The organism is Mycobacterium sp. smrl_JER01 (assembly GCF_048513595.2).
In the GTDB taxonomy this organism is placed as follows: Bacteria; Actinomycetota; Actinomycetes; order Mycobacteriales; family Mycobacteriaceae; genus Mycobacterium.
In genome coordinates this window covers 1,138,612-1,193,591 of the sequence record NZ_JBLXXK020000001.1, presented here as the reverse complement: position 1 = coordinate 1,193,591, position 54,980 = coordinate 1,138,612, and the positions used below count along the sequence as shown (strand labels likewise).

Here is a 54,980-nt window from a genome sequence, read left to right as displayed (position 1 = left end):
GCGACCGTGACCCCGACCGCAAGGTGGTGATGCTGTCGGTCTACGACGACGAGCAGTACCTGTTCCAGGCGTTACGGGTCGGCGCATCGGGCTACCTGCTCAAGAGCATCAGCAGCGAGGAACTGGTCCGCCAGCTGGAGTTCGTGCACGGCGGTCAGACCGCGATCGACCCGAGCATGGCCGCCCGGGCCGCCGACACCGCCGCCCGGATGCAGCGCGACGAATTCTGGCCGGGTGCCCGCCGCGGCCTGACCCAACGGGAGAGCGAGATCCTGGCGTTGGTGGTCAACGGACTGTCCAACCGGGCCATCGCCGCGAAACTCATCATCGGCGACGAAACCGTCAAGACCCACATCAGCTCGATCTACCGCAAGCTCGGGGTCAGCGACCGGACCGCCGCCGTCGCCACCGCGCTGCGCGAAGGGATCTACCAGTGAGCCGCCCGCTGCTGACCGCAGACCGCGAGCTGGCGCTGCTGCGCGAGCTGATCCGGGCCGCGTCCAGCGGACCCGGGGTGGAACCGCTGGCCGCGGCGGCGGCCCGGATGATCACCGCGGCCACCGACAGCGACGTGTGCTTCGTGCACGTCCTCGACGACACCGAGCGCTCCCTGACGCTGGCCGGTGCGACACCGCCGTTCGACTCCGAGGTCGGCAAGATCAGGCTCCCGCTCGGCCAGGGGATCTCCGGCTGGGTGGCCGGCCACCGCGAGCCGGTGGTGATCCGTAAGGACAAGGAGTCCGACCCGCGCTACCTGCCGTTCCGGTCGCTGCGCGGACGGGATTTCACCTCGATGGTGTCCGTGCCGATGGAGACCGACCCGGGCGGTCTGGTCGGCGTGCTCAATGTGCACACCGTGGCCGAACGGGAGTTCGGCGACCGCGATGTGGAACTGCTGCTGGTCATCGGGCGACTGATCGCGGGCGCCATGCACCAGGCCCGTCTGCACCGGCAGCTGGTCGCCCGGGAACGCGCCCACGAGAACTTCGTCGAGCAGGTCATCGAGGCCCAGGAGCTGGAGCGCCGCCGACTGGCCGGCGACATACACGACGGCATCTCCCAGCGGCTGGTGACGCTGTCCTACCGCCTGGACGCGGCGGCCCAGGCGGCCAGATCCCCGGAGGACCCCGACGCGCTCAACGAGCAGTTGGACCGGGCCCGCGAGCTCGCCGAGCTGACCCTGCAGGAGGCGCGCGCCGCGATCAGCGGTCTGCGGCCGCCGGTGCTCGACGATCTGGGCCTCTCCGGTGGGCTCGCGAGCCTGGCGCGCTCGATCCCGCAGGTCACCATCGATGTCGAGCTCGCCGACACCCGGCTGCCCGACCACATCGAACTCGCGCTGTACCGCATCGCGCAGGAGTGCCTACAGAATGTCGTCAAGCACGCCCACGCCACCCGGGCCCGGCTGACGTTCGCGCTCGACAGCGGCGACCAGGGCGACGTCGCCCGGCTCGAGATCGCCGACGACGGCCGCGGTTTCGACACCCTGGAACATCCGCTCGGCGGTGACGAGATGGGAGGTTACGGCCTGCTGTCGATGGCCGAACGGGCCGAGATCGTCGGCGGCCGGCTCAACATCCGGTCCCGGCCCGGCTCGGGCACCACGGTGACCGCGACGATCCCGCTGCCGACCCGGGAATGACACCTAGAAATCGCCGGCGCTGCGGCGCAACGTCTGGATCGCCCCGGCCAGCGCACGCGACTGATCGTCGGAGATGCCGATGTCTGCGAACACATCGTGGTTGAGGGTCACCGTCGCATCCTCGACGGTCGAGCGGCCCAGCTCGGTGATCCGCACCAAGGTGGTGCGGCCGTCGGTGGGGTGCGGCAGCCGTTCGACCAACCCGTCGGCCTCCAGCCGGCGGATCGCGTGCGTGACGCTGGTGACATGCACCTGCAGCCGGTCGGAAGCCTTGGTGATGGGCAACGCACCGGTGCGGCTGAACGCCAGCAGCCGCAGCAGCTCGTACCTCGAGAAGCTCAGATCGTAGGGCCGTAGCGCGTTCTCGACGCGGGCCAGCAGGATCTGGTGGGCCCGCATCACCGACGTCACGGCGACCATGCCGTCGGCGACCTCACCCCATCCGGCCCGCTCCCAGTTCGCGCGGGCGGTGGCGATCGGGTCACGGCGTTCGCGGGCCACGGCCTGTCCTATCCGTCAACCGCGCCCGTGCCGCAGCGGCGATGACTCACCTGGTCAGGATCCTCGGCCCGTCGTCGGTGACCGCGACGGTGTGCTCCCAGTGCGCGGCGCGGGATCCGTCGGCGGTGACGACGGTCCACCCGTCGTCGAGTACGGCCGTCTTGCGGGAACCGAGGGTCAGCATCGGCTCGATCGCCAGCACCGATCCGGCGGCCAGGTACGGTCCGCGCCCGGGCGCGCCCTCGTTGGGCAGAAACGGGTCCATGTGCATCTCGCGCCCGATGCCATGCCCGCCGTATCCCGCGACGATCCCGAACTTGCGTCCGTGCCGCTGCTCGGCGGCCTTGGTGCCCTGTTCAATGGCGTGCGAGACATCGCTGAGCCGGTTGCCCGGCACCATGGCCGCGATACCGGCCTCCATGGACTCGCGGGTGGCGGCCGAAAGCGCCTCGTCGACGGCGATGAGCTGCCCGACGCCGAAGGTGAACGCCGAGTCGCCGTGCCAACCGTCCAGAATCGCGCCGCAATCGATCGACACCAGATCACCGGCGGCGAGCTTCTCGTCCGCGGTCGGGATGCCGTGCACGACACGCTCGTTGACCGAGGAGCAGATCGAGCCAGGGAAGCCGTGGTAGCCGAGGAACGACGGCGTGCCACCGCCGTCGCGGATCACCTGTTCGGCGACCTTGTCGAGTTCCAGGGTGGACACTCCCGGGGCGGCGGCCGCGCGCACCGCCTTCAACGCGGCGGCGACGAGCGCCCCGGCGGCGGCCATCGCGTCGAGTTCACCGGGGGTGCGCTGGGCGACCACCTTGCGGCTGCGGAGGCCGGGCAGAGAGACCATGGGGCTTCAGAACTTCAGCGGCCGAGCGCGGTCAGCGCACGCGCGAAGACCTCGTCGAGCTCGCCGACGGCGTCGACGGTCTTGAGATCCGCCGAGTAGTAGTCCAGCAGTGGTGCGGTCTCGTCGCGGTAGACCTTGAAGCGGTTGCGAATGACGTCCTCGGTGTCGTCGGCGCGCCCGCGGCCCTTGAGCCGGGAGACCAGCTCCTCCTCGGGCACGCGGAACTCCAGGACCGCGTCCAGTGCGAGATCGCGCTTCTTGAGCATGTCGGCCAGCGCCTTGGCCTGCTCGACCGACCGGGGGAAGCCGTCGAGGATGAACCCCTGCTTGGCGTCGTCGTCGTCGAGCCGGTCGTCGACGAGCGCGTTGGTGAGGGTGGCGGGCACCAGGTCGCCGGCATCGAGGTACTTCTTGGCCTCCAGACCCAGCTCGGTGCCGTTGCTGATGTTGTGGCGGAACAGATCGCCGGTGGAGATCTGCGGCACGCCGAGCTTGTCGGCCAGCCGCTGGGCCTGGGTCCCCTTGCCCGCGCCGGGCGGTCCCAACAACACGATTCTCAACTCAGGAACCCTTTCTCACTTCAGAAAACCCTCGTAGTTGCGCTGCATGAGCTGGCTTTCGATCTGCTTGATGGTGTCGAGGGCCACGCCCACGGCGATGAGGACCGCGGTACCGCCGAACGGCAGGTTCTGCACCGAGCCGGTATTGCCGATCTCCAGGAACAGGTTCGGCAGCACGGCGATGATGCCCAGGTAGATCGAGCCCGGCAGGGTGATGCGGGACAGGACGAAGCGCAGATAGTCGGCGGTCGGTTTGCCCGGCCGGATGCCCGGGATGAACCCGCCGTACTTCTTCATCTCGTCGGCGCGTTCCTCGGGGTTGAACGTGATCGACACATAGAAGTAGGTGAAGAACACGATCAGGCCGAAGTAGATCGCGATGTAGACCGGGCTGCTCGGGTCGGTGAGGTATTCGGCGACGAACGTCTGCCACCAGCCGGTGTCCGGGTTGGCGCTGGCGCTGGTGATCAGCTGGGTGATCAGGTGCGGGATGTAGATCAGCGACGACGCGAAGATCACCGGGATGACGCCGGCCTGGTTGACCTTCAGCGGCAGATAGGTCGAGGTGCCGCCGTACATCTTGCGGCCCACCATGCGCTTGGCGTACTGCACGGGGATGCGGCGCTGACCCTGCTCGACGAAGACCACGCCGACGACGATGATGACCGCGGCCACACACACCAGCGTGAAGACCATGCCGCCGCGGCTGTCCAGGATGTTCTTGCCCTCGCCGGGGATCGATGCCGCGATGCTGGCGAAGATGATCAGCGACATGCCGTTGCCGACGCCGCGCTCGGTCACGAGCTCGCCCATCCACATGACCAGGGCCGCTCCGGCGGTCATCACGATGACGATGACGGCCAGGGTGGTGAAGTTCAGGCCCTCGCTCTGGCCCTCGATGATGTCGAGCGCGCAACCCTGCAGCAGCCCGCCGTTGGCGGCCAGCGCCACGATGCTGGTGGCCTGCAGGATCGCCAGCGCGATCGCGAGGTAGCGGGTGTACTGGGTGAGTTTGGTCTGCCCCGCCTGGCCCTCTTTGCGCAACTGTTCGAAGCGCGGGATGACCACGCCCAACAGCTGCACGATGATGCTCGCGGTGATGTAGGGCATGATGCCGACCGCGAACACCGACAGCTGCAGTAGCGCGCCGCCGGAGAACAGGTTGATGAGCGAGTAGATCTGTCCGGACTCGCCGCCGCTGACCTCCGCGATGCACTGCTGCACGTTCGGGTAGTTGACCCCGGGCGACGGGACCGAGGCACCGACCCGGTAAAGGATCACGATGCCCAGCGTGAACAGGATCTTTCGCCTCAGATCGACCGTTCGCAGAGATGAGATGAAAGCCGAGAGCACTCTTTCCTCCTGCACGGCCAGCTGTCGATCGCTGCGTGCTCATGTGGCTGGCGTGACCAGCGTCGTGGGCAAGTCGTGTGCGCGACGGCAGGAGCAGGCAAACGGCCTGCGCAAGTCACGCGTTCGAACAGTCTACGAGACTAACAGTTGCACCGTGGTTGGCCCGCATCCGACGGCGCAGCCCCCGGATGCCGACGTGCGCTCACAGCGCGCCCCCAGGCTCGATCGGTACAGTCGGAGAGAGTTGTTAACCAACCTAACCATCACGACATGTGAGGGGAATGACGATGCCACGGACCGACAACGACAGCTGGGACCTCGCCTCCAGCGTGGGAGCGACCGCGACCATGGTCGCAGCGGCCCGCGCGGTGGCCAGCAGAGCTCCCCGGCCGGTGATCGACGATCCGTACGCCGTCCCGCTGGTGCGCGCCGTCGGTGTCGACTTCTTCACCCGACTGGCCACCGGCGAACTCACCCCCGCCGACCTGGACGCCCAGTCCGGCGGACAGTCCCCGGTGGGGATGAGCCGCTTCGCCGACGGGATGGCCGCACGGACCCGGTTCTTCGACGACTTCTTCGCCGCCGCGGTGGACGCCGGGATCCGGCAGGCCGTCATCCTGGCCTCCGGCCTGGACGCCCGCGCGTACCGGCTGACCTGGCCCGGGGACATGGTGCTGTTCGAGATCGACCAGCCCGAGGTGCTGCAGTTCAAGGCCACCACCCTCGCCGGGCTGGGCGCGACACCGTCGACCGAGCTGCGGACCGTCGCGGTCGACCTGCGCAACGACTGGCCGTCCGCGCTGGGCGCAGCCGGCTTCGACACGTCGGCTCCGACCGCCTGGATCGCCGAAGGCCTGCTCGGCTACCTGCCGCCCGACGCACAGGACCGACTGCTGGACACCATCGGTGACCTGAGCGCCCCCGGCAGCCGGCTGGCCGTGGAATCGGTGCCCTCGCATCACGAAGCCGATCAGGAGCAGCTGCGCGAGAAGATGAAGTCGTCGACCGACCAGTGGCGCAGTCACGGTTTCGACCTCGACTTCTCCGAACTGGTCTTCCTGGGTGAGCGCGCCGACGTCACCGACTACCTGCGCGGCCGCGGCTGGACCGTGGACGCCACCCCGACCAACGATCTGCTGGTGCGGTACGGCCTGGAGCCCCTGGACAGCGACGAGGGCTTCGCCGAGGTCGTCTACGTCTCCGGAACCAGATAGTCGACTACGTCTCCGCGGTCAGATAGTCGACTACGTCTCCGCGGCGAGATAGTCGACTACGTCTCCGCGGTCAGATAGTCGACTACGTCTCCGAAACCAGATAGGAGCGCAGGATGGCCCGCAGCGACGGCGACACCTGGGATCTGGCGTCCAGCGTGGGCGCCACCGCGACGTCGGTGGCCGCCACCCGGGCCTTCGCCGGCCGCGGGCCGGACCCGCTGATCGACGACCCATACGCCGCCGTGCTGGTCGAGGCCGTCGGCCTGCCGCATTTCATCCGGGTGGCCCGCGGCGAGGTCGACTTCGACGCCGACCCGCTGTTCGACGCCGACGTGATGCGGGCTCAGATCGCGGTGCGCACCCGGTTCTTCGACGACTTCCTCACCGATGCGGGCACGGCCGGGATCCGGCAGGCGGTGATCCTGGCTTCCGGTCTGGACACCCGCGCCTACCGGCTGCGCTGGCCCGCCGGCACGGTCGTCTACGAGATCGACCAGCCCAAGGTCGTCGAGTTCAAGACCCGGGTGCTCGCCGATGCCGGCGCGGCGCCGGCCGCCGAGCGCAGGACGGTGGGCATCGATCTGCGGGACGACTGGTCACTGGCGTTGCGCGAGGCCGGCTTCGACCCGACCCGGCCGACGGCCTGGATCGCCGAGGGTCTGCTCATCTATCTGCCGCCGGACGCCCAGGACCGGCTGCTGGACACCATCACCGCGCTCAGCGCACCCGACAGCCGACTGGCCACCGAGCACATGGACGCCCGAGCCCTCACCGGCGACTGGGCCAAGGCGATGACCGACCGGGCCCGCAAGCACGGCAGCGACATCAACCTGTCCGAGCTGTTCTACACTGGGCCCCGGACGTCGGCGGCCGACCATCTGGACCGGCAGGGGTGGCAGACCTCGGTGCTGCCCACCGGCGAGGCGTACCGGCGGCAGGGTTTCGCACCGCCACCCGAGCAGCTGCTGGCGCTGGTCGGCGATTCCGGATATCTGTCGGCACGCCTGGGCCGGCGCGGCCTAGATTGACACCATGGCGCGCACCGACGACGACTCCTGGGACCCGGCGTCCAGCGTGGGCGCGACCGCGACGATGGTCGCCGCCGGCCGGGCCGCGGCGAGCGCCGACCCCGACCCGCTGATCAGCGATCCCTTCGCCGCGCCGCTGGTGCGCGCCGTGGGGCTGAGTTTCTTCGTCGCGATGCTCGACGGTGAACTGGATCTGTCCCTGATCGCGGACAGCTCACCGGAGCGCGCCCGGGCGATGATCGACGGTATGGCGGTGCGCACCAAGTTCTTCGACGACTGCTGCGCCGCCGCCACCGCGACGGCCGGCATCCGACAGGTGGTGATCCTGGCCTCGGGGCTCGACGCCAGGGCCTACCGGTTGCCGTGGCCCGCGGGCACGGTCGTCTACGAGATCGACCAGCCCGACGTGATCGACTTCAAGACCCGGACACTGAGCGATCTCGGCGCGCAGCCGACCGCGCGTCATCGGACGGTCGCGGTCGATCTGCGGGACGACTGGCCGGATGCGCTGCACAACGCCGGATTCGACGCGGCAGCGCCCACGGCTTGGCTCGCCGAGGGGTTGCTGATCTACCTGCCGCCCGAGGCGCAGGACCGGCTGTTCGACCGGATCACCGCGCTCTCGGCGCCGGGAAGCACCCTCGCCACCGAATACGTGCCCGGCATCGTCGACTTCGACGAGGAGAAGGCGCGCGCCCTGTCCGAGCCGCTGCGCGAGCTCGGCCTCGACATCGATATGCCCTCGCTGGTCTATCCGGGCGCGCGCAGCGAGGTGATGCAGTACCTGAGCGGGCAGGGCTGGCGGGTGACCGCCACGCCGCGCCGGGAACTGTTCACCCGCTACGGTCGCCCGCTGCCCCCGGAGGGCGCTGACGACGTCGACCCCCTCGGCGAGATCATCTACGTCAGCGCGAGCCTCGGTCAGTAGCGGCTCTCGCCCAACCACAGCACGTTCACGCCGGACAGTGACCGCTGGGTCCGGTCGGCCAACCCGATGAGTGAACGAACCGTCCACGCCCCGAACACATCGTGCAGCGTGGCCGCCGCCGGCTGCGAGGACGGCTTGGGACGCAGCACATCCCGCAGCGACGAGCCCGGCAGGTACGCCACGTCGACCTTGGTGTCCTCGTCGACGCCGGCCAGCGCCTTGGCCCGCCGGATCGCGGTGCGCAGCCCGCCGAGTTCGTCGACCAGTCCCCGCGCCAGCGCGTCGGCCCCGGTCCACACCCGGCCGCGGGCGACCTGCTCGACCGCATCCACACTCAGCCGTCGGCCGGCGGCGACCCGCTCGACGAAGTCGGTGTAGAACAGATCGGCCTCGGCCTCCACGTGGGCATGCTGTTCGTCGGTGAACGGTGCGTTGACCGACCAGGCGTCGGCATTGGCGTTGGTGCGCACGGTGTCCGAGCCGACGCCGAGGCGGTCCTTGAGCTCGCGGGCGACGAACTTGCCCGTCACCACACCGATGGATCCGGTGATGGTGCCGGCATTGGCGACGATGGTGTCGGCGGCCATCGAGACGTAGTAGCCGCCGGACGCCGCGACGGCGCCCATCGACGCGACGACGGGTTTGCCGCGCTCCCGGGTCCGGACCACCTCACGCCAGATGGTCTCCGATCCGGTCACCGAGCCTCCGGGGCTGTCGACGCGCAGCACGATCGCCGCAACGTCGTCATCGACCGCCGCCTCGCGCAGGGCGGCGGCGATGGTGTCGCCGCCGGAGCTGGAACTGCCCATCGGCGACATCTGGCGTCCACCCCGACCGCTGACGATCGGCCCGGCCACGGTGACCACCGCGACCTTGGGTCGGCTCTTCAGACCGGGCACCGCGGGCTTCTTGGCTCTTGCGTAGCGGGCCAGATACAGCCGCGGCGGCGCGTCCTCGCTGTCGGCGTCACCGGTCTCCGGTGAAACACCTTCGGCGCCGGACAGTTCCGCGATCCGCGCGTAGGCCTCGTCACGAAACCCGATGCGGTCCACCAGGCCTGCGGTCACTGCATCGTCGCGCAGCAGCGGCGCGCGGTCGGCCAGCGCGTCGAGCCCGGCGCGGTCCACATCACGGGAGGTCGCGACGGCCTCCCACACCTGTTCGCGGAGACCGTTGACGAGCGCCGAGTCGGCCTCCCGGTGCGCGTCGGTGTAGCGGTCCTGGGTGAACAAGTTGGCCGCCGACTTGTATTCGCCGCGCGCGACGAACTGCGCCTCCACACCGAGCTTGTCGAGCGCGTCGCGCAGGAACAGCGCGCTGGTGGCGAAGCCGACCAGTCCGACCGTCCCCGAGGGCTGCATCCATACTTCGCCGAACGCCGAGGCGAGGTAGTAGGACAGCGTCCCCGGGTAGGTCTCGGCCCAGGCCAGCGACGGCTTCTTGGCGGTGAAGGCCACGATGGCCTCCCGCAGCTCCTGCACCGGTCCCGGCGGGACCGCGTCGATCTGGACGCGGGCGATCAGCCCGGCCACCCGCGGATCCTCGGCGGCGCGGTGCAGGGCAGCGACCGTCTCACGCAGCAGCAGCGGCCGGCCGGCGCCGTTGATCAGGGCCAGCGGGTCGAACCCGGCCGACTCCGGCGGCGCGCTCTGCAGATCCAGCTCGAGGATGCAGCCGGCGGGTACGCCCTGATGGCGGGCGGTGTCGATCTTGCGGGCGAGCTCACGGACGTCGTCGAAACCCGGAACCCCGGACAGCAGCGAGAACATGCCGGAAAGCCTACCGACGGGCCCGACGAGGTCGCCCAGGCCGGGTTGCCGAGGCCGGGTTGCCGAAGTCGTCGAGGACCTTGCGGTCAGCGGCCCAGGAAGCGTGCGTACTGCGGGCAGTAGACGGCGGCGGACAGCCGGGACAGGCCGACCGCCTGCTCGCGGCTCAGGCCGTTGCCCGCCAACGTGTTCACCACACCGCGCACCACCGGTACCGGGTTCGGGTTGCCGGTCAGCCCCGCGGTGAGCATCTCGCAGATACGCTTGCCCACCGTGGGTGCGTCATCGCTGGCGCCGAGCGGAATCCCCATCGTCGTGACCGCGTTGGTGAACTTCTCGTCCTGGGTCTCGGCATGCGCGGTGGCCGTGCCGGCGGACAGCACGAGACCGGCGGCGACCAGCATCGTGGTGACGGTGCGACGGCGGCGATTCATGGTCTGCTCCTCGAGGTCGGCATGCGAAGTCTAGATCGCGGGGCGGTACGTCGGCGTTACGGTCCCGTGAACGCAAGAACCCCCGCACCGGGGCGGGGGTTCTTGGTCGACAGGTGTCTACAGTTCGGTGGCGGTGCCGCCGGCAGAGGTGATCGCCTCGCGGGCGCTACCGCTGAACTTGTGCGCGGTCACGTCGACCTTGGCGGTCAACTTGCCGTCACCGAGGACCTTGACGAGCACGTTCTTGCGCACCAGGCCCTTGGCCACCAGTTCCTCGACGCCGACAGAGCCGCCTTCGGGGAACGCCTTGCCGATGTCACCGATGTTCACCGGCGCGTACTCGGTGCGGAAGCGGTTACGGAAACCCTTGAGCTTCGGCAGCCGCATGTGGATCGGCATCTGTCCGCCCTCGAACATCACCGGGACGTTCTTGCGGGCCTTGGTGCCCTTGGTGCCGCGGCCGGCGGTCTTGCCCTTGGAGCCCTCACCGCGACCGACGCGGGTCTTGGCCTTCTTCTCCCCCGGGGCGGGCCGGAGATCGTGCAGCTTGATCACGTCGTCACTCATGCCTTGACCTCCTCAACCTCTACGAGGTGGTGCACGGCCTTGATCAGGCCGCGCGTCTGTGCGTTGTCCTCGCGGACGACGGACTGGCGGATCTTGCGCAGCCCGAGCGTGCGCAGCGACTCACGCTGGTTCCAGCGAGCACCGATGGTGCTGCGCACCTGGGTGATCTTGAGTTCTGCCATGGTTATGCCGTTCCTTCACGCGCGGCGCTGGCGGCCACGGCCTCGGCCTCACGGCGAGCCCGGAGCATGCCGGCGGGCGCCACATCCTCGATCGGCAGGCCGCGGCGGGCCGCAACCTCTTCGGGACGCTGCAGCAGCTTCAGCGCGGCAACGGTGGCGTGCACCACGTTGATCGCGTTGTCACTGCCCAGCGACTTGGCCAGCACGTCGTGCACTCCGGCGCATTCCAGCACCGCGCGGCACGCGCCGCCGGCGATGACACCGGTACCGGGGCTGGCCGGACGCAGCATCACGACTCCGGCCGCGGCCTCACCCTGAACCGGGTGGGTCACGGTGCCGCCGATCAGCGGAACCCGGAAGAAGTTCTTGCGTGCCTCTTCGACGCCCTTGGCGATCGCGGCCGGAACTTCCTTGGCCTTGCCGTATCCGACACCGACCATGCCCTTGCCGTCGCCGACGATCACCAGCGCGGTGAAGCTGAACCGGCGACCACCCTTGACGACCTTGGAGACGCGGTTGATCGTGACCACGCGCTCCAGGTAGTTGCTCTTCTCGCGGTCGTCGCGGCCACCGCGGCCACCGCGATCGTCACGGCGGCCCCGGCCACCGCGGTCACCCCTGCCACCGTCGCGGCCGTCGCTCGACGGCCCGCCGGCTCCTACAGCCTGCTCGGCCATCATGCATTCCTTCCGTTATGGGTCAGGTACGGCATCAGAACTTCAACCCGCTTTCGCGGGCGGCGTCGGCCAGCGCGGCGATCCGCCCGCCGTAGGTGTACCCGCCGCGGTCGAAGACGACCTCGTCGATGCCGGCGGCCTTGGCACGCTCGGCGATCAACTGACCGACCCGGGTGCTGGCGGCCTTCTTGTCGCCGTCGAGCGCGCGCACATCGGCCTCGATCGAGGACGCCGCGGCCAGCGTGACGCCTTCCAGATCGTCGACCAGCTGCACGTGGATGTGCCGCGAGGACCGGTTGACCACCAGACGCGGACGGTCGGCGGTGCCGGAGACCTTCTTGCGCAGCCGCGCATGCCGGCGCAGCCGCGCGACCCGGCGTGTCTCGCTGATGTTCTTGCCGACCGGGGTGTGCCCGGCGGCCGCTGTGGATTTGGTCTTGGTAGCCATCTACTACTTACCCGTCTTTCCGACCTTGCGACGGATCTGCTCGCCCTCGTAGCGGATCCCCTTGCCCTTGTAGGGATCGCTCTTGCGAAGGCGGCGGATGTTCGCCGCGATCTGGCCGACCTTCTGCTTGTCGATACCGGAGATCGAGAACTTCGTGGGCGTCTCGACCGCGAAGGTGACGCCCTCGGGGGCGGTGATCAGCACCGGGTGGCTGTATCCGAGCGCGAACTCCAGGTTGCTGCCCTTGGCCACGACGCGGTAACCGACGCCGAAGATCTCCATCTTGGTGGTGTAGCCCTGCGTCACACCGGTCACCAGGTTGGCGATCAGCGTGCGCGACAGGCCGTGCAACGAACGGTTGCGCCGCTCGTCGTTGGGCCGGGTGACCACGATGGCGCCGTCGTCGTCGCGCGAGACCTCGATGGGTTCGGCGACGTCGAGGGTCAGCGTGCCCTTGGGGCCCTTGACCGACACGTTCTGCCCGTCGATGGTCACGTCGACCCCGGAGGGCACCACGACCGGCTGCTTTCCAATGCGAGACATCTATCTAGCCCTCCCGTTACCACACGTAGGCGAGGACTTCGCCGCCGACGCCCTCGCGGGCGGCCTGGCGGTCGGTCCTCAGACCGGACGACGTGGAAATGATCGCCACACCGAGTCCGCCGAGCACGCGCGGCAGGTTGGTGGACTTCGCGTACACCCGCAGACCGGGCTTGGACACCCGGCGCAGACCCGCGATGCTGCGTTCACGGCTCGGGCCGTACTTCAGCTGCACGATCAGGGACTTGCCCACGCGGGCGTCCTCGGTGCGGTAGTCGCTGATGTAGCCCTCGCTCTTGAGGATCTCGGCGATGTTGGCCTTGATCTTGCTGTGCGGCAGGGTCACTTCGTCGTGGTACGCCGAATTGGCGTTGCGCAGACGTGTCAAGAAGTCTGCGATCGGATCCGTCATGGTCATGACAGCCGGTTCACCTTTCTCACGGCGGTTCCCCGGACGGGGCCTACCGCAACTGTCTTAGTAGTGGTTGGCTGGCTTACCAGCTGGACTTCTGCACACCGGGCAGTTCGCCGGCGTGTGCCATCTCGCGAAGGCAGATGCGGCACAGGCCGAACTTGCGGAAGACCGCGTGCGGACGACCACACCTGTTGCAGCGGGTGTAGCCCCGCACCTTGAACTTGGGCTTCTTGTTGGCCTTGTTGACCAGCGCCTTCTTTGCCATCTGCTCAGTTCTCCTTGAACGGGAAGCCGAGCGCCCGCAGCAGCGCACGTCCCTCGTCGTCGTTCGTCGCCGAGGTGACGACGGTGATGTCCATACCGCGCGGGCGGTCGATGCTGTCCACGTCGATCTCGTGGAACACCGACTGCTCGGTGAGCCCGAAGGTGTAGTTGCCGGTGCCGTCGAACTGCTTGGCGTTCAGTCCGCGGAAGTCGCGGATACGCGGCAGCGAGATCGAGATCAGCCGGTCCAGGAACTCCCACATCCGGTCGCCGCGCAGCGTGACGCGGGCACCGATCGGCATGCCCTCGCGGAGCTTGAACTGCGCGATCGACTTGCGCGCCCGGCGGATCTCGGGCTTCTGGCCGGTGATCAGCGCCAGGTCGTTGACCGCGCCGTTGATCAGCTTCGCGTCACGAGCGGCGTCACCGACGCCCATGTTGACGACGACCTTGGTGACGCCCGGGATCTGCATCACGTTCGCGTAGCCGAATTCCTTCTGCAGCGCGTCGCGGATCTCTTCGCGGTAGCGCTGCTTGAGGCGCGGCAGGGTCTTCTGCTCAGTGGTGGTCATCTCAGATGTCCTTGCCGTTGGTCTTGGCGATGCGGACCTTCTTGCCGGTCTCGTCGTCCTTGCGGTAACCGACGCGGGTCGGCTTGCCGTCCGAATCGAGCAGCATCACGTTGGACACCGAGATCGGCGCCTCCTGCGTGACGATGCCGCCGGACGATGCGCCGCGCTCGGTGCGCGACTCGGGGGTGTGCTTCTTGATCCGGTTCACGCCCTCGACCAGAACCTTGTCGCGTTCCGGGTAGGCCACCAGGACCTTGCCCTTGGCGCCCTTGTCCTTGCCCGAGATGACGAGCACCGTGTCGCCCTTACGGACCTTCATCTACAACACCTCCGGGGCGAGCGAGACGATCTTCATGAAGCGCTTCTCGCGCAGTTCGCGGCCGACCGGCCCGAAGATGCGGGTGCCGCGCGGGTCGTTGTCGGCCTTGATGATGACGGCGGCGTTCTCGTCGAACTTGATGTAGCTGCCGTCGGCGCGCCTGCGCTCCTTGGCGGTGCGCACGACGACGGCCTTGACGACGTCGCCGCGCTTGACGTTGCCGCCGGGGATGGCGTCCTTGACGGTCGCCACGATGACATCACCGATGCCCGCGTAGCGCCGCGACGAGCCGCCGAGTACGCGGATGCACAAGATCTCCTTGGCGCCCGTGTTGTCGGCGACCTTGAGCCGCGATTCCTGCTGAATCACTAGATCTCCTCGACCTGGTTACTGTGTGCACGGCAGATACCGACCTGACGTGCGCGGTCTTTGTTTCCTAAGGGCACGCGGGGCCTTCTCCGCACGGAGACAACCGAGGTCTGCCCTAGGCAACCCCTACATACTAGGTGAGCTCGGGGAATGCGCCAAATCGCCGCCGGTCGCGCTCCGATCCGGCTGGGTCTAGCAGGTCACCGGCTCCACGGCGCACACCAGCTCGACCTCCACGGGCGCCCCCGACGGCAGCGCACTCACCCCGATCGCACTGCGCGCGGGACGCCCGTTCTCGCCGAGTTCTGCCACCAGCGCCGCCGACGCTCCGTCGGCCACCGCGGACAGCGCGGTGAACTCCGGCGGGCACGCCAGATACACCGTCATCGTCAGGCAGCGCAGCGCGGCGCCGCCCCCAACCACCCAGCGGGCCGCGGCCAAGGCGTTGCCCGCCGCGAGTCCGGCCGCCGTCCGCGCCGAGGCGGGGTCCACCCCGTCTCCGACCCGACCGGTGCAGGTCAACACCCCGTCGCGCCGCGGTGTCATGCCCGCGGTGTACACGACACCACCGTGCAGCACCGCGGGCACATAGTCGCCCTGCGGCTCAGGCACCCCGTCGCCCTGCGGCTCAGGCACCCCGTCGCCCTGCGGCTCAGGCACGCCCGGATCAGTCGACACCGAGCGCGATCCCCTCTTGGCGCGGGTCGGCCGCCCCGGAAAGCAGGCCGCGGTCATCGCGCGAGATGATCTGGGCACTGCCGCCCGCACCCAGTGCGGGCGCCACCACGACGCGGTGACCGGCGCCCGCCAGTTCGTCCCGAGCCGCAGGTGCCAGCGTCTCCTCCACCCTGAGCTCGGGCGGCGCGTCGAGTACATCGGCGTCGGAGCCGGGGAAGACGGTGAAGCGCGGCGCCGAGACCGCTTCGGCGGGATCGAGGCCGTGATCGAGCAGGTGGGAGAGCAACTGCATGTTCCACTGCACCTGCCCGTCTCCGCCCGGGGTGTTGCCGACGTGCAGCAGTTCTCCGGCGTCATCGGTGACGATCCACGCGTTGAGCGTGTGCAGCGGCTTGCGTCGCGGCGCCACTTCGTTGGGATGACCGGCGATCAGGTATGCCCCCCGACCGAGCCGGTTGTTGAGCACGACTCCGGTTCCGGGCACGGTGAACTTGGCTCCGAACGTGAATGCCAGCGAGTGGATGAAGCTGACCGCCCGGCCTTCGGCGTCGACCGCGACGGTGGAGGTGGTGTCGCCGGCGCGCACGTCGATGGGTGCACGCAGTTCACACCGGTCGTCGAGGTCGCGCCGCTGGGCGATCAGCCGCTCCGGTATCAGCACATCGCGCGCCCCGCCGTTGTCGCTGCCGCACAGGGCAAGACGATCGGCGAAGGACAGCCGAGCGGCGCGCGCCATCCGATCGACCGCATCCGCGCTCATCCAGCCCGAGAACCCGACGACGCCGTCGCACAGCGCCGCCTGCTGCAGCACCATCCAGCCCGGGGTGGGCAGTGGGGTCTGGTGCAGGACCGCGCCGGCATAGCGGCCGGTGATCGCGCCGTCGGCGGCCACCTGCGCCCCTGCGGTCCACTCGTCGCCGCTGAACGGCGCTCCCGCGGCGCGCAGCGCGTCCACGGCGCGTTGCGCGAATTCGCCGCGGTAGAAACTGAGCGGATCGCGGGCCAGGCCTCGGATGGTTGCGGCCAACTCCGACTGGGGCAACCGGGTGCCGACATGCGGTGGGGCGCCGGTGGACGCATACACCGCCCGCAGGTCGGCATCGGCGTCGATCGCGGTCAGCGCGGCAGCCACATCGCCGGCGGTGCGCGCCGAACATGCCAGTCCCGACTCGGCGCCGCGCGCCGCCGGCTCCCACAGTTCGGTCAGCGGCCGGGTGCCGCCACCGGCGTGAAGGGCGGCCAGCGCCGCGGGCGCACCCGGCACCGCGACTGCCAGCGCGCCGTCCAGCGGTATCGCCGACAACCCCTGCGCGGCATAGAAATCCGGTGTACCGCCATCGGGTCCGTAGCCGGAGCCGTTGACCGACCACACCCGTCCGTCGGGTTCCCGCACCAGCGCGAAGGCGTCGCCGCCGATGCCGCACTGACCCGGCAGCGTCAGCCAGGTCATCGCCGCCATGGCCAGGGTGGCGTCGATCGCGTTGCCGCCGTCGGCGAGCACCCGCACCCCGGCGAGGCTGGCGGCCGGGTGACTGGCGCTGACCATCCCACCGGTCGCCAGGGTCGGCGGGCGCACCCCGGTGCTGCTCATACCTGTCGACGCAGCCGTCGGGTCGGCCCGGCCGGGGTCTCGCCGGGTTCGACACCGACGAAAATCTCGCCCTCGCGTTCCTCGCACGGGAACGTCTTGATCGGCTCGGTGGCCGGCGGGCTGATCGGTTCACCCGTCTCAAGGTCGAAAGCGCTTCCGTGGCAGGAACATCCGATGCCGTCATCACGTAGTTTGCCCGATGACAGCAGGCAGTCCAGGTGGGTGCAGTAGTTGGAGGTGGCATATGCCTTACCGCGCAGCCTCGCGACGGCGAACTCGTGTTCGCCGGCGTAGAAGCGCCGCACTATCCCTTCGGGCACCTGACCGGACCTGGCCACCTTGACGAATTCCATTGTCACACTCCGTGTTCTTTTGCTTCTGGGTCAGATCGCGGGATTGAGGTAGACGGTCTTCTCCGTCAGGTAGAACTCCATCATCGACGCCCCGGCCTGCTCCTTGAACGTCGCGGTCGAGGACGCCTTGTAACCCCCGAACGGCGCGTTCATCGCCATTCCGGTGGTGGGCTGGTTGATCTTGACCAACCCGGTGCGGGAACGCCGCGCGAACATCTGCGCGACCGCGAGGTCACCGGTGACCATCGACGCCGACAACCCGAACTCGGTGGCGTTGGCCAGGTCCACCGCTTCCTCCAGCGATGCGGCGCGCTGCACCGCCAACAGCGGACCGAACACCTCCTCGTCGACGATGCGCATGCCCGGAGCCGCGTCGGTGAACACCGCGGGCCGCACGAAGTAACCACCCGGACTGTCGGGGACGTGCACCGCATCACCACCGCATCGCAGGGTGGCCCCGTCGTCGAGGCCAGCCCGGACATAATGGGTGAACTTGTCGAACTGCTCCCGGCTGGCCAGTGCGCCCATGTCGACGTCCCGACGATCGCCCGGTCCGACCCGAAGCGCCTCGGCCCTGGCCACGATCGCCTCGACGACGGCGTCGTGGTTGGCCTCGGTGACGATCACCCGGCTGGTGCCGGTGCAGGCCTGACCGGACAACCCGAACGCACCTTTGACGATCAACGCCGCCGCCCGCTCGGGATCCGCATCGCCGGCGACGACGACGGGGTTCTTTCCGCCCATCTCCAACTGCACCCTCCGGTGCGGCCCGGTCTGGCCGTGGATGAGCCGTCCGACGCGTGTCGAGCCGGTGAACGTCACCGCGGCGACGCGGTCGTCGGCGGCCACCGCCGCACCTGTTGCGCCGTCGCCGTGCACCAGCGCGATCGCATTCGGCGGCAGCCCACCGGCCAGCAGCGCCTCGACCAAACGCTGCCCCATCAGCGGCGTCAGTTCAGATGGTTTGAAGAGCACCGGATTACCCACCGCCAGTGCCGGACCCAGCTTGCGTGACGGAATGTTGAGCGGGAAGTTCCACGGGGTGATCGCACCGACCACACCGACGGGTTCGCGCAGGGTGTAGAGCAGTGTGTCGCCGGGGGCCGGATAGGTCGCGCCGCCGCAGCGGGTCGCCTCGGCGGCATAGAAGCGCAGGTTCATCGGTGTCCTGCTGACCTCCATGGTGGCCTCGGCCACCGTCTTGCCCTCTTCGCGAACCAACTCGCCGATCAGCTGGTCACTACGTGACTCCAGTTGGGCGGCAGCCGATTCCAGGATCGTCGCCCGGCGCTCCGGCGCGGTGCCGGCCCAGTCCGGGGCCGCTTTCTCCAGCACGTCGACCGCGACGCTGACATCCTCGACCGCCGAGGACGGAAAAGTGCCGATCACGTCATCGGGTTCGGCCGGGTTGCGGCGGGTGAACAGCGCCCCCGACGCCGCCGGCACCCAGTTGCCGTCGATGAAGTTCGCGCCCTCGATCATGCCCGCACCTCTTGTGTCATCAGCTCGTCGTCGTCTGCGTACGCGAGATCCCACAGGTCGGCGTCCTCGTCGCGCAGCACGGCGGGGTCGACCGTCCGTCCGAGCAATTCCCTTGCCACCGAGATGTCTTCGCCGCGCTCGACGCTGAATGCCCCACACAGCACGGCCTCGTCGAAGAAGAACGCGGTGAAGTCCAGACCGTCCTGATCACCGCGGATCACCGGGGCGTCCGAGGCGGTTCCGAGGAACTGCATGTTGCGGTCGAACTGATCCGTCCAGAACCAGTGCGGGTCGTCGTTGACGGTGTCGCGGCCCAGCATCGCACCGGCCACCGCGACGCCCTGGCGGCTGGCGTTGTCGAAATGCTCCACCCGGACGTGGCGGCCACTGCGCGCCGAGTAGCGCCGGGCGACGTCGCCGGCGGCATACACCCCGGCAACGCTGGTACGTCCCGCTGCGTCGACGACGATCCCGTCGTCGACCTGCAGCCCGGAGGCGGCTGCGGCCGCCACGTTGGGCGTGATGCCGATGCCGATGAGCACCGCGTCGGACTCCAGAGGTGCTGCCCCGCCGGCGATGTCGATCAGGACGTGATCGTCGGTGGTGCGGATGGCCGCGACCGCGGCGCCGGCCCGCAGATCGACGCCGTTGTCCCGATGCAGCGCGCTCACCAGCGTCCCCATCTGGGGGCCGAGGACCGCCGACAGCGGAATGCGCGCCGCCTCCAGCACGGTCACCGACACACCGGCCGCGGCTGCGGTGGCGGCGACTTCCAGACCGATGAAGCCGGCGCCGATCACGGCCAGCCGGCGACCGGGGGTCAGGTGCGGGGCCAGCCGCCGGGCATCGTCGAGTGTGCGGAGGTGGTGCACCAGGTCAGGTCGCGGACCGGGAACGGGCAACCGGCGTGGGCTGCCGCCGGTGGCGAACAACACCGCGTCGGCGTACAGCGGTGCGCGCCCGTCGAATTCGACACTGCGGGTCGTGGTGTCGACCCGCACGACCGTGGCCCCGGTGACGAGTTCGACGTCGTTGGCGGCGCGCCACGCCTCGGGCAGGATCCACAGCGCCTCCTCGGTGTCGGCGCCGGCCAGAAATTCCTTGGACAGCGGCGGACGTTGGTAGGGCGCATACGGTTCGTCGCCGATCAGCACGATGCGGCCGTCGAACCCGCCGCGGCGCAGGTTGCGCGCGGCCACGGCGGCGGTCTGGCCGGCGCCGATGGTGACGAAGGTGGGTCTGGTCACGTTCGCGCTTCCTCACTTGCCTGCGGTGCCGGCTGGGTACGGGGGTTGGGGTCGACGTAGACTGTGCCGCTGCCCTCGTCGACACGCACGGGGTAGGTGGGCTGGCAGCGGTCCTGGTCGGCCTCGTAGCCTGTCTCGAGGTCGAACTGCCACTGGTGACCGGGGCAGATCACCTTGCCGTGCAACAGAGTGCCCTTGAACAGCGAACGGTCCTGGTGCACGCACAGATCGGCGAAGGCGTACACCTTTGCGCCGGCCTGGAACAGTGCCAACGCGACACCGTCGACCTCGACGCGCAGCTTGCGCCGTCGGGCCAGTTCCCTGGTGGTGGCCACTGCTACCCACGGTGCGGACACCAGCACTCCTTCCTCGGGGATCTCTTCGAGATGGCCTAGACGCCGGCGGTTTCCAGTTCCGGGGCCACGTAGGTGTCGTAGAGACCCTTGGTGTAGGAGAAGCGCATCTCCGCGCCCCACCGCACCATCTGCAGGCAGCGCTGCTGCAGCTGCGGGGTGTCGGCGTGGTCGAGAACGATCTGGTAGCCCCGCTCACCGTGCACCACATCGGAGGTGATGTGCAGGTCGAAGAACTCGATCTCGTCTTCGGTGAACTTGTACACCTCGCGCAGCGGCACGATCTGCTTGGTGTAGATGCTCGGAACCTGCGATTCCAGCCCCACCACAAGGGCCGCGGTCGCGACGACGAAGTGTTCGCGCTGGGACACCGCGTAGCACCACGACTGCAGGCCGCGGGTGATGGCGTTCATGTTGTCGGGGTTCTCGATGCGTTCCTTGGTGGTGCCGCAGGCTTCGCCGAACTTGATCAGCAGGTCGGTGTGCCGGATGTCGGCGAGCTCTTCTTCGTACATGTTCTGTAGCGTGAAATCTTTTGCGCCGGTGAACTCGTCGGGGGTGTTGGCGTAGATGTTGGCCAGATAATCGGCGAAAGGTCCGACGTAGTGGTAGTGGTTCTCGGCCCAGCGGGCGAAGTGATGGCGCTCCAGCAGGCCCTCGGCCCACGCCTTGGAGAACGACGCGTTCTTGGCCTCCCGGCCTTTGATGGCGTTCTCCAGTTCGGCGCGAAACTCTTCGCGTCCCAGCAGTTCGGTCATGATCAGATCCTCTCGGTGATGGAGATGGGGTTACAGGTCGACGCTTCGATGCGAATCACGCACTGCGCCAATGACGTTAACGACTCTGATAGGGCGGTGGCCATGGACAACATCACCGGTGCGGGCCCGCTGACGGGTCATGGTGCACACCGTCAGCGACCGGCTGACGCCGAGGTCAGTGCGTCGAACTCGGCCAGGATGGCGGCCCCGACGGCCTTGTCCTGGGCGCCATTGCCGCCGCTGATCCCGACCCCGCCCACGATCTGGCCGTCGAAGACCAGCGGGAAGCCGCCCACGAAGATCGCGAACTTGCCGGGCAGCATGTGGCTGATACCGAACGCCTCGTTACCGGGCAGCGCCGGACCGTCCGGCGCCTCGTTGAACAGGTGGGTGGCGCGCTCATGGCCGGCCGCGGTGAACGCCTTGGCGATCGCGATGTCGACGCCGGTCAGCCGCGCTCCCGGAAGCCGATGCAGCGCAAGGACGTTACCTCCGTCATCGCAGACGCACAGGGTCTGCTTGACGCCGATCTCCTCGGCTTTGGCACGGCCCGCGGCCAGCAACGGCAGGGCGTCGTCGAGGGTGATCCGATAGATCTGGTGCATGTCGGGACTTGCTCCTCTGGTTGACACGGCGGAGATGTCCGCCTGAGGAGATGTCTACCGGGGCCGCCCCCCGGAAGCTCTGGTCAACATGGCTCCGTTCCGACCCGCATCAGGGTCAAACTGCACATAGTGTGGGAGCGGCGTCGGTGCGATCGTTGCAATGCGGTGGCCGCAGAACAGAGCAGGTGGGACATGGCACCAGAGCGACACGACGACAGCCGCATGACGGTGGCCGGGTTGCTCGACGAGTCCTTGATGTCGGGTGCTCATGTCGTCACCGGTTCCGAGCATCTGCAGGCCGAACTGCAGTGGGTATTGCCGCTGTCGGAAGTCATGTCGCGCCACGACCCCCTCGACGGGGTAGCGGTCTACGCCCGCCCGGAGGCGCTGCTCGGCAACACCGGCACGCTGGCGGCCCTGGCTGCCCGTGGAGCCACCACGCTGCTGGTCGACGGCAGCGTGCCGGCCGGCTTCGCCCCCGCCGCGGTGCCCGCGGGCATGGTGGTGGTCGAGACTGCTTTCCCCGTCGGGTTCTCCGCACTCAACCGGCTGCTGGCGGAACGGGCGCTCAACCAAGAAGTACACGTCATGCGCTACGCCACGCATGTGCATGCCTCGCTGGCCGGCCTCTTCCACCGCGGGGCCGGGCTTGCGCTGCTGGTGCGCGAGGTGTCCAACCTGGCAAAGAATCCGGCCATCGCCCTCGACGCCCGCGGCCAGGTGGTGGCCCACAACGGTTTTCCGGCCGAGACCGCCGCCGGCCTCACCGAGTCGATACTGCCCGAACTGACCACCGATCTCCCTGCTGGGGAACGGCTTTCCGCCCATCACGACACCAGGGTGACACCGTTGGAATGCCCGAACGGTGATCTGTGGACGGTGATCTCCACCGCGATCCGGCTCGGGAGAGCTTTCGAGGGCTGGGTTCTGGTGGTGGTACCGTCCGCCCGGCCCGGCGCTCACGATGTCGCCCGCCACATCGTCGTCACCGAACAGGCCACGGCGATCATCGGTTCGGAAATGCTCAGGCAGCACAGCGTCGAGGAAGCCGAGGAACGCGCCCGGGGTGACTTCGTGCAGGCGCTGGTCCACGGCCATTTCTCCAGCGAACACGACATGCGCGCCCGGGCCGAGTACCACGAGATCGACATCGACTCGCCATTCGGCGTGTTCGTCGCACCCGGCGCCGTCCCCCGCGGCGCGGACAACCCGACCGCGAGCATGGTTCGGCTTGCCCGCTACGCGGCCAACGTGGCCCCCGACCCGGCGGTGCGTTCCTACGTCACCGTGCTCGGGGATGTGCTCGTCGTGGTGCGGTCGCTGCGGGGCGACCCCGGAAGCGGCGACGACGCCGCGATGCGCCGGGAGATGGCGCACTACGCCGAGGCCATGGCCGACGAATTGCACAACCGGCGCGGCACCGCGGTCGCCGTGTCCTACGGCAGGCCCGCGCGGGGAGCCCAGGAGGTGTCGGGCAGCTACCGGGAGGCGCGTATCGCTCTCGGTATCGCGCGCCGGCTCGGTCTGACCGGGGCGGTGTCCTACCAGGATCTGCGCAGCTTCACAGTCCTCGCCGACGTCGCCGACAGCGAGCAGAGCCGGTCCCTGGTCGCCGACATCCTGGGTCCGCTGCGCACGGCGCCCGATCTGCTCGAGTTCCTGACCGGCTATCTGGCCCACGGCGGCAACGTCAACGCCACCGCGCGCGCCCTCAACGTGCACCGCAACACCATGCTGACCAAGCTCGACCGGGTGTCGCGGGCTGTCGGGCTCGACATCCGCGTGCCCGAGAACCAGTTCACGGTGTGGCTGGCGATCCGCCTCGACCTGCTCACCGAGGTGCATGCCGCCGTCGACCGCGAAGCACGCTTCCGGTGAACATCCGCGCGGCGCGCGACGTGGGATTCCGGCTCGATTCGCGCCTCAACTCTGTTGCATAGTTGCCGCACTGGTACCGCCGGACTTAGGAAATCGCTGCCAGCTCCTCGGAACAGACGATCGGCTGCAGCGTCATGGGTTGATCGCTACCCCGTAGGGGCCGATGAGTTCATAACTCCCGGCCGGTCTCATCTCGTGACACCCTAGGAAAGGCCGCTGCCATGCCGGAACTTCTCGTCGATTTCATCACCTCACTCGACGGCCACGCGTCGGGTCAGGGATGGCCCGGGTTCTGGGGCCTTGAGGGCCCGGAGTACCTCGCATGGCTTGGCGAGCAGCCCGACGCCACCTACCTGATGGGAGCCAACACCTATCGCCTGATGTCGGGCTTCGCCGCGGGAGAGGTCCCGAATGGCCAAGACGGGTTCAGGGCCGAAGAAGAGGCGTCCGTCGACGAGCTCACCCAAGCGCCCAAGGTGGTGTTCTCCTCCTCACTTGAGGAGCCGCTGACGTGGGCCAACTCCACGCTCGTCCGCGACGACGCCGTCGAGGCGGTCCGCGCCATGAAGTCGAGTGGCTCGGGGCCGCTCAGCACCATCGGCAGCCTCAGGCTGTGTCGGTCGTTGCTACAGGCCGGACTTGTCGACCGCTTCCGGGTTGTGGTGTTCCCGGTGATCACTGGGGCCACGGGCGAAGAACGCATCTACGAGGGCTATCCGGACATCGCCCTCGAGATGATGGAGCACCGCACCTTCGACGGCCGCATCCAGCTGGTCGAGTACAAGCCCCGTGTGCTGCAGCGCCCACCGCTCAGCACCCCTGTGTGAGCCCACTGCGGGCACTGTTCAGCAATGAGCTAGCGCGCGGGGGCCGGATCCGGACCGAGGAACGAACCGGCCAGACCGAGCACCCCGACGCCCGCCACCACCGAGAACGCCAGCACGAACCCCCCGGAGGTTCCGCCGGCCGCGAGCGCGATCGCGACCCAGGCCGCACCCATCGCCGAACCGCTGAACCGGATGAGGTTGTACAGGCCCAGGCCGGTGCCCTGGGCTCCGGCCGGCGACCGGGTGGCGCCGGTGGCGGCTGGGGTCTGAACGCCCGCGATCCCGACACCGACCAGCACCAGGATCGCGACCAGTCCCGCCAGCCCGTGCCCGCGACCGGCCAATCCGGTGGTGACCGCGACCGCCAGCCCGAGCTGGCCGGTGATCAACAGGCACAAACCGGTGCGCAGCACGCGCCGGGGCCCGAGCCGGTCCAGGTACCGTCCGACCAGCGGCCCCAACACCGTCATCGACACCGGGATGGCCAGCAGCACCAGCCCGGCCACCGATCCAGACCGCCCGCCGTTCACCAGGTACAGCGGCACCGCCAGCAGGGTGGCGCCGAGACTGAACATCAACGCGAACGCGGCCAGGGTGCTGCGCGCGAACCGTGCTTCGGCTACCAGTCGCACGTCGACGAACGGGTCCGCGGTGCGCAGGCAGTGCCAGACGAAGAGCACCAGCACCACGACCGCCACCGCGATCGCGGCCAGCACCGCAGCCGACGCACCGAATCTCGGGATCAGTGCGACCCCCAGGATCAGCAGCCCGGAGCCGACGGTCAGGGCGGTGGCGCCGACGACGTCGAAGCTCATCCGGGTCCCCGGGTAGCGCGGGATGTGACGCAGCGTGCCGATCAGTCCGGCCAGCGCGACCGGAACCAGCGGGACGAAAACCCAGCGCCATCCCCAGGCGTCGGCGACGACGCCGCCCATGGTGGGGCCTATGGCCTGACCGATGCCGTTCACCGAGGCCCAGGCGCCGACCGCACCCGCCCGGCGCTCACCGGCGAACAGCCAGGTCAGTAGCCCCATCACGGCGGGCCCGAGGGCCGAGGCCGCCATTCCGCCCGCACAGCGCCACATGATCAGCAGCTCGAGAGTCGGTGCGGTGGCTGCGCCCACGGCGCACACCGCGGTGCCGATCATCGACGCGCAGTAGACCCGGCGACGACCGAATCGGTCCCCGACCCAGCCGACGACGGGCATCGTCGCGGTAAACGTGAGCAGGAAGCCCACGACGATGAACACCCCGCTTTCCAGTGGGGCGTCGAAGTCGGCGAGGATCGCCGGCATCGGCACGTTGACGACGTTGTTGCTGACGGTGCCGACGAGCGTTCCGGACAGCAGCGCAGCGAGCGCCAACGGGGTGGCGCCGTCGTCGGGGGTGGACGGGTCTGCTGCGTCAGCGCGGTAGGTGTCGGTCATCTCTGCGGTGTCATCACGGTTCTCGGAAGGTTCGGGGTCACTCTCTCACCTACGCCGCGGCGGTGTGATCGTCCCTTCGGGTCACAGTGCACATCGGCAGTTCGCAGCCGGCGACACTGTGCACATCACTGTGCACACCACCGTGCGCACGGGCCTCCCGCCCGAATGTTTACCCGAGCGAAACGCCGGGACACGCGGCCGACAACCACGGAGCATATTGCACAGGAGGACTGTCACAGCGTTGTGCACTCTGTGCGTTGACCCACGCCCACAACGCGCCGAGCATTCCCCGAAACAAACTGCACAGCCCACGAGCAGTTGTGAGTGAAAGACCGGCGATGGATATACATCTGAACGCGGCGCACTGGATCTATCTGGCCGGCATCGTCGTCATCCTTGCCACGATGGCCCTGCGCAAGAACATCGTCGTGCCCGCCGTGGTCGCCACACTGCTGACCGCGTGGGTGTTCTCGGGCAGCATCATCACCGGCTTGTCGTCGATTTTCAACGCCAGCCTGGTCGCCGCGCACGAGCTGTTCAACATCTTCCTGATCATCGCGCTGGTCACCGCAATGCTCGGCGCGCTGCGCGAGATGGGCGCCGACCGATTGATGGTCACCCCGTTCCGTCACGTGATGCGGGCGGGCACAAGCAGTTTCGTGGTTCTCGCGGTGGTGACCTATGTCATCTCGTTGTTCTTCTGGCCCACTCCGGCGGTTCCGCTGGTGGGCGCGGTGCTCATCCCGGTCGCGATCCGCGCCGGCTTGAGTCCGCTGTCGGTCGGGATGGTCATCGCGATCGCCGGTCAGGGGATGGCGCTGTCGTCGGACTACATCATCAAGGTCGCCCCTGGCATCTCGGCGACCGCCGCCGGTGTCGACACCGACAGCGTGGCAGACAAAGCGATGGTGCTGTCGTTGATCGTGGGCCTGACCGCGCTGGTCATCACCTACCTCGTGCAGCGCCGCACCTGGCAGAAGCCATCACCCGATCTGCTGGTGGCGTGGGAGGACAAGGCCGACAAGTTCGGCATCGGCACCACTGCGCAGGACGGGCCCGCCGGGGGCACCCGCCCGGACCCCGACCTCACTCCCGATCCCGGTCCCGCGGGCGGCGGCACCGAAACCGCCGCGGCCAGCGCCCCCACCGCGACCATTGTCCGCGACACCTCGTCGATCGAGCTCGCGGATGCACCGAAAAGCCTGTCCGCCAAGGCTTTCGCAGTCCTCGTCCCGGCCGCGTACCTGGTGTTCATCGTGTACATGCTGCTGGGCAAGTTCACCGGTGTGGTGCCTCCGTTGCAGGGCGGGGACGCGGCAGGCATCGTCGGCGGGATCGCGGCGATGCTGCTGTTCGCCGCATGCCTGACCAACGACAAGCGGGCGTTCCTGGAGAGCTCGTCCACCCACATCGTCGACGGGCTGGTCTTCGCGTTCAAAGCGATGGGCATCGTGCTGCCGATCGCGGGCTTCTTCTTCATCGGCAACGGTGACTTCTCGGCGCGCATCCTCGGGATGTCCGAGGACGCCACCGGACCGGCACTGCTGTTCGATCTCATCAACGCCGGCCTGTCCCACGTCGCGCCCAACGCCTTCGTCGTTGCGTTCACGGTGCTGTTCGTCGGCCTCATCGCCGGCCTGGAAGGCTCCGGGTTCAGCGGGCTGCCCCTGACCGGATCGCTGTCGGGCGCGCTGGGCTCCGCCGCCGGGATGGATCCCTCGACGCTGGCCGCGATCGGCCAGATGGGCAACATCTGGTCCGGTGGCGGGACGCTGGTCGCCTGGTCCTCGCTGGTGGCGGTGGCCGGTTTCGCCCGGGTCCCGGTCCTCACCCTGGCCCGCAAGTGTTTCCTGCCCGTCATGGCCGGCCTGGTGCTGTCCACCCTGTTCGCCATTATCGTCTTCTGATGCGCGACTCTGCCGACGCCGACCGAGCACAGCTCACCGCGCTGGCGGCCACGGTCGCGCTGACGTTCGTCACCGGAGTCGTCGACGCGGTAGGTTTCCTGGCGCTAGACCGGGTGTTCACCGGCAACATGACCGGCAACATCGTGATCCTCGGCATGGGGGTGGCCGGCGCCGACGACCTGCCCGTGCTGGGCCCGGCCATCGCGCTGGCCGCGTTCACGGCCGCCGCCTACGGGGCCGGCCTGGTGCTGCGCGGCGGGCCCGGCCGCAAAGGGTGGCAGCACCGGGTGACGGCGCTGCTGGCGGTCGGGGCGGCGATCCTGTCCGCGCTCACCGTGGTCGCCGCGGTCACCGGCACTCACGCGTCGCCGGCGCTGCAGATCCTGATGGCGGCGGCCACCGCGGCGGTGATGGGTTCCCAGGCCATGGTCGCCCGCGCCGTCGCGGTCGCCGATATGACCACCGTCGTCGTCACCTCGACGCTGGCGTCGCTGGCCGGGGAGAGCTGGACCAGAGGGGGGCGCGGCGCGCTCTTCAACCGGCGCCTGACCGCCATCGTGGTGATCTTCGCCGGCGCCGTGGTCGGGGCCGCGTTGATCCGGGTCCACATCGCCGTGCCGTTCGGTCTGGCCGCGGCGACCACGGCGGCGGTGGCACTGGTGGGACACCTGCGGCTGTCTCCGCGATCTCTGCACACCACCTCCAGATAACGTCCAAGCAATGCCGCTCGGCGATGCGCAGGATGGCCACCGTGACCATCGCACCGATCGCCGAAGACACTGCCCAGCACCGCCAGATGCGCTGCACCGAGCGCGAATTCGAACACTGGGTACGGGCGCTGAGACCCGCCCTGCACCGCAGGGCGTACTCCTCCACCCGCAACTCGGCCGAAGATGATGTGCTGTGCGACATCCCCGTACCCGGGCTTGTCACCGCGCTGGCCGCGCTGCCGGAACCGATGCGGCTGGCGGTGTACTACACCGCCGTGCAGGGACTGACCTACCGTGAGGCTGCGGTGGCGATGGGCGTCCCAAAGGGCACGGTGATGTCCCGTAACCACCGCGGCCGGGCACGCCTGCGCCGCAGCCTCACTCGTCAGGGCAGGGCGATCTCGAAGTCCCCGGTCATCAGCGCCGCCGCATCGTCGAACCCGGCGGTGCCCACCGGGGCTTCGACGTACACCGCGACCAGATAGTTCTGTCCCCCACTGGGTACGTGCACGATGCGTGCCCGGTACTGAACCGACCCGACCCGGTCGGCACCGTCGGTCAGCATCCCCATCACCTTCTGACCGCTGTAGCCGCAGACGTCTCCGGGCAGCAGGCTGACGGTACTGACGACGGCCTGCGCGGTGAGGTCCTCGACATAGGTCCGAAACGCCGCCTCGGCCTCGGGCGCAGCCGCCACGATCGTGACCGTGGCCCACATCCCGTCCGGCCCGTCGACTCGGGCACCGTCGGGTGCGGAAGCCATCGACCAGCCGTCGGGGACTCCGACGGTCGCGGTGGGCGCCGACGGATCAGAGCTTTCTGCGCGCACCTGAACCGGGGCCGGGTCAACCGGTGCACACACCCCGGGGGCCGACGTACCGGGGGCCGACGCGGGCGGCGTACCGGCGGGCGGCGCGACAGACGTGCTGGTTCGCTCGGCGGTCGGGGTACCGTCGTTGCTGCGCGAGCAGGCCGGCGCGCACAGCAGCGCGCACACCGCCAGCACCGCGACCACAGCGCCCCGCACGGTGTCCTCAGTCCCTGGCGAACGCGCGGGCGAAGTCGCGCTCCAGATCGATGTACGGCGCACCCGAGACGTCCACGTTGACCCGAGCGATGGTGCCGCCGGTGAAACCGAACGGCGGGCGGTAGGCCCGCGACACAGGGGATCCGGAGTTGCGCCCGACGCTGAGGCTGGCTCCGGCCAGGCCGAATGTCCCTGGGTGTACCCGCATCTCGGAAAGCTCGGCAACCTGACCGGTGTCGATGAACAGCGCCGCCTCGCCGATCGGGGTGTGGCTGCCTTCGGCGGTTCCGGTGCGCGAGAACGTGAAACCGAGGGTGTGCACGCCCGGGGGGACCGCATCTCCCGATGCCAGGGTCTGCTCGTACTCCCCGAGGAAGTTGTAGCAGAAATGCAGTCGCCCGCCCTGCAGATACATCACGTATCCCCCATGTGCACCACCGTGTTTGACCACTACACCGTCGGCCCCGTCCGGCCCGACGGTGACCTCGGCGAGCACCGCGAAGGACCTGCCCCGCAGCTCCACCACAGCGCCGATGCCGACGTCGGCGGTACCCGGGAAGTAGGCGTAGGAATCGCGTTCGCCGTTTAGGTAGGGCCGCCAGCGCGACATGGTCTCCAGGATGTTCAGATCACCCAGCGGCAGCCCGTTGTACTTGGCCGCTTCGGAAAACCACAGGGTCTTGAGCTCCTCGAGTCGCTCCGGGTGCTCGGCGGCCAGATCGTGACACTGACTGCGGTCGGCCTCGATGTGGAACAACTCCCACCGGTCGGCGTCGAAATGCGACCATCCCGCCGGCGATGCGGCGTGCACGGCGCTGGCGAACCAGCCTCTGTGCCATATCCCCCGGGTGCCGAGCATCGTGTAGAACTGCGTCTCCTTACCCGTCGGCGCGGTCGGATTCTCCAGCGCCACTTTGAAACTGACGCCGTCCATCGGTTTCTGCGCCACCCCGCCCACGGTGGCCGGTGCGGTGATGTCGAGCAGATCGAACACCGTCGGGGTGATGTCGCAGACGTTGACGTAGTTGTCCCGCACCTCACCGTGCGCGGCGATACCGTCGGGCCACGAGATGATCGCGGTGTCGGCGATACCGCCCTCGTGCGAGGCGTAGCGCTTGAACAGCTTGTACGGGGTGTTGAACGCCATCGCCCAGCCGATCGGGTAATGGTTGTACGTCGCAGTGCCACCGAGTTCGTCGAAAGCCTTCAGGCTCTCCTCCACCGAATCGAGGTATCCGTTGAAGAACTTGACCTCGTTCACCGACCCGTTCGGACCGCCCTCCCCGCTGGCGCCGTTGTCCGAGATCACCACGATGATGGTGTTGTCGAGCTGACCGGACTCGTCGAGATAGTCCAGGATCCGCCCGATCTGGGCGTCGGTGTAGGACAGGAATCCGGCGAAGACCTCCGCCATCCGGGCGAACAGTCGCCGCTCGTCGTCACCGAGCGAATCCCACGGACGGACGGTGTCCTGCTCCGGCCAGTCTTCCCCGTTGGGCCCCTTGACATCTGAGTACGGGTTCATCGGCGAAAGCTCGGTGTCGGGGGGAACGATCCCGAGCCGCTTCTGGTTATCCAGCACGATCTCGCGATACCGCTCGTAACCCATGTCGAAGACGCCGCGGTAGCGGTCGGCCCATTCCTTGAAGACGTGGTGCGGGGCATGCCCGGCGCCGGGACACAGATACGAGAACCAGGGCTTGTCAGGTGCGATCACCTTGGCGTCGCGGATGAACTCGATGGTCTTGTCGGCGAGGTCGCGCGAGAGATGGTAACCCTGTTCGGGCGTCGCGGGCGGCGCGACGGGGTGATTGTCGTAGACAAGATCGGGATACCACTGATCGGTCTCGCCACCCATGAATCCGTAGAACCGTTCGAAACCTCGGCCCAGCGGCCAGTGCCGCTTGGTGGCGGCGAGATTGGACTCCTCCAGCGGGGTCAGATGCCATTTGCCGATGCAGTAGGTGTTGTAACCGTTCTCGGCAAGCACCTCGGAGATCAGCGCGGTGTCGAACGGGATGCGGCCGTTGCAGTTGGGGAAGCCGTCGGTGAACTCCTCGATGGTGGCCATCCCGACGGTGGTCGGGTTGCGTCCGGTCAGCAGCGCAGCCCGCGTCGGTGAACACAATGCGGTGGTGTGGAACTGCGACAGCCGCACCCCGCGCTCGGCGATCCGACTCATCGCGGGCATCTCGACCAACCCGCCGAAGCAGTCCCAGGTGGCGATGCCGATATCGTCCCACACCAGGTAGAGCACGTTGGGTGCGTCCGGTTGTGCGGTCGGTGCCGCGAAGGGTCCCCAGTCCGGTTCGGAATCCCGGATGTCGACCGCGATCTTGCCGTTGAACTCCGTCGTCACGCCCGGAGAGTACACCCAACGAAAAACCCCCGCCGCCGATCGGCATGCGGGGGTTTTCGACAGCTGTCAGAGCCGGTGTGTTACTTGGCCTTCTCGAGCACCTCGACCAGGCGCCACCGCTTGGTGGCCGACGTGGGCCGGGTCTCCATCAGCGAAACGCGGTCGCCGACACCGGCGTCCTCGTTCTCGTCGTGCGCCTTGACCTTCTTGGTGGTCCGAATGATCTTGCCGTACAACGGATGACTCTTGCGGTCCTCCAGCTCGACCACGATGGTCTTCTGCATCTTGTCCGAGACGACGTAGCCGATGGCCGTCTTGCGACGGCCGCGCGGCTTCTCGGTGCGGGGCGTGTACTTCTCGCCCTTCTTGGTGTCTGCCATTACGAATCCTCACCTCCGGGTCCGGCGGCCAGACCCAACTCACGTTCGCGCAGCACGGTGTACACGCGCGCGATCTCCTGCCGGACCGTGCGCAGCCGGCGGTTGTTGGCAAGCTGACCGGTCGCCATCTGGAAGCGCAGGTTGAACAGCTCTTCCTTGGACTCCCGCAGCTTGTCGGTCAGTTCCTCGTCGGTGAGTTCGCGCAGTTCGCCGGGCGAAGTTCCCACTGCCATCAGAACTGCTCCTCTCTTGTGACGATGCGTGCCTTGATCGGCAGCTTGTGGATTGCACGAGTCAGTGCTTCCCTGGCGATCTTCTCGTCGGGGTAGCTCAGCTCGAACAGGACGCGGCCGGGCTTGACGTTGGCGACCCACCATTCCGGCGAGCCCTTACCCGAACCCATACGGGTCTCGGCGGGCTTCTTGGTCAGCGGGCGGTCCGGGAAGATGTTGATCCACACCTTGCCGCCACGCTTGATGTGCCGGTTGATGGCGATACGGGCCGACTCGATCTGCCGGTTGGTGATGTAGGCGTGACCCATGGCCTGGATCCCGTAGTCACCGAAGCTCACCGAGGTGCCGCCGCTGGCGATGCCGCGCTGCCTGGGGTGATGCTGCTTGCGGTGCTTGACCTTGCGGGGAATCAGCATGACTAGCTCTCCGTATTCTCAGCCGTCGGCGCCTCGACCGCTGCATCGGCGGTCGGCGCGGCGGCCTCTTCCGAGGTGGCGGCCCGGCCGGCGTCGGTGCTCGTCGCGGTGGTACCCGAGGCGCCGCTGCGGCGCGGACGGGTGCCGGAGGGACGCTCGCGACGCGGACGGTCGGCGGCGGGCGCGGCAGCGGACAGCTCACGCTTGCCGCCGACGATGTCGCCCTTGTAGATCCACACCTTCACACCGATGCGGCCGAAGGTGGTCTTGGCCTCGTAGAGGCCGTAGTCGATGTCGGCGCGCAGCGTGTGCAGCGGCACCCGACCCTCACGGTAGAACTCCGAGCGGCTCATCTCGGCACCACCGAGGCGGCCCGAGCACTGCACGCGGATGCCCTTGACGTTGGGCTGACGCATCGCCGACTGGATCGCCTTGCGCATCGCGCGACGGAACGCCACGCGGTTGCTCAGCTGCTCGGCCACGCCCTGGGCGACCAGCTGCGCCTGGCTCTCGGGGTTCTTCACCTCGAGGATGTTGAGCTGCACCTGCTTTTTGGTCAGCTTCTCCAGGTCGGCGCGGATGCGGTCGGCCTCGGTGCCGCGGCGACCGATCACGATGCCCGGACGCGCGGTGTGGATGTCCACCCGCACGCGATCCCGGGTGCGCTCGATCTCCACGTCGGCGATGCCGGCGCGCTCCAGGCCGGTGGCCAGCAGCTTGCGGATCGCGACATCTTCCTTGATGTAGTCCGCGTACTGCTTGTCGGCGTACCAGCGGGACTTCCAGTCGGTGGTGATACCGAGGCGGAAGCCGTGGGGATTGATCTTCTGGCCCACTACTCCGAGCCCTCCTTCGCGGTGTCGGATGTGGCCGCTGGCGCGGGCCCGGCCTTCTTGGTGGCCGCCTTGCTGGCCTGGGCACGACGGGCGCGCGCGGCACTGGCGGAGGCGCCCTGCTTGCCGGCCTGCTTGGGCGGTCGGCTCTCCACGATCACGGTGATGTGGCTGGTGCGCTTGCGGATCCGGTACGCACGTCCCTGCGCGCGCGGCCGGATGCGCTTGGCGGTCGGGCCCTCATCGGCGTGGATGGTGGCGACCACCAGGCTCGTCGGGTCCAGGCCGTCGTTGTTCTGCGCGTTGGCGGCGGCGCTGGCGATCACCTTGGCGACCGGCTCACTGGCCGATTGCGGGGCCCAGCGCAGGATGTCGAGGGCTTCCTCGACGCTCTTGCCGCGGACCAGATCGATGACGCGGCGCGCCTTGGTGGCCGAGATGCGCACGAAGCGCGCCTTGGCCATCGCTGACGGATATTCGATCACTGCGTTCATCGGCGCTTCGACTTCCGGTCGTCCTTGATGTGACCCTTGAAGGTCCGGGTGGGGGCGAACTCGCCCAACTTGTGCCCGACCATCGCCTCGGTGACGAACACCGGGACGTGCTTGCGGCCGTCGTGGACGGCGAAGGTGTGCCCGATGAAGTCGGGGATGATGGTGGACCGACGGGACCAGGTCTTGATGACCTGCTTGGTGTTCTTCTCGTTCTGGACGTCGACCTTCTTGAGCAGGTGGTCGTCGACGAACGGGCCCTTCTTCAGGCTGCGTGGCATCGCTTTACTCCCTAGCGCTTCTTGCCGGTGCGCCGGCGACGGACGATGAGTTTGTCGCTCGCCTTCTTCGGCTTGCGGGTGCGGCCCTCGGGCTTACCCCACGGGCTCACCGGGTGGCGGCCACCGGAGGTCTTACCCTCACCACCGCCGTGCGGGTGATCGACCGGGTTCATGACGACACCACGGACGGTGGGGCGCTTGCCTTTCCAGCGCATGCGGCCGGCCTTGCCCCAGTTGATGTTGGCCTGCTCGGCGTTGCCGACCTCGCCGACCGTCGCGCGGCAGCGCACATCGACACGGCGGATCTCACCGCTGGGCATACGCAGCGAGGCGTAGGTGCCCTCCTTGCCCAGCAGCTGGATCGACGCGCCGGCCGAGCGGGCCATCTTGGCTCCGCCGCCGGGACGCAGCTCCACCGCGTGGATCAGGGTGCCTGCGGGGATGTTGCGCAGCGGCAGGTTGTTACCCGGCTTGATGTCGGCGTTGGCGCCGGACTCGACGATCATGCCCTGCTTGAGACCGTACGGCGCGATGATGTAGCGCTTCTCGCCGTCCAGGTAGTGCAGCAGCGCGATGTTCGCGGTGCGGTTGGGGTCGTATTCGATGTGTGCGACCTTGGCGTTGACGCCGTCCTTGTCGTGGCGACGGAAGTCGATGACGCGGTAGGCGCGCTTGTGGCCACCACCCTTGTGACGGGTGGTGATACGACCGTGGGCGTTACGTCCGCCCCTGCCGTGCAGCGGGCGGATCAGGGACTTCTCCGGATGATCACGAGTGATCTCGGCGAAGTCGGAGACGCTCGAGCCGCGGCGACCGGGGGTCGTCGGCTTGTACTTGCGAATGGCCATCTTCTACTCAGTCCTGTTCTTGTCCTGTCCGGCCGATCAGGCCGGCGCTCCGAACAGATCGATGGGCTTGCTTCCGGCGGCCAGCGTCACGATCGCGCGCTTGGTGGCCTTGCGCTGGCCGTAACCGGTGCGGGTGCGCTTGCGCTTACCCGGACGGTTGGCGGTGTTCACCGAGTCGACCTTGACCTTGAAGATCTTCTCGATCGCGATCTTGATCTGGGTTTTGTTCGAATCCGGCGCCACGATGAACGTGTAGACGTTGTCCTCGATGAGCCCGTAGGACTTCTCCGAGATCACCGGGGACAAGATGATGTCGCGGGGATCGGTCACGTTAGCCATCAGGCCGACACCTCCTCGTCTTTGGCAGAGCTTCGTGTTGCTGCGGCGATGTAGGCGTTGAGGGCCTCGACGCTGAACACCACATCGTCGGCCTTGAGCACGTCGTAGGTGTTCAACTGGTCCGGCGAGATCACATGCACACCAGGCAGATTGCGCACACTCAAGGCGCTGGTCTCGTCGGCGCGGCCGATCACCACCAGCACCTGACGACGATCGGTCAGCGTCGACAGGAACGCCTTGGCGCTCTTGGTCGACGGGTTCTGACCCTCGACGATCTCGGTGACCGCATGGATCCGGTCGTTGCGCGCCCGGTCGGAAAGCGCACCGCGCAGCGCGGCGGCGATCATCTTCTTCGGGGTGCGCTGGCTGTAGTCGCGCGGCTGCGGACCGTGCACGGTGCCACCACCGGTGAACTGCGGTGCGCGGGTCGAGCCCTGACGCGCCCGGCCGGTGCCCTTCTGGCGGTACGGCTTCTTGCCGCCACCGCGGACCTCGCCGCGAGTCTTGGTCGCGTGGGTGCCCTGCCGCTTGGCGGCCAGCTGTGCGTTGACCACCTGGTGCATCAGCGCGATGTTGGGCTCGACATCGAACAGTTCTGCGGGCAGCTCGACCGAGCCGTCCTTCTTGCCTGCCGGTGTGAGCACTGTGATATTTCGATTCTCAGCAGCCATTATGCCTTCTCGCCTCGCTTGATTGCGCTGCGGACAACCACCAGTCCACCGTTGCGTCCGGGGATGGCGCCCTTGATCAACAGCACGCCGTTCTCGGCGTCAACCTTGTGCACCTTCAGGTTCTGGGTCGTCACGCGGTCGTTGCCCATCCGGCCCGACATGCGCGTGCCCTTGAACACGCGGCCCGGGGTGGCACAGCCACCGATCGAGCCCGGCCGGCGGTGCACGGCCTGTGCGCCGTGCGAGGCGCCTTGACCGCGGAAGCCGTGCCGCTTCATGGTGCCGGCGAAGCCCTTGCCCTTGCTGGTGCCGGTCACGTCGACGTAGGCGCCGTCGGCGAAGATCTCCGCCGTCAGCTCCTGGCCGACCTCGTACTCGGCGGCGGCGGCCTCGTTGTCGAGCCGCAACTCGGCGAGGTGGCGGCGCGGGTTCACGCCGGCGGCCGCGAACTGGCCCGTCACCGGCTTGTTCACCTTGCGCGGGCTGATCTCGCCGTAGGCGAGCTGCACGGCGCTGTACCCGTCCCGTTCCGGGGTCCGGATGCGGGTCACCACGTTGGGCCCGGCCTTGACGACCGTCACCGGCACGACCTTGTTGTTCTCGTCGAACACCTGCGTCATGCCCAGCTTGGTGCCCAGAATGCCTTTTCTAGCCATGGTTTCTGGATCTCCTACTGAATGTTGACGTCGACGCTGGCCGGCAGATCGATGCGCATCAGGGCGTCAACGGTCTTCGGCGTGGGGTCGAGGATGTCGATCAGCCGCTTGTGCGTGCGCATCTCGAAGTGCTCCCGCGAGTCCTTGTACTTGTGCGGGGACCGGATGACGCAGTACACGTTCTTCTCGGTCGGCAGCGGCACAGGGCCGACCACGCTGGCTCCCGTACGGGTGACCGTCTCGACGATCTTGCGCGCAGAGGCATCGATCGCCTCATGGTCGTAGGCCTTGAGCCTGATGCGGATCTTTTGTCCCGCCACGCTTCTCCTACCTCACTACTAACGGGCCCGAACGAACTCGGGCCTGGCTGTGCCGCCGCTGTTTACCTGTCTGTGGTTCACCGGTCCCCGCGGTCGGGTGTGTCGCCCGAGAATGTGATGGGGACCGGATGCGCCCCGCAAGGGGCGCCAGTCATGCCTTACCGGGCGAACCCGGCTCAAGGCAACCCGAACAGTATGCCTCAGATCCGGGCCTGCTCCAAATCCCTGGTCCCGGCATCACCGGCCCGCCCGCGGCCCCTGCAGGCCCGCCCAGAACGGGCACTGGTGAACCTCGGCGAAGTCCTCCACCATACGGCTCCCGTCGGGCCGCAACGACATCACGTGCTGCCCGCCTCCGGAACCGACCGCCGGCCATTGCGGCTGGCCCGCGGCCTGCGGCGCTCCCGCCTTGACGAACGCCGCCCAGAAATCGACCATCTGGTCGCCCAGCCGGACCTGCGCCGGGTCCGGCGGCGACGCACCCGCGACATCGAACAGGTAGCGCAGTTCCAGCGAGTGGCTGGCGCCGACCGGAAACGGCAGGGTGCGCAGCGGGTCGGGTGCGGGCGCGTCGCGGTCGGCGAACTCGTAGAAGTACACCGGCGCCGCCCGGCCGAGCTGACCTGCCCAGCGCTGCCCGGGACACGCCAACAGCGAGTCGGTGACCGTGGCGGCATAGGCCAGCGCCACGTTCGGATAGCCGGTCAGCGGGTAGCGGGCGGCCACCGCGGCCGCATCGGCGCCGAAGGTCTCGGCGAGCAGGCCCGGGTAGTCCGCGGCGGTGTACTCGGTTCCGCGGAGATATTGCAGCGCCACGAACAGTGTCCACTCGTCACGCGTGGTCCCGATCAGCACCGGAACCGGCGCCGCCCGCCCGTCGGCGAAGGCGACAACCGGGTCGACGGGCAACACGCTGGTCCCGGTGACGGGGCCGCTGAGCTGGTCGGGGCCGATCCGGTAGAACCACACCGGGGTGCGCAGCCGGTCGGCCGGCAGCGCGCGCAGACAGTCGGCCGCCGTCGCCGGGTCGGCGCAGCCGAGGCCGGCCGCGTAGTGGACGCTGCGCTGATGCGCCGGCTGCAGACCGACCTGCGCCTGACACGGCCCGCTCATGATGACCGCCGCGGCGAACAACCCCTGCGATGCGGGCGCGACCAGGTGGTCGCACACCGACATCGCGCCCGCGGACTCCCCCGCCACGGTCACCCGGTCGGGATCGCCGCCGAAGCCGGCGATGTTGTCGCGAACCCACCGCAGCGCGGCCTGCTGGTCAGCCAGCCCGTAGTTGCCGACGTCACCGGGCGGTCCGAGCGACGGGTGGGCCAGAAACCCCAGCGCACCGAGCCGGTAGTTGACGGTGACGACGACGATGTCGCCGCGTGCGACCAGGCGGCCTGCGTCGTAGACACCGCTGCTGCCCGCGACGAACGAACCGCCGTGGATCCACACCATGACCGGGCGCGGGGCGGAGGCTTCGGCGGCCGGCGTCCAGACGTTGAGCGTCAGGCAGTCTTCGTCGGTGTGCCTGCCGAGCTCGATGTCGCCGGCGAGGTCCTGCATGCAGCGGGGCCCGAACGCGGTCGCGTCCCTGACCCCCTGCCACTGCGCCGCCGGTTCTGGCTGCCGCCACCGCAGCGGCCCGACCGGGGCTGCGGCATAAGGAATTCCGGCGAAGAGCCGATGGTCCTGGGCCACGGTCCCGCGCACCGTACCGGCTGCGGTCTGCGCCACCGCGAGGTCGTCGGCCGGCGGCGCCACCGGGGCGCGACCTCCGCCGGTCCCCGGGGCGCAGGCGACCACCAGCGCCAGGAGCACAGCCAGCAGCCCCACCCGGTGGGCGAACCGTGGAGTCGGCATCGTTGTCGAGCGTAGCCGCGGCCACATATGCTCAGATTGACACCTGTCAAGTCACTTCTCCGAATGAGGGCACATGAGCACGCCGGTTATCGATGACGCAGCGCGCGACGCCGCGAAAGTTCTGGCCGACCCCAAGGCGTATGCCGACGAGATGCGCCTGCATGCGGCCCTGACCCAGCTGCGCGCCCATGCGCCGGTCTGCTTCGTCGACGTCCCGGACTACCGCCCGTTCTGGGCCGTCACCAAGCACGCCGACATCATGGCCATCGAGCGCGACAACGAGCTCTGGATCAACGCACCCCGCCCGATGCTGGTTACCGCCGCCACCGACGACCTGTCAGAGGCGAACCTTGCGGCCGGCGGCGGCATCCGCACCCTCATCCACATGGACGATCCACTGCACCGCGACGTGCGCAAGGTCGGCGCCGACTGGTTCCGCCCCAAGGCGATGCGCGCCCTGAAGACGCGCGTCGACGAACTGGCCAAGATCTACGTCGACAAGATGGTCGAGGACGGCCCGGAGTGCGACTTCGTCCAGGAGGTCGCCGTCAACTTCCCGCTCTATGTGATCCTGTCGCTGCTCGGACTGCCCGAGTCGGACTTCGGCCGGATGCTCAAGCTGACCCAGGAGATGTTCGGCGGTGACGACGACGAGTTCACCCGCGGCAAGACCCCCCAGGAACTGCACGAGGTCATCACCGATTTCTTTCGCTACTTCACCGCGCTGACCGCCGAACGCCGGGCCCATCCGACCGAGGATCTGGCGTCGGCGATCGCCAATGCCAAGCTCGACGGTGAATATCTCAACGACATCGACTGCCTGTCCTACTACGTGATCGTGGCCAGCGCCGGCCACGACACCACCAGTGCCGCGATCTCGGGCGGACTGCTCGCGCTGATCCAGAACCAGGACCAGCTGGCCCGGCTGAAGGCGCAGCCGGAGCTGATGGGCACCGCGGTCGAGGAGATGATCCGCTGGACCACCCCGGTCAAGGAGTTCATGCGCACCGCCACCGCCGACACCGAGGTGCGGGGGGTGCCGATCAAGGAAGGCGAATCGGTGCTGCTGTCCTACGTGTCGGCCAACCGCGACGAGGACATCTTCGACGAACCGGACCGCTTCGACATCGCCCGCGATCCGAACAGACACCTGTCGTTCGGTTACGGCGTGCACTTCTGCCTCGGGGCGGCGCTGGCCCGGATGGAGACCAACAGCTTCTTCACCGAGCTGGTGCCGCGACTGCAGTCCATCGAGTTGGCCGGTGATCCCGAATGGGTGGCGACCACCTTCGTCGGCGGACTCAAGCATCTGCCGATCCGGTATTCACTGCGCTGATTCCCTCGGCGCAGTGGCGCCGATCACATAGACTGCGTTTGACACCCGTCAAGTACAGCCGTGTGAGGAGTCCCGTGAGCAGTTCGACGATGGATCTGGATTCGCAGGAGGCCGCGAAGGCGCTGGCCGACCCGAAGGCCTACGCCGACGACGCCAGGTTGCACGCCGCGTTGGCGCACCTGCGGGCCCACAACCCGGTCGCCTACGTCGAACACGGCCCGTACCGGCCGTTCTGGGCCGTCACCAAGCACGCCGACATCATGGCCATCGAGCGCGCCAACGACCTTTTCCTGTCCGAACCACGCCCGCTGCTGGTGACGGCCGAGGCCGACGACCTGGCCAAGTCCCAGCAGGAGATGGGACTCGGGTTGCGCACGCTGATCCACATGGATGATCCGCACCACCGTAAGGTGCGGGCCATCGGGGCTGACTGGTTCCGACCGAAAGCCATGCGGGACTTGAAGATCCGCGTCGACGAGCTCGCCAAGCGCTACGTGGACAGGATGCGCGACATCGGTCCGGAGTGCGACTTCGTCACCGACATCGCGGTGAACTTCCCGCTCTATGTGATCCTGTCGCTGCTCGGCCTGCCCGAAGAGGACTTCGGCCGGATGCACATGCTGACCCAGGAGATGTTCGGCGGCGACGACGACGAGTACAAGCGCGGCTCCACCCCGGAAGAACAGATGGCCGTGCTGACCGACTTCTTCAACTACTTCACCGCGCTGACGGCGTCGCGGCGGGAGAACCCGACCGAGGATCTGGCCTCGGCGATCGCCAACGGCCTGGTCGACGGCGAACCCATGTCGGACATGGACACGCTGTCCTACTACGTCATCGTCGCCAGCGCCGGCCACGACACCACCAAGGACGCGATTTCGGGCGGTCTGCACGCGCTGATCGAGAACCCGGGCGAGTTGGCCCGGCTGCAGGCCGACCCGAGCCTGATGGGCACCGCGGTCGAGGAGATGATCCGCTGGTCCACCCCGGTCAAGGAGTTCATGCGCACGGCCGCCGAGGACACCACGGTGCGTGGCGTACCGATCGCGCAGGGTGAGTCGGTCTATCTGGCCTACGTGTCGGCCAACCGCGACGAAGAGGTGTTCACCGACCCGTTCCGGTTCGATGTCAGCCGGGATCCCAACAAGCACTTGGCCTTCGGCTACGGCGTGCATTTCTGCCTGGGCGCGGCGCTGGCCCGGATGGAGATGAACAGCCTGTTCAGCGAGCTGCTGCCGCGGTTGGAGTCGATCGAGCTCGCCGGTCCCGCCGAACTGTCGGCGACGACGTTCGTCGGCGGGCTCAAGCACCTTCCGGTTCGATACTCATTGCGCTGAGGAAACCGTCCACGGCGGCGATCGCGACCGCACGGTAGTCGAATTCGGTCAAGGTGCTGATCCGGCCGAAGGCCAGCGGGCCGATCAGCAGCGCCAGCGCCATCGTGCGGTCGACCTTGCCCAGCTCGGCGGCCCCGGCCGGGCTGTCGAACACCTCGTCGAACGGCGCCGAGTACTGCTCGGCGATGCGCTCGCGTAGCGAGCGCACGCCGTCTCCGCCGCCGGCGCTGGGCAGCTCGCTGATGTCGGGACCCAGTGACAACCACGCCATCGCGGTCAGCATGGCCGGTGTCTCGGCGATCGACTCGGCCCACTCCACCACGATGGCGATCAGCCGGTCCCGCAGGCTGCCTTCGGCGGGCGGCATCGGTGGTGGCGGGATCAGATTGGTGAACGCCGCAGCCACCAGGTCGTTGGCGCTCGGGAAGTGACGGTAGAGCGTTGCCCGCGCCACGTTGGCCCGCCGGGTGACGGCGTCGATGGTCACCGCACCGGGCCCGCCCGAGCGCAGCAGCGTCGTCGCGGCATCGAGTAGGCGGGCCCGCGAACGAGCGGGCCGCGGATCGCCACCTGCGGCGCTCATTCGTTCACCTCCGGCCTCGGCAACGAGACTATCGGTCCATCTCCGAGACTGTTAGTCTCGCTGGAGCCCACTTTTGAGACTGTCGGTCTTGAACCCTGCTGAAGAGAGACGACATGGTCGACACCCTCGCGCGCTCCGACCAGGATATCGACCCCGGCGCCACCGCTCTGTCCGGACGTCGCCGCGTCTGGCTGCTGGCCGTCGCCAGTGTGGACGTTCTGCTGGTCATCGCGTCGATGGTGGCGCTCAACGCCGCGCTTCCCGATATCGCGGTAGAGACCGCGGCCACCCAGGCCCAGCTGACCTGGATCGTCGACGGCTACACGCTGGCGCTGGCCTGCCTGTTGTTACCGGCCGGTGCCCTCGGCGACCGGTACGGCAGACGCGGGGCGCTGCTGGTCGGCCTGGCGATCTTCGGCCTGGCGTCGTTGGCGCCGGTGTTCTTCGACAGCCCGACACAGCTGATCATCGCGCGGGCCGTCGCCGGCGTGGGTGCGGCGTTCATCATGCCCGCCACCCTCTCGCTGCTGACATCGGCATTCCCGAAGTCGCAGCGCAACAAGGCCGTCGGCATCTGGGCCGGCGTGGCCGGATCCGGTGCGATCGTCGGATTCCTGGGGACCGGATTGACGCTGGAGCACTACTCGTGGCAGTCCATCTTCTACCTGTTGGCCGGCGCCGCGCTGGTGATGTTCGTGGCCACCTGCACGGTCGGTTCGTCGCGCGACCAGACCGCCGCACCGGTCGACTGGATCGGCGCCGCGCTGATCGGCACCGCGATCGCGATCTTCGTGCTGGGGGTGGTCGAGGCTCCGGTGCGTGGCTGGACCGACCCGCTGGCGGTCGGGGGGATGGCCGGCGGCGTGGTGTTGGTCGCGGCCTTCGCGTGGGTGCAGTTGCGCCGGACGCACCCGCTTCTCGACGTGCGACTCTTCCGGCGGCCCGACTTCGCCACCGGCGCGCTCACCATCACCCTGCTGTTCGCGGCCAATTTCGGTTTCTTCTTCATCGTGATGCAGTTCATGCAGTTGGTGATGGGATACACCGCGCTGCAGACCGCCTTTGCGCTGTCACCATTGGCGGTCCCGATTCTGATCTTCGGCGCCACCCTGCCGCTCTACCTGCCCAGGCTCGGGTTGCGGACCGCGGTGAGCGTCGGGTTGGCGCTGACGGCCCTGGGGTTGTTCCTGGTTCGCTTCCTGCACGCCGACGCGACCTCCGTCGATCTGCTGTGGCCGCTGTTGGTCATGGCGTGCGGTATCGGTTTGTGTACCGCGCCGACGACCGCGGCGATCATGAATGCCACGCCGGATGAGAAGCAGGGCGTGGCTTCGGCCGTCAACGACGCCACCCGTGAGATCGGCGCCGCCATCGGCATCGCGGTCGCGGGCTCGATTCTGGCGGCGGTCTATCACAGTGCGCTGGCACCGGACCTGGCGGCGTTCCCCGAGCCGGTCCGCTCCGCGGCGACCGATTCCCTGGCCCACGCGCTGTCGATCGCCGAGGGGATGGGCCCGCAAGGATCTGTGCTCACCGAACTCGCCCGGGAGTCGTTCATGCACGCCACCGACCAGGCACTGCTGGTGCTGTCGGCGCTGCTGTTGGCGGGAGCTTTGTTCGTCGTGATCTGGGCGCCCGGACGCGACGGACGGCAATGGTCGGTGCTACAGCGCAGATCGTGCGGCAGGCATCGGCGCTGAGCCGGACGCTCAGCCGGCGGCGACGAACTCCGCGGCGCGGTGACCGGCCATCACGATCGTGGCGTGCGGCCCGCGGCTGGGGATGCCGGGCAGGATCGACCCGTCCACCACCCACAGGTTCTGCACGCCGTAGACCCGGCATCTCGCGTCGACGACCTCGCCCATCTTCGCGGTACCGCACAGATGCTGCGACGTCGCCCATGAAGCCTCGGATTGCACTGTGGCACCAGCTAATTCGTGGGCGAGTCGGGTTCCCGACCGCAACAGCTCGACATCGGCGGGCGCACTGTCGTAGCGGTACTGCACGATTGGGTCGGCATCGGGATCGGCCGAGCTGATCGCCACCCGGCCCCGCGAGCGCGGCTGCATGAGCGTGACGCCCAGATGCGGTTGATCGGTCGGGTCATCGCGCCGCCCGGTCATCATCGCGCCGAATCCCGTGGTGTAGGGCCGGATCTCAAGCCCGTCCTGCGTGGTGAGCACCGCCTCCAGCGGTGGCACCCCGTGCGACGGCGGCCAGCTCACCGGCAGCACCCACTCCGGGTGGTCGACGGTGTCGACGCCGACCGGTAGATCAAGAACCATGTCCACCCCGGCTGCGCCCAGCACCCGCCGCGGGCCTACGCCCGACACCATCAAGAGCTGGGCGGAGGCGATCGCGCCGGCGCAGAGCACGATCCGATCCGCGGTCAGCGTCACCGCCCCGTCGGGACCCAGGCAGTCCACCGCGACCACGCGTCCGGCCGAGAACCGCAGCCGGCGCACACTGGTGTCGGTGCGCAGCCTCAGGTTGGGGCGTCCCAGGGCCGGTTGCAGGAAGGCGCCGCCCGGGCCCACTCTGGTGCCACGCTCGATGTTCAGCGGAACCGCTCCCACTCCGGCCGGCAACGTGCGGTGCGGCGTCGATCCGTTGAGATCATCGATCCAACCGAAGCCGGCCTCGCGGCAGGAATCCACGAACGCGGCTGTGCAACCGTCGAATTCGGCCACCCTCCGGACGGTGATCGGCCCGGTCGAGCCGTGCAGCGCGGTGTGGAAATCAAGATCGTTCTCGATCGCCAGGAAGTGCGGCAGCACGTCGTCCCACGACCAGCCCTCGACGCCCCACCGGTCGAAATCCGACGGCAGCGCCCGGCAGAAGTAGCCGCCGTTGACCGCGCCCGACCCGCCCACCACCGCGCCCCGCATGATCAGGGCGCTGCGCCTGGGCCGGTCGGTCAGTGTCGTCGGATAGCGCCGGACCACCGAGCTCGCCACCCCGATCGGTAGCCGGAGCCCGTCGCTGATCTGCGTCCCCACCCGCGGGTCGAACGGTCCGGGACCCGCCTCGACGACCGTGACCTGGCAGTCACTGTCTGCGGAAAGCCGTTCCGCCAGGACAGATCCCGCGCTTCCGGCGCCGACGACGAGGATATCGGGCACTACGTCCGGATCTGGGGTTTCAAAGCGCCGGCGTGCCGCTCGCGAACCACGCCGGTCCACAGCCCCAGCCCGTAGGCGATGTCGTCGAGCCGCTTGAGCAGCAGGTAGGTCAGCAGCCCGACCCGCTTGCCGTCCTGGTCGCCGTTGCCGTTGCGGGTGACCCAGTCGAATACCCCGTCGAGCACCGCGGCGACCACCACCACCCGGCGGCAGCGTCGCGAGAGCACGGCGGCGACCAGGGCGATCGGCCAGTAATGCCGACAGATCGCCGAAGCCAGTTGCAGCGCGGCCGACCACAGCCCGTGCGCGGCCACCACGGCCACCTCCATCGGCTCGGTCTGCACGCTAGCCAGCGATTTCGCGATCCGCCGGCCGGTGATCGCGGCGACCGCGACCGACGCCAAGTAGCCGACGCCGGAGCCGATCGCCACCAGCATCCAGACCACCAGGGTCCAACCCGAGATCACCAGTGGGGCGGTCTTACCCGGATGCCGAATGGTCAGCGGGGCGGCCGAGCCGCCGTAGAAGGCTTTGCGCGCGAACCACTTTCGCAGCTCTGTGCGGTGGTCGTGGGCCACCAGCGCGATGGGCTCGTAGCGCAGCCGTGCACCCGCCTCGTTGAGGCGCCAGCACAGATCGACGTCCTCCCCCGAGACCAGCGACTCATCGAACCCGCCCACCTCGATCAGCGCACTACGCCGGCAGATGATCGCGGCGCTGGGCACATAGGACACCGTTCCGAACGGGACCACCGGGGCTTCCCGCAGCCCCAGGTCCAGCGAGGAGCGCACCGCCTCGTAGCGGGCCACCGCGCTGTCGGACTGATGCAGTGCGACGATCCGTGGCGCCACCAGCGCCACGGCCGGATCGCAGAAATGGCCGAGCAAGGCCTCCAACCAGCCCTTGCGCGGCACCACATCGGAGTCCAGGAACGCGACCAGGTCGGTGTCGCAGACCGCCAGCCCGGCGTTGCGGGCAGCGGCCGGCCCCTTGCTCCTGTCGTTGCGCAGCACCCGGACGTCGCAGTGTGTGTCGGCGAGGTCGGAAGCGGTGACCGGCACCCTCGAACCGTCGTCGACGATGACGACGCGCAGACCGCGAAGCGCGGCAAGCAGTCTGGAGAGGCCGACGAGATTGTCGCGGACCGGGACGACGACGGTGACGTCGCGGTGCGACGGACCCGACAGCGGGCGCGGATGGGCGACGGTGGCATCGAGCAGCGTGCGCGCCAGCTGGGCGCTCACCGCGTCGTGCACCTCCAGTCGGCCGCCGTTGAGCATGGTCTGCGCGGCGGGCGCCAGCCGCAGCAGCCGCGTCGGCGACCCGCCGAGCAGGGCGGCGCCCTCGCCGAGCACCCGCACGCGGCGGTCGACCTGGACGGCGAAACCGTCCGGAAGCCGTGGCCCCGTCATGTCAGCATCCCCCCCGGGTCAGGCGTCCAGCGAACGATCCGGGCCGCGCACCCATCGACCATCTCGGCAAAGATCCTCCTCCCGTCTTCCGCGGTCGCCGTGGTGGGGTCCCCCAAGATCCCCAGCGAACTCACGGCCGACACTCCCCCACGCAGCATCTCCGGCAGTAGCTCGGCCAACGGCGCACTGTTACCCGGTACCCGCTGATCCTGCCTCACCACACCTGGCGAAATATGTAGCAATACAGAAGTTTCGGTGTGCCCGGCGTGAGCGTCGGCGCCCTGGGACGAACAGGAGCACCACGCGGCGTCACGCCCCTCGTAGCGCAGCAGCGAAACGGCGCGCCGGAGCGCCTCGACATTGCCCCCGTGACCGTTGACGAAGACCAGCCGCGCAGCCCAGCGCGCGGCGGACCGGCCGAACTCGGTCAGAAGTTCCGCCAGTACCGGTGTGCCAATTGAAATCGTGCCCGCGAAGCCCTCGTGCTCACCGCTGGCTCCGTACCCGACGGCGGGTGCGACCGACCACCCGGACTCGTCGCGGGCCCGCAGCCGATCCACGAGCGCGTCGGCGACCGCCGACGCGATGCGGGTGTCGGTGTCCAGCGGCAGGTGGGGACCGTGCTGCTCGGTGGAACCAACCGGGACGACCAGCGTGGGAGACATTTCGTGCAGCTGCCTCGACGTTGAGTTCCCGAGCTCACGGGGGAAGACCACGCGACGATGGTAGGCCGAATTCACCTGCCGTGCGCTGAATGTTGGTGCATGCGTAGCAATTGATTTCCGGCGGCCGCGCGGCGGGGCGGCCGCGCATTCACGCCAGCCCCCTGCGCCACGTCCGTATCAGACTCCGAGGGTGCGGGTGAAGCCGTCCGGGATGAGGATGTCCTCGCGGGTCAACTCGTGGATCGAGGATTTTCCAAGGGCCATCAGCGCCGAGTCGACACCACTGCGCATGATGTCGAGCACGTTCTCCACCCCGGCCTGCCCGTTGGCCGCCAGACCCCACAGGTAGGCGCGACCGATCATCACCGCACGGGCACCCATAGCAACCGCCTTCACCACGTCGCTGCCCCGTCGGATTCCGCCGTCCAGCAAAACCTCGATCTGGTCCCCGACCGCGTCGGCGATGGCAGGTAGGCAGCGGATCGCGGCCGGGGTGCCGTCCAGGTTGTTCCCTCCGTGGTTGGACACCGTGATGGCCGAAACACCGGCGTCGACAGCACGTTTGGCGTCGTCGACCCGAACCGTTCCCTTCAGCAGGAACGGCCCGCCCCACTGCTCGCGCAACCACGCGACATCCTCCCAGGTCGGCGGTGGGGTACCCATCCACTGCCCGTACGCCTCGAAGAACGTCGGACCGGCTTCGCCGCGCCGGCCCTGGTTCGGAACCCGCAGGTCCGGTGGCCGCAGGTGCTTGGCGAAGCTGAAGAACCACCGTGGCTTGGTGATGACCTCGGGGGACATCCGCACCATGGTCTTGAGGTCCATCCGCTCCGGGATCTTGGGGCTGCCCCAGTCCCGACCGTGCGCGAAGCTCCAATCGGTGGTCAGGATCAAGCCCTTGGCGCCGGCCGCCCGGGCCCGCTCCATCCGCGCCAGGATGTCGTCGCGGCTGCCCAGCCAGTAGATCTGGAAGAAGATCTTGTCGTTGACCGCGGTGACGTCCTCCATGGGCTTGCTCGCGAACGACGACAGACCCATCGCGGTGCCGCGTGCGGCGGCCGCCCGCGCCACCGCCACCTCACCGTCGGGGTCGACGGCTTGCACGCCGGTCGGCGAGATGATGACGGGCAGCGAAATGTCTTGCCCCATCACCGTTGTCGACATCTCACGCTTCTCGGTGGCGCCGATGACGTGCGGCGCGAAGCCGAGCTGCGAGAAGGACTCCACATTGTCGGAGACCGTCACGCCCTTCTCACTGGCCGAGATCAGCGACGAGTACGCCGACTTCGGCAGCCGCTTCTTGGCCCGCTGCTGGGCGATGGCGACGGTTTCGAACCAGGTATCACGGGCCATGTCAGACCGGACTCTCGTTGCAGAACTTCTTGGGTGGAGCGCTGAGCAGGGTGAGCGGGATGGGCCCCTTGGGCTTACGTCCGCCGGCACGGGAATGGTCCACGCTGGACTTGGGTTTGTCGCGTTCCAGGGCCAGCGCCGGCTCGCCGTAGCCCTGCACACACTCGGGGTCGGGGCCGTCCATCGGCAGCCCGGTGAAGAACTTGGCGGCCATACAGCCGCCACGACACGCGTCGTAGTGCGCACATCCGCCGCAGGCACCGGCCGACTGCGGCTCACGCAGTTCCCGGAACAGTTCCGAGTGCTTCCAGACGTTGTCGAAACCACCGTCGCGCAACACATTTCCGGCCAGGAACTTGTCGTGGATGGCGAACGGACAGGCGTAGACGTCTCCGACCGGGTCGATCAGGCAGACCACCCGGCCGGCACCGCACAGGTTCAGCCCGGCCAGCGCGCCCGGCTCCCCGAGCCCCGACAGGTGGAAGAACGAATCGCCGGTGAGCACCCGCTCGCCGTGGGCGACCAGCCAGTCGTAGAGCTGGACCTGCTGGGCCGGGGTGGGGTGCAGTTCGTCCCATACATCGGCGCCGCGGCCCGAGGGGCGCAGCCGGGTGATGCGCAGTGTGGCGCCATAGGTGTCGGCGAGGGCCTTGAAATCATCGAGCTGATCGATGTTGTGGCGGGTCACCACCACCGAGATCTTGGCGTCGGCGAAACCGGCGTCCTTGAGATTTTCCAACGCCCGTACGGCCATCGCGAACGAACCGGGGCCGCGCACCGCGTCGTTGACCTCGGCCGTGGCGCCGTCGAGCGAGATCTGTACGTCGACATAGTCACTGGCCGCCAGCTTGGCGGCCACCTCGGGGGTGATCCGGACGCCGTTGGTGGAGAACTTCACGCCGACGTGGTGTTCGGTCGCGTAGTCGACCAGCTCCCAGAAGTCGCTGCGTACCGTGGGTTCGCCGCCACCGATGTTGACGTAGAACACCTGCATGCGCTCGAGCTCGTCGATGATGTCCTTGCACTGCTGGGTGGACAGCTCGCGCGGATCACGCTTGCCCGACGAGGACAAGCAGTGCACGCAGGACAGGTTGCACGCGTAGGTCAGCTCCCAGGTCAGGCAGATCGGCGCGTCCAAACCCTGTTCGAACTGGTCGACCAACCGGGGCACGGGTGCAGTGACGGTCATTGATCCTCTTCCGCGACAAGCATCTTGGACTGGACGAGCACGCCCAGGGCGTGGAGGTAGGGCGCCTGGGCGTCGTCGTCGACACCCGCGGCGCGGCAGGCGGACCGAACGTCGGGGTGATCGGACAGCGAATTGATCACCTCGACGATCGTCCGGTTCTTCAGGAAGGACAACTTGCGAGTGCCGAAGTGGTAGAGCAGGGCGCCGAACGGTTCGGGCCGTACCGCCACCTGCGGATGCAACCGCCAGCGTCGGTTCGCGTCGAAAGCAGTCGGGGACATGCTCCTCGCGCCAGCGCTCGTCGGCACACTCATGGTCAGTAGACCCCGCACATCCCGTCGATCGAGACTTCCTCGACCAGGCTTTCGGTCACCAGCTCTTCGGTTGCCGCCTGCTGATTCTGATCCATCGATGTCGCCTTTCTGCTGACTGGACCCCGGGTAGGGTCTCGACATTTGTGACGTAGGTCGCTCACAATATGGCATCGAGTGCAGAAACGGAAGGGGGAACCCGATGGGCGCCGCCAAAGCGCGCGTCGGCCGCCGCCGATCGACCAGCTTCGAACATCTCAGCGATGTCGCGATCGATCTGTTCATGGAGCACGGCTTCGACGAGGTCAGCGTCGACGATGTCGCGGCCGCCGCCGGGATCGCGCGCCGGACCCTGTTCCGCTACTACCCGTCCAAGAGCGCGCTGCCGTGGGGGGATTTCGACGCCCACCTCGACCGGATGCGCTCACTGCTGGACGAACTCGACCCGAGCGTGCCGATCCGCGACGCGCTGCGCACCGCGCTGCTGGCGTTCAACGACTTCGACGACACCGACCGGCACCGCGAGCGCATGCGCCTGATCCTGGAAACCGAGGCACTGCAGGCCTATTCGATGACGATGTACGCCGGTTGGCGTGCGGTGGTGGCGGCGTTCGTGGCCGGCAGGCTGCGGGTCGATGCCGGCGAACTGATGCCCCAGACGGTGGCGTGGACCATGCTGGCCGTATCGCTGTCGGCGTACGAATATTGGCTGGCCGACGAGACAGCCTCACTGGCTGCCACGCTGGGCGACGCGTTCGACATGCTCGCCTCCGGTCTGGCCGGTGTGGAAACTGGGGTGTCGGAGTTCGGCGCCTGACGGCGACGATAGAGATGTGAGCGCCGAACCGGATGGCGAGCACGCTCCGCGGGCACTGCTCGCGCTGTACGACGAGGCCCTGCCGGCGGTCTACGGCTACTTCGTCAGGCGCTGCGGTGACCGCGGGACGGCCGAAGACCTGACGTCGGAGACCTTCCTGGCGGCGATGGATGCCGCCAGGAAACCGTCGCCGCCTGCCCTGACCGTGCCGTGGCTGATCGGAGTGGCGCGCCACAAACTGGCCGACCACTACCGCCGACGCCACGACCGGTTCTCGACGCCGGTGGCCGAGCCGCCCGAACCGACCGAGCCCGACGACACCTGGGATGCCGAGCTGGACCGCATCGTGGCCGAACAGGTGCTGGCACGGCTACCCGAGCAGCACCGCACGGTGCTGGCGTTGCGGTACCTCGACGACTGCACGGTGGGTGAATGTGCCGAGTTGATCGGCCGCACGGTCCACGCGACAGAGGCCTTGCTGGTGCGGGCCCGCCGGGCGTTCCGGGCGCAATACCCACAGCCGGAAGGAGGACTGCCGTGAACGGACACGACCCACTCGACGTGCTGCGCGGCGGTGACCTTCCGCTGGCGCCCGATCCGGAGTTCGCGCGCCGACTGCGGGCCAGGCTCGAATCAGCCGCGAACTTTTTTGAACAGCAACCCGATCGAACACAAGGAGTGACCATGAGCGGAACCGACACCGCACTCGCCGAGCTCAACCGAACCACATCCGTCCCGACAGGTGCGGCCGTCCCCTATCTGACCGTCGCGGACGCCCGTGCCGCAATCCGCTGGTACCTCGACGTATTCGATGCCCAACTCGTCGGCGACCCGGTCGAGATGGACGACGGCCGGATCGGCCATGCCGAGCTGGCGTTGCCGGAGGGGAAGCTCTACCTGGCCGATGAGTATCCCGAGATCGGCCTGAAAGCACCGTCACCACAGTCGGTTTCGGTGAGCCTGATGCTCACGGTAGCGTCTACCGACGAGACGCTGCGCCGGGCCCGAGATCACGGCGCGCAGGTTCAGCGCGAGCCCTACGAGAACTACGGCGCCCGCAACGCGGCGCTCGTCGACCCGTTCGGGCACCGCTGGATGCTGACCGGTCCGGTCACCGGCGTCCCTGTTCCGATTCAGCATGGCGACGTCGGGTATGTCTCGGTGTGGACGCCGGACGCGCGGCGCGCTGCGGACTTCTACGGTCGTGTACTGGGCTGGGTGGTCGACCCCGCGACGCAGATGGTGACGAACACCGGTCAGCGCATCGGGTTTGCCTCGGTACCGGGGCAGCACACGTTGTTCTGCTGCTATGCGGTGACGGATCTCGCCGGCGCGCGGGACAGCATCCGCGCAGGCGGCGGAGCTATCGGCGACGTGATCGACCTCGGTTTCGGGCCGGTGCAGCGCGCGACCGATCCGCAGGGCGTCGACTTCGGGGTGTACCGACCGGGCCCGCAGGAGCCGCGGCCGTTGCTCAACGGCGGTGGGCCCGGAGAACTCTCGTACATCACGCATTTGGTGCCGGATTCGGGCGTCTTCAAGGCGTTCTACGGCAGGCTGCTGTTCTGGACGTACGAGCCGGGCCGAGTCGACGACGGTTGGGGTGTCGTCGGTGCCCATCCGATGTCGGGCGCCGCGGGCGGCAACGCGGCGGCCGTCACCGTACCGATGTGGACGGTGGACGACATCGAGGCAGCCGTGTCGCGGGTGCGGGACGCGGGTGGCACCGTCGTCGAGGAGCCGTCACAGCAGTCCTACGGAAAGTCCGCGCTGTGCAACGACGATCAGGGCACCAGGTTCTATCTCGGGGAGCTCTAGTTGGTAGGGGGGCTGGGGCCTCACGGTGGAGCAGGAAGCCGCACGCGACCTCGTCCGTGCGCGCGGTGATTGACGCGGCGACCTGATGAGCGCGTGCCACCGGATAGCGAAGCTTCTGCTGCGCCGACAGCATTTCGGCCACCGCGCCGTGCAGTCGGCATTCGACGCCTCCTTCGGCACATTGCTCTCCGGTATCTCTACTTTGACCCGCGGTGCGTGCACGTAGCCACGCCGCCAGTCGCCGACTGCACACCCGTTGGGTGTGCTCCGATGAGCACCACAAACGTCCAGATGGAACCATCGGTGCAGGCAAGCGTCAGACGAGCGACCCGCGTCCCCCTGATGAGGAGACACGTTGTTCTCCAACGTGTTTACCCTCGATGCCCCAGCGTCCACTACGCCGCACACAGTCCATCTGGTCAACGAAGCGGCGGCCGCGGCAACCGTACGGCCGGCGCTTCACCCTGCCCCTTGACAAACCAGCACCCCATATCAGAAGGGTGGTGGGTCGTCGACGCCATCGGGTGGCGGCTGCGGCTCTCGGGGCTGCTGCCCGATGACGCGTTGCGCGGCGTTGTCTTCACGCTCGGCCTTGATGCGCGCAGCCCTGTCCGCAGCACGGGTGCGTTGCCGTCTGGGCATCTGGACGTCGCGGCCCGACGCGGGTGGCGGTTGGGTCATCGGCGGCAGTTCCGCGGTCGTCGTGTTCCACGTCGGGAAGAACAGCCGGCTCCCGGGCGTCGTGGTGTAGGTCTGCCCGGCCGGCGTGGTCCAGATGACGGTGCCATCGGGTAGTTGCTCATCTCGCCAGCCGTCGGGGCCGCCCCAAAAGGTTTTCATCAGGTGGTGAGTCCGGCACTTGCAGTGCATGTTCGACGCGTGAGTCGGCCCGTACGGGTAAGGCACCACGTGGTCGATGTCGCAGCGCTCGGCGGGAACATCGCATCCCGGGAAGCGGCAGAACAGGTCGCGGGCACGAATGAACGCGGCCAGCTTGGCCGAGGGCTGATAGTGCGGTTCAGGATCGGGGCCGGGGCGCCACAACGGCTTGATCGGAGCTCCCGAGCGGATGGCTTCTGCCAGCGCCGCGATCGGTAGCACCTGAGCCCCTGGAAGCAGTGCGACCCCGGAGTGCTGTGCGCGGGAATCGGTCTCAGGGTCGGCAGCGTCCACTTCACGGCCCTCGGCGGCGACCACCTGTGCAGCGGCGTCGACTGCAGCCTCGTCGGCAATCACGTGAATCACGACATTCGATTTCGCCGGACCGCTCGCGGTGCACGCCGCAGACCCGCAGCGGCAGGGCAGGCGGTCCTCGCCCCGACCGATTGCGCCCATCGCATCCGATCGCCGCTCGCCCATCGGCCGCGGATCCGCGTCGCACAGACCTTTGACGAGCCTGGCGATCCGGGCCTGGTACGCCGCCGCGTCGGGAGGCAGCAGCAGGCCCCAGAGCGACGTGACCGCATTGGGGTCGTCATGAGCCCCGATATGCACATCCCGCTGCTTGAGGTTCTCCTTCGCGCGGCGTACCGCGTCGGGGTCGTGGCGCTCGATCTCGGCGTCGATCTGTGTGATCAGTTTGTCGTCGGACAGCGGCCCCCACTTCTCCGACTTGCCGGCCAGGGCCGCATCGACGACGGCGATCACGTCGTCGGCGACCAGGTGGGTGCGCCAGGTGATCTCGGAGATCAATCGGGCGCTCAGTCTGCCCTGCACGTACAGGGCAGCAACCCGCGGCAGTCGGTGCCGTAGCGCCGTCGCGATGCACATCTGGGCAGAGGCGCGCTGCTGGCTGATCGACAGCGCGGCGCCGACGTGGCAGGCGGCGTTCTTCCACGGGTCGAACGCCCACATGCCTCGTTCGTCATCCTCCTCGACCGTCAG

Annotated in this window: 64 protein-coding genes (2 of these 64 only partly in view); 16 read left to right on the top strand and 48 right to left on the bottom strand. The window is 68.3% G+C overall.

The features are described 5' to 3' along the window. On the top strand, window positions 1–437 hold the 3' portion of the coding sequence (locus ACNUDN_RS05715; RefSeq protein ID WP_419121048.1) for a response regulator. 226 nt of this gene lie to the left of the window's left edge; 437 of the gene's 663 nt are visible here — the last part of the coding sequence; the start codon falls outside the window, past its left edge; its stop codon occupies window positions 435–437. Continuing rightward, window positions 434–1,642, top strand: coding sequence for a GAF domain-containing sensor histidine kinase (locus ACNUDN_RS05710; protein ID WP_419121047.1), 1,209 nt, complete (start codon window positions 434–436; stop codon window positions 1,640–1,642). Before ACNUDN_RS05715 ends, ACNUDN_RS05710 begins: the two co-directional genes overlap by 4 nt. A 3-nt stretch (window positions 1,643–1,645) precedes the next feature. Here ACNUDN_RS05710 and ACNUDN_RS05705 read toward each other — a convergent pair whose 3' ends face one another. Genes ACNUDN_RS05705 through secY form a run of 4 tightly spaced genes read right to left on the bottom strand, consistent with a single transcriptional unit; the run spans window position 1,646 to window position 4,900 of the window. Beyond that, complete coding sequence (locus ACNUDN_RS05705) at window positions 1,646–2,143, bottom strand: MarR family transcriptional regulator (protein ID WP_419121046.1); 498 nt, start codon at window positions 2,141–2,143, stop codon at window positions 1,646–1,648. 46 nt (window positions 2,144–2,189) lie between these two features. Next, window positions 2,190–2,987, bottom strand: a complete 798-nt coding sequence (gene map / locus ACNUDN_RS05700; protein ID WP_419121045.1) for a type I methionyl aminopeptidase — start codon at window positions 2,985–2,987, stop codon at window positions 2,190–2,192. 14 nt (window positions 2,988–3,001) lie between these two features. Continuing rightward, window positions 3,002–3,547: an adenylate kinase gene (locus tag ACNUDN_RS05695; protein ID WP_419121044.1), complete on the bottom strand. Its 546-nt coding sequence runs from the start codon at window positions 3,545–3,547 to the stop codon at window positions 3,002–3,004. A 15-nt stretch (window positions 3,548–3,562) separates the two neighbouring features. After that, a complete protein-coding gene (gene secY / locus ACNUDN_RS05690) occupies window positions 3,563–4,900 on the bottom strand; it encodes a preprotein translocase subunit SecY (RefSeq protein WP_419121043.1) in 1,338 nt (445 codons plus the stop codon). Window positions 4,901–5,187: 287 nt separating this feature from the next. Between secY and ACNUDN_RS05685 the strand changes: the two genes are divergently transcribed. The 3 genes from ACNUDN_RS05685 to ACNUDN_RS05675 all read left to right on the top strand — a co-directional run bounded on the left by ACNUDN_RS05685 (window position 5,188) and on the right by ACNUDN_RS05675 (window position 8,070). Next, window positions 5,188–6,114, top strand: coding sequence for a class I SAM-dependent methyltransferase (locus tag ACNUDN_RS05685; RefSeq protein ID WP_419125027.1), 927 nt, complete (start codon window positions 5,188–5,190; stop codon window positions 6,112–6,114). A 113-nt stretch (window positions 6,115–6,227) separates the two neighbouring features. After that, window positions 6,228–7,142 carry an SAM-dependent methyltransferase gene (locus ACNUDN_RS05680; protein WP_419121042.1) on the top strand — a complete coding sequence of 305 codons (915 nt, stop codon included), beginning with the start codon at window positions 6,228–6,230 and terminating at the stop codon, window positions 7,140–7,142. A gap of 4 nt (window positions 7,143–7,146) precedes the next feature. Then, the gene (locus tag ACNUDN_RS05675; protein ID WP_419121041.1) at window positions 7,147–8,070 is read left to right on the top strand and encodes an SAM-dependent methyltransferase; all 924 of its coding nucleotides are present in this window, start codon (window positions 7,147–7,149) and stop codon (window positions 8,068–8,070) included. Here the strand turns inward: ACNUDN_RS05675 and sppA are convergent. From sppA to ACNUDN_RS05575, 20 genes are all read right to left on the bottom strand, one after another. After that, window positions 8,064–9,839, bottom strand: a complete 1,776-nt coding sequence (gene sppA, locus ACNUDN_RS05670) for a signal peptide peptidase SppA (RefSeq protein WP_419121040.1) — start codon at window positions 9,837–9,839, stop codon at window positions 8,064–8,066. The genes ACNUDN_RS05675 and sppA overlap by 7 nt on opposite strands. A gap of 86 nt (window positions 9,840–9,925) precedes the next feature. Then, a complete protein-coding gene (locus tag ACNUDN_RS05665) occupies window positions 9,926–10,273 on the bottom strand; it encodes a DUF732 domain-containing protein (RefSeq protein WP_419121039.1) in 348 nt (115 codons plus the stop codon). A 117-nt stretch (window positions 10,274–10,390) separates the two neighbouring features. Then, the gene (rplO, locus tag ACNUDN_RS05660; protein ID WP_419121038.1) at window positions 10,391–10,840 is read right to left on the bottom strand and encodes a 50S ribosomal protein L15; all 450 of its coding nucleotides are present in this window, start codon (window positions 10,838–10,840) and stop codon (window positions 10,391–10,393) included. Beyond that, window positions 10,837–11,022, bottom strand: coding sequence for a 50S ribosomal protein L30 (gene rpmD / locus ACNUDN_RS05655; protein WP_419121037.1), 186 nt, complete (start codon window positions 11,020–11,022; stop codon window positions 10,837–10,839). Before rpmD ends, rplO begins: the two co-directional genes overlap by 4 nt. A gap of 2 nt (window positions 11,023–11,024) precedes the next feature. Next, window positions 11,025–11,699 (bottom strand): 30S ribosomal protein S5, encoded by a 675-nt coding sequence (gene rpsE / locus ACNUDN_RS05650; protein ID WP_419121036.1) that lies wholly within the window; start codon window positions 11,697–11,699, stop codon window positions 11,025–11,027. 34 nt (window positions 11,700–11,733) lie between these two features. Continuing rightward, window positions 11,734–12,147 (bottom strand): 50S ribosomal protein L18, encoded by a 414-nt coding sequence (rplR, locus tag ACNUDN_RS05645; protein ID WP_419121035.1) that lies wholly within the window; start codon window positions 12,145–12,147, stop codon window positions 11,734–11,736. Window positions 12,148–12,150: 3 nt separating this feature from the next. Then, window positions 12,151–12,690: a 50S ribosomal protein L6 gene (rplF, locus tag ACNUDN_RS05640; protein WP_419121034.1), complete on the bottom strand. Its 540-nt coding sequence runs from the start codon at window positions 12,688–12,690 to the stop codon at window positions 12,151–12,153. A 16-nt stretch (window positions 12,691–12,706) separates the two neighbouring features. Beyond that, window positions 12,707–13,105 carry a 30S ribosomal protein S8 gene (rpsH, locus tag ACNUDN_RS05635; protein WP_419121033.1) on the bottom strand — a complete coding sequence of 133 codons (399 nt, stop codon included), beginning with the start codon at window positions 13,103–13,105 and terminating at the stop codon, window positions 12,707–12,709. 76 nt (window positions 13,106–13,181) lie between these two features. Continuing rightward, a complete protein-coding gene (locus ACNUDN_RS05630; protein WP_011778599.1) occupies window positions 13,182–13,367 on the bottom strand; it encodes a type Z 30S ribosomal protein S14 in 186 nt (61 codons plus the stop codon). A gap of 4 nt (window positions 13,368–13,371) precedes the next feature. Continuing rightward, window positions 13,372–13,938, bottom strand: a complete 567-nt coding sequence (gene rplE, locus ACNUDN_RS05625) for a 50S ribosomal protein L5 (protein WP_419121032.1) — start codon at window positions 13,936–13,938, stop codon at window positions 13,372–13,374. 1 nt (window position 13,939) lies between these two features. Then, complete coding sequence (rplX, locus tag ACNUDN_RS05620) at window positions 13,940–14,257, bottom strand: 50S ribosomal protein L24 (protein WP_419121031.1); 318 nt, start codon at window positions 14,255–14,257, stop codon at window positions 13,940–13,942. Then, window positions 14,258–14,626, bottom strand: coding sequence for a 50S ribosomal protein L14 (gene rplN / locus ACNUDN_RS05615; RefSeq protein ID WP_046318367.1), 369 nt, complete (start codon window positions 14,624–14,626; stop codon window positions 14,258–14,260). It lies immediately after the preceding gene. Window positions 14,627–14,818: 192 nt separating this feature from the next. After that, a complete protein-coding gene (locus ACNUDN_RS05610; RefSeq protein ID WP_419125026.1) occupies window positions 14,819–15,262 on the bottom strand; it encodes a RidA family protein in 444 nt (147 codons plus the stop codon). A gap of 31 nt (window positions 15,263–15,293) precedes the next feature. After that, a complete protein-coding gene (locus ACNUDN_RS05605; RefSeq protein ID WP_419121030.1) occupies window positions 15,294–16,895 on the bottom strand; it encodes a gamma-glutamyltransferase family protein in 1,602 nt (533 codons plus the stop codon). Then, entirely contained in the window at window positions 16,892–17,248 is a 357-nt protein-coding gene (locus ACNUDN_RS05600; RefSeq protein ID WP_419121029.1) for a Rieske (2Fe-2S) protein, read from the bottom strand. The genes ACNUDN_RS05605 and ACNUDN_RS05600 overlap by 4 nt, the downstream gene beginning before the upstream one ends. A 30-nt stretch (window positions 17,249–17,278) precedes the next feature. Then, window positions 17,279–18,730, bottom strand: coding sequence for an aldehyde dehydrogenase family protein (locus ACNUDN_RS05595; protein WP_419121028.1), 1,452 nt, complete (start codon window positions 18,728–18,730; stop codon window positions 17,279–17,281). Continuing rightward, window positions 18,727–19,977: an NAD(P)/FAD-dependent oxidoreductase gene (locus ACNUDN_RS05590; protein WP_419121027.1), complete on the bottom strand. Its 1,251-nt coding sequence runs from the start codon at window positions 19,975–19,977 to the stop codon at window positions 18,727–18,729. The genes ACNUDN_RS05595 and ACNUDN_RS05590 overlap by 4 nt, the downstream gene beginning before the upstream one ends. Continuing rightward, window positions 19,974–20,333: a Rieske (2Fe-2S) protein gene (locus ACNUDN_RS05585; RefSeq protein ID WP_419121026.1), complete on the bottom strand. Its 360-nt coding sequence runs from the start codon at window positions 20,331–20,333 to the stop codon at window positions 19,974–19,976. Before ACNUDN_RS05585 ends, ACNUDN_RS05590 begins: the two co-directional genes overlap by 4 nt. A gap of 35 nt (window positions 20,334–20,368) precedes the next feature. Further along, complete coding sequence (locus tag ACNUDN_RS05580) at window positions 20,369–21,088, bottom strand: iron-containing redox enzyme family protein (RefSeq protein WP_419121025.1); 720 nt, start codon at window positions 21,086–21,088, stop codon at window positions 20,369–20,371. A gap of 152 nt (window positions 21,089–21,240) precedes the next feature. After that, on the bottom strand, window positions 21,241–21,693 hold the full coding sequence (locus ACNUDN_RS05575; protein WP_419121024.1) for a GlcG/HbpS family heme-binding protein: 453 nt from the start codon (window positions 21,691–21,693) through the stop codon (window positions 21,241–21,243). Between the two features lie 192 nt (window positions 21,694–21,885). Between ACNUDN_RS05575 and ACNUDN_RS05570 the strand changes: the two genes are divergently transcribed. Together ACNUDN_RS05570 and ACNUDN_RS05565 are read left to right on the top strand one after the other, a co-directional pair. Further along, window positions 21,886–23,571, top strand: coding sequence for a PucR family transcriptional regulator (locus ACNUDN_RS05570; protein ID WP_419121023.1), 1,686 nt, complete (start codon window positions 21,886–21,888; stop codon window positions 23,569–23,571). Window positions 23,572–23,792: 221 nt separating this feature from the next. Beyond that, window positions 23,793–24,398 (top strand): dihydrofolate reductase family protein, encoded by a 606-nt coding sequence (locus ACNUDN_RS05565; RefSeq protein ID WP_419121022.1) that lies wholly within the window; start codon window positions 23,793–23,795, stop codon window positions 24,396–24,398. Window positions 24,399–24,427: 29 nt separating this feature from the next. On the opposite strand, the gene ACNUDN_RS05560 is transcribed toward ACNUDN_RS05565, so the two are convergent. Then, complete coding sequence (locus ACNUDN_RS05560) at window positions 24,428–25,825, bottom strand: MFS transporter (RefSeq protein ID WP_419121021.1); 1,398 nt, start codon at window positions 25,823–25,825, stop codon at window positions 24,428–24,430. Between the two features lie 338 nt (window positions 25,826–26,163). On the opposite strand from ACNUDN_RS05560, the gene ACNUDN_RS05555 reads away from it, so the two are divergent. Genes ACNUDN_RS05555 through ACNUDN_RS05545 form a run of 3 tightly spaced genes read left to right on the top strand, consistent with a single transcriptional unit; the run spans window position 26,164 to window position 28,927 of the window. Next, window positions 26,164–27,732 (top strand): hypothetical protein, encoded by a 1,569-nt coding sequence (locus tag ACNUDN_RS05555; protein ID WP_419121020.1) that lies wholly within the window; start codon window positions 26,164–26,166, stop codon window positions 27,730–27,732. Beyond that, the gene (locus ACNUDN_RS05550; protein ID WP_419121019.1) at window positions 27,732–28,442 is read left to right on the top strand and encodes a YoaK family protein; all 711 of its coding nucleotides are present in this window, start codon (window positions 27,732–27,734) and stop codon (window positions 28,440–28,442) included. Before ACNUDN_RS05555 ends, ACNUDN_RS05550 begins: the two co-directional genes overlap by 1 nt. A 32-nt stretch (window positions 28,443–28,474) precedes the next feature. Next, entirely contained in the window at window positions 28,475–28,927 is a 453-nt protein-coding gene (locus ACNUDN_RS05545; protein WP_419121018.1) for a sigma factor-like helix-turn-helix DNA-binding protein, read from the top strand. Here ACNUDN_RS05545 and ACNUDN_RS05540 read toward each other — a convergent pair. From ACNUDN_RS05540 to ACNUDN_RS05475, 14 genes are all read right to left on the bottom strand, one after another. Further along, complete coding sequence (locus ACNUDN_RS05540; protein ID WP_419121017.1) at window positions 28,828–29,469, bottom strand: hypothetical protein; 642 nt, start codon at window positions 29,467–29,469, stop codon at window positions 28,828–28,830. The genes ACNUDN_RS05545 and ACNUDN_RS05540 overlap by 100 nt on opposite strands. 7 nt (window positions 29,470–29,476) lie before the next feature. Continuing rightward, the gene (locus tag ACNUDN_RS05535) at window positions 29,477–31,828 is read right to left on the bottom strand and encodes an arylsulfatase (RefSeq protein ID WP_419121016.1); all 2,352 of its coding nucleotides are present in this window, start codon (window positions 31,826–31,828) and stop codon (window positions 29,477–29,479) included. Between the two features lie 80 nt (window positions 31,829–31,908). Continuing rightward, a complete protein-coding gene (gene rpsQ / locus ACNUDN_RS05530; RefSeq protein WP_419121015.1) occupies window positions 31,909–32,208 on the bottom strand; it encodes a 30S ribosomal protein S17 in 300 nt (99 codons plus the stop codon). Then, on the bottom strand, window positions 32,208–32,441 hold the full coding sequence (gene rpmC / locus ACNUDN_RS05525) for a 50S ribosomal protein L29 (protein WP_419121014.1): 234 nt from the start codon (window positions 32,439–32,441) through the stop codon (window positions 32,208–32,210). The genes rpsQ and rpmC overlap by 1 nt, the downstream gene beginning before the upstream one ends. Next, window positions 32,441–32,857, bottom strand: a complete 417-nt coding sequence (gene rplP, locus ACNUDN_RS05520; RefSeq protein WP_011895869.1) for a 50S ribosomal protein L16 — start codon at window positions 32,855–32,857, stop codon at window positions 32,441–32,443. The genes rpmC and rplP overlap by 1 nt, the downstream gene beginning before the upstream one ends. Before the next feature lie 2 nt (window positions 32,858–32,859). After that, on the bottom strand, window positions 32,860–33,693 hold the full coding sequence (gene rpsC, locus ACNUDN_RS05515) for a 30S ribosomal protein S3 (RefSeq protein ID WP_419121013.1): 834 nt from the start codon (window positions 33,691–33,693) through the stop codon (window positions 32,860–32,862). Next, entirely contained in the window at window positions 33,693–34,184 is a 492-nt protein-coding gene (gene rplV / locus ACNUDN_RS05510) for a 50S ribosomal protein L22 (RefSeq protein WP_419121012.1), read from the bottom strand. The genes rpsC and rplV overlap by 1 nt, the downstream gene beginning before the upstream one ends. Continuing rightward, window positions 34,181–34,462, bottom strand: a complete 282-nt coding sequence (gene rpsS / locus ACNUDN_RS05505) for a 30S ribosomal protein S19 (RefSeq protein WP_003892827.1) — start codon at window positions 34,460–34,462, stop codon at window positions 34,181–34,183. The genes rplV and rpsS overlap by 4 nt, the downstream gene beginning before the upstream one ends. A gap of 11 nt (window positions 34,463–34,473) precedes the next feature. After that, window positions 34,474–35,310, bottom strand: coding sequence for a 50S ribosomal protein L2 (gene rplB / locus ACNUDN_RS05500; protein ID WP_419121011.1), 837 nt, complete (start codon window positions 35,308–35,310; stop codon window positions 34,474–34,476). Window positions 35,311–35,346: 36 nt separating this feature from the next. Next, on the bottom strand, window positions 35,347–35,649 hold the full coding sequence (gene rplW, locus ACNUDN_RS05495) for a 50S ribosomal protein L23 (RefSeq protein WP_419121010.1): 303 nt from the start codon (window positions 35,647–35,649) through the stop codon (window positions 35,347–35,349). Further along, entirely contained in the window at window positions 35,649–36,320 is a 672-nt protein-coding gene (gene rplD / locus ACNUDN_RS05490) for a 50S ribosomal protein L4 (protein ID WP_419121009.1), read from the bottom strand. Before rplD ends, rplW begins: the two co-directional genes overlap by 1 nt. Then, window positions 36,320–36,976 (bottom strand): 50S ribosomal protein L3, encoded by a 657-nt coding sequence (gene rplC / locus ACNUDN_RS05485; protein ID WP_419121008.1) that lies wholly within the window; start codon window positions 36,974–36,976, stop codon window positions 36,320–36,322. The genes rplD and rplC overlap by 1 nt, the downstream gene beginning before the upstream one ends. A 14-nt stretch (window positions 36,977–36,990) precedes the next feature. After that, entirely contained in the window at window positions 36,991–37,296 is a 306-nt protein-coding gene (gene rpsJ / locus ACNUDN_RS05480; protein WP_003883485.1) for a 30S ribosomal protein S10, read from the bottom strand. Window positions 37,297–37,533: 237 nt separating this feature from the next. Next, window positions 37,534–39,153 (bottom strand): carboxylesterase/lipase family protein, encoded by a 1,620-nt coding sequence (locus ACNUDN_RS05475; protein WP_419121007.1) that lies wholly within the window; start codon window positions 39,151–39,153, stop codon window positions 37,534–37,536. A 73-nt stretch (window positions 39,154–39,226) separates the two neighbouring features. Between ACNUDN_RS05475 and ACNUDN_RS05470 the strand changes: the two genes are divergently transcribed. After that, window positions 39,227–40,489 (top strand): cytochrome P450, encoded by a 1,263-nt coding sequence (locus tag ACNUDN_RS05470; protein WP_419121006.1) that lies wholly within the window; start codon window positions 39,227–39,229, stop codon window positions 40,487–40,489. Between the two features lie 74 nt (window positions 40,490–40,563). Further along, the gene (locus ACNUDN_RS05465; RefSeq protein WP_419121005.1) at window positions 40,564–41,826 is read left to right on the top strand and encodes a cytochrome P450; all 1,263 of its coding nucleotides are present in this window, start codon (window positions 40,564–40,566) and stop codon (window positions 41,824–41,826) included. Here the strand turns inward: ACNUDN_RS05465 and ACNUDN_RS05460 are convergent. Further along, window positions 41,792–42,409, bottom strand: coding sequence for a TetR/AcrR family transcriptional regulator (locus tag ACNUDN_RS05460; protein WP_419121004.1), 618 nt, complete (start codon window positions 42,407–42,409; stop codon window positions 41,792–41,794). The two genes, ACNUDN_RS05465 and ACNUDN_RS05460, sit on opposite strands and share 35 nt — an antisense overlap. Window positions 42,410–42,522: 113 nt before the next feature. On the opposite strand from ACNUDN_RS05460, the gene ACNUDN_RS05455 reads away from it, so the two are divergent. Beyond that, the gene (locus tag ACNUDN_RS05455) at window positions 42,523–44,109 is read left to right on the top strand and encodes an MFS transporter (protein ID WP_419121003.1); all 1,587 of its coding nucleotides are present in this window, start codon (window positions 42,523–42,525) and stop codon (window positions 44,107–44,109) included. Between the two features lie 9 nt (window positions 44,110–44,118). On the opposite strand, the gene mftG is transcribed toward ACNUDN_RS05455, so the two are convergent. The 7 genes from mftG to mftA all read right to left on the bottom strand — a co-directional run bounded on the left by mftG (window position 44,119) and on the right by mftA (window position 50,559). Further along, entirely contained in the window at window positions 44,119–45,531 is a 1,413-nt protein-coding gene (gene mftG, locus ACNUDN_RS05450; RefSeq protein ID WP_431959480.1) for a mycofactocin dehydrogenase MftG, read from the bottom strand. Further along, entirely contained in the window at window positions 45,531–46,943 is a 1,413-nt protein-coding gene (gene mftF / locus ACNUDN_RS05445) for a mycofactocin biosynthesis glycosyltransferase MftF (RefSeq protein WP_419121002.1), read from the bottom strand. The genes mftG and mftF overlap by 1 nt, the downstream gene beginning before the upstream one ends. Beyond that, complete coding sequence (mftE, locus tag ACNUDN_RS05440) at window positions 46,940–47,683, bottom strand: mycofactocin biosynthesis peptidyl-dipeptidase MftE (protein WP_419121001.1); 744 nt, start codon at window positions 47,681–47,683, stop codon at window positions 46,940–46,942. Before mftE ends, mftF begins: the two co-directional genes overlap by 4 nt. A 102-nt stretch (window positions 47,684–47,785) precedes the next feature. Continuing rightward, entirely contained in the window at window positions 47,786–48,961 is a 1,176-nt protein-coding gene (mftD, locus tag ACNUDN_RS05435; RefSeq protein WP_419121000.1) for a pre-mycofactocin synthase MftD, read from the bottom strand. A 1-nt stretch (window position 48,962) separates the two neighbouring features. After that, window positions 48,963–50,150 (bottom strand): mycofactocin radical SAM maturase, encoded by a 1,188-nt coding sequence (gene mftC / locus ACNUDN_RS05430; protein WP_419120999.1) that lies wholly within the window; start codon window positions 50,148–50,150, stop codon window positions 48,963–48,965. Further along, complete coding sequence (mftB, locus tag ACNUDN_RS05425) at window positions 50,147–50,431, bottom strand: mycofactocin biosynthesis chaperone MftB (RefSeq protein ID WP_419120998.1); 285 nt, start codon at window positions 50,429–50,431, stop codon at window positions 50,147–50,149. The genes mftC and mftB overlap by 4 nt, the downstream gene beginning before the upstream one ends. Window positions 50,432–50,466: 35 nt before the next feature. Then, a complete protein-coding gene (gene mftA / locus ACNUDN_RS05420; protein WP_419120997.1) occupies window positions 50,467–50,559 on the bottom strand; it encodes a mycofactocin precursor MftA in 93 nt (30 codons plus the stop codon). 104 nt (window positions 50,560–50,663) lie between these two features. Between mftA and mftR the strand changes: the two genes are divergently transcribed. Genes mftR through ACNUDN_RS05405 form a run of 3 tightly spaced genes read left to right on the top strand, consistent with a single transcriptional unit; the run spans window position 50,664 to window position 53,096 of the window. Then, a complete protein-coding gene (gene mftR / locus ACNUDN_RS05415) occupies window positions 50,664–51,278 on the top strand; it encodes a mycofactocin system transcriptional regulator MftR (RefSeq protein WP_419120996.1) in 615 nt (204 codons plus the stop codon). Window positions 51,279–51,294: 16 nt separating this feature from the next. Beyond that, entirely contained in the window at window positions 51,295–51,819 is a 525-nt protein-coding gene (locus tag ACNUDN_RS05410) for an RNA polymerase sigma factor (RefSeq protein ID WP_419120995.1), read from the top strand. Beyond that, a complete protein-coding gene (locus tag ACNUDN_RS05405) occupies window positions 51,816–53,096 on the top strand; it encodes a VOC family protein (RefSeq protein WP_419120994.1) in 1,281 nt (426 codons plus the stop codon). The genes ACNUDN_RS05410 and ACNUDN_RS05405 overlap by 4 nt, the downstream gene beginning before the upstream one ends. A 492-nt stretch (window positions 53,097–53,588) precedes the next feature. On the opposite strand, the gene ACNUDN_RS05400 is transcribed toward ACNUDN_RS05405, so the two are convergent. Continuing rightward, on the bottom strand, window positions 53,589–54,980 hold the 3' portion of the coding sequence (locus ACNUDN_RS05400) for an HNH endonuclease signature motif containing protein (protein WP_419125025.1). 123 nt of this gene lie beyond the right edge of the window; only the last 1,392 of its 1,515 coding nucleotides appear in the window; its start codon lies off the right edge, out of view — the gene reads right to left on this strand; the stop codon is at window positions 53,589–53,591.

Bases quoted from the DNA above. Each gene is read 5' to 3' on its own strand.
- ACNUDN_RS05605 (WP_419121030.1), bottom strand. From the start codon at position 16,895: ATGAGCAGCACCGGGGTGCGCCCGCCGACCCTGGCGACCGGTGGGATG.
- rpmC (WP_419121014.1), bottom strand. From the start codon at position 32,441: ATGGCAGTGGGAACTTCGCCCGGCGAACTGCGCGAACTCACCGACGAG.
- rplO (WP_419121038.1), bottom strand. From the start codon at position 10,840: ATGAGTGACGACGTGATCAAGCTGCACGATCTCCGGCCCGCCCCGGGG.
- rplD (WP_419121009.1), bottom strand. From the start codon at position 36,320: ATGGCTGCTGAGAATCGAAATATCACAGTGCTCACACCGGCAGGCAAG.
- rplP (WP_011895869.1), bottom strand. From the start codon at position 32,857: ATGCTGATTCCCCGCAAGGTCAAGCACCGCAAGCAGCATCACCCCAGG.
- rplC (WP_419121008.1), bottom strand. From the start codon at position 36,976: ATGGCTAGAAAAGGCATTCTGGGCACCAAGCTGGGCATGACGCAGGTG.
- ACNUDN_RS05560 (WP_419121021.1), bottom strand. From the start codon at position 25,825: ATGACCGACACCTACCGCGCTGACGCAGCAGACCCGTCCACCCCCGAC.
- ACNUDN_RS05460 (WP_419121004.1), bottom strand. From the start codon at position 42,409: ATGAGCGCCGCAGGTGGCGATCCGCGGCCCGCTCGTTCGCGGGCCCGC.
- mftR (WP_419120996.1), top strand. From the start codon at position 50,664: ATGGGCGCCGCCAAAGCGCGCGTCGGCCGCCGCCGATCGACCAGCTTC.
- ACNUDN_RS05555 (WP_419121020.1), top strand. From the start codon at position 26,164: ATGGATATACATCTGAACGCGGCGCACTGGATCTATCTGGCCGGCATC.
- rplF (WP_419121034.1), bottom strand. From the start codon at position 12,690: ATGTCTCGCATTGGAAAGCAGCCGGTCGTGGTGCCCTCCGGGGTCGAC.
- rpsH (WP_419121033.1), bottom strand. From the start codon at position 13,105: ATGACCATGACGGATCCGATCGCAGACTTCTTGACACGTCTGCGCAAC.
- rplV (WP_419121012.1), bottom strand. From the start codon at position 34,184: ATGAACGCAGTGATCGAATATCCGTCAGCGATGGCCAAGGCGCGCTTC.
- ACNUDN_RS05470 (WP_419121006.1), top strand. From the start codon at position 39,227: ATGAGCACGCCGGTTATCGATGACGCAGCGCGCGACGCCGCGAAAGTT.
- ACNUDN_RS05455 (WP_419121003.1), top strand. From the start codon at position 42,523: ATGGTCGACACCCTCGCGCGCTCCGACCAGGATATCGACCCCGGCGCC.
- ACNUDN_RS05680 (WP_419121042.1), top strand. From the start codon at position 6,228: ATGGCCCGCAGCGACGGCGACACCTGGGATCTGGCGTCCAGCGTGGGC.
- ACNUDN_RS05595 (WP_419121028.1), bottom strand. From the start codon at position 18,730: ATGATCGAGGGCGCGAACTTCATCGACGGCAACTGGGTGCCGGCGGCG.
- rpsE (WP_419121036.1), bottom strand. From the start codon at position 11,699: ATGGCCGAGCAGGCTGTAGGAGCCGGCGGGCCGTCGAGCGACGGCCGC.
- ACNUDN_RS05665 (WP_419121039.1), bottom strand. From the start codon at position 10,273: ATGAATCGCCGCCGTCGCACCGTCACCACGATGCTGGTCGCCGCCGGT.
- mftF (WP_419121002.1), bottom strand. From the start codon at position 46,943: ATGACGGGGCCACGGCTTCCGGACGGTTTCGCCGTCCAGGTCGACCGC.
- rpsS (WP_003892827.1), bottom strand. From the start codon at position 34,462: ATGCCACGCAGCCTGAAGAAGGGCCCGTTCGTCGACGACCACCTGCTC.
- ACNUDN_RS05675 (WP_419121041.1), top strand. From the start codon at position 7,147: ATGGCGCGCACCGACGACGACTCCTGGGACCCGGCGTCCAGCGTGGGC.
- ACNUDN_RS05475 (WP_419121007.1), bottom strand. From the start codon at position 39,153: ATGCCGACTCCACGGTTCGCCCACCGGGTGGGGCTGCTGGCTGTGCTC.
- mftC (WP_419120999.1), bottom strand. From the start codon at position 50,150: ATGACCGTCACTGCACCCGTGCCCCGGTTGGTCGACCAGTTCGAACAG.
- ACNUDN_RS05580 (WP_419121025.1), bottom strand. From the start codon at position 21,088: ATGACCGAACTGCTGGGACGCGAAGAGTTTCGCGCCGAACTGGAGAAC.
- rplW (WP_419121010.1), bottom strand. From the start codon at position 35,649: ATGGCTAACGTGACCGATCCCCGCGACATCATCTTGTCCCCGGTGATC.
- ACNUDN_RS05550 (WP_419121019.1), top strand. From the start codon at position 27,732: ATGCGCGACTCTGCCGACGCCGACCGAGCACAGCTCACCGCGCTGGCG.
- ACNUDN_RS05545 (WP_419121018.1), top strand. From the start codon at position 28,475: ATGGCCACCGTGACCATCGCACCGATCGCCGAAGACACTGCCCAGCAC.
- mftA (WP_419120997.1), bottom strand. From the start codon at position 50,559: ATGGATCAGAATCAGCAGGCGGCAACCGAAGAGCTGGTGACCGAAAGC.
- mftD (WP_419121000.1), bottom strand. From the start codon at position 48,961: ATGGCCCGTGATACCTGGTTCGAAACCGTCGCCATCGCCCAGCAGCGG.
- sppA (WP_419121040.1), bottom strand. From the start codon at position 9,839: ATGTTCTCGCTGCTGTCCGGGGTTCCGGGTTTCGACGACGTCCGTGAG.
- ACNUDN_RS05570 (WP_419121023.1), top strand. From the start codon at position 21,886: ATGGCACCAGAGCGACACGACGACAGCCGCATGACGGTGGCCGGGTTG.
- rpsQ (WP_419121015.1), bottom strand. From the start codon at position 32,208: ATGGCAGACACCAAGAAGGGCGAGAAGTACACGCCCCGCACCGAGAAG.
- ACNUDN_RS05685 (WP_419125027.1), top strand. From the start codon at position 5,188: ATGCCACGGACCGACAACGACAGCTGGGACCTCGCCTCCAGCGTGGGA.
- rplB (WP_419121011.1), bottom strand. From the start codon at position 35,310: ATGGCCATTCGCAAGTACAAGCCGACGACCCCCGGTCGCCGCGGCTCG.
- map (WP_419121045.1), bottom strand. From the start codon at position 2,987: ATGGTCTCTCTGCCCGGCCTCCGCAGCCGCAAGGTGGTCGCCCAGCGC.
- ACNUDN_RS05630 (WP_011778599.1), bottom strand. From the start codon at position 13,367: ATGGCAAAGAAGGCGCTGGTCAACAAGGCCAACAAGAAGCCCAAGTTC.
- rpmD (WP_419121037.1), bottom strand. From the start codon at position 11,022: ATGGCAGAACTCAAGATCACCCAGGTGCGCAGCACCATCGGTGCTCGC.
- rplE (WP_419121032.1), bottom strand. From the start codon at position 13,938: ATGACCACCACTGAGCAGAAGACCCTGCCGCGCCTCAAGCAGCGCTAC.
- ACNUDN_RS05575 (WP_419121024.1), bottom strand. From the start codon at position 21,693: ATGCACCAGATCTATCGGATCACCCTCGACGACGCCCTGCCGTTGCTG.
- rplR (WP_419121035.1), bottom strand. From the start codon at position 12,147: ATGGCTACCAAGACCAAATCCACAGCGGCCGCCGGGCACACCCCGGTC.
- ACNUDN_RS05565 (WP_419121022.1), top strand. From the start codon at position 23,793: ATGCCGGAACTTCTCGTCGATTTCATCACCTCACTCGACGGCCACGCG.
- ACNUDN_RS05600 (WP_419121029.1), bottom strand. From the start codon at position 17,248: ATGGAATTCGTCAAGGTGGCCAGGTCCGGTCAGGTGCCCGAAGGGATA.
- mftB (WP_419120998.1), bottom strand. From the start codon at position 50,431: ATGTCCCCGACTGCTTTCGACGCGAACCGACGCTGGCGGTTGCATCCG.
- rplX (WP_419121031.1), bottom strand. From the start codon at position 14,257: ATGAAGGTCCGTAAGGGCGACACGGTGCTCGTCATCTCGGGCAAGGAC.